Origin of the sequence: Lachnoclostridium phocaeense, from assembly GCF_959599685.1 — a bacterium.
GTDB lineage: Bacteria > Bacillota > Clostridia > Lachnospirales > Lachnospiraceae > Claveliimonas > Claveliimonas monacensis.
This window is the reverse complement of record NZ_CAUGIN010000010.1, coordinates 1-57671: the sequence shown is the minus strand read 5'-3', so window position 1 is coordinate 57671 and position 57671 is coordinate 1. Positions and strand designations below refer to the sequence as shown.

At 49.3% G+C, this 57671-nt stretch carries 62 protein-coding genes, 1 tRNA gene and 1 pseudogene (1 of these 64 running past the window's edge); 58 read left to right on the top strand and 6 right to left on the bottom strand.

Annotation, left to right across the window (positions count from 1 at the left end; translation table 11 throughout):
* The 6 genes from Q5911_RS06420 to Q5911_RS06395 all read left to right on the top strand — a co-directional run.
* Positions 1-1090, top strand: partial view of a single-stranded-DNA-specific exonuclease RecJ gene (locus Q5911_RS06420; RefSeq protein WP_303181802.1) — the 3' portion only. Its footprint begins 638 nt before the window's first position; the window shows 1090 of its 1728 coding nt (coding positions 639-1728); its start codon lies off the left edge, out of view; the stop codon is at positions 1088-1090.
* Positions 1091-1103: 13 nt separating this feature from the next.
* The gene (locus Q5911_RS06415) at positions 1104-2120 is read left to right on the top strand and encodes a hypothetical protein (RefSeq protein ID WP_303181799.1); all 1017 of its coding nucleotides are present in this window, start codon (positions 1104-1106) and stop codon (positions 2118-2120) included.
* Between the two features lie 108 nt (positions 2121-2228).
* Entirely contained in the window at positions 2229-4157 is a 1929-nt protein-coding gene (locus tag Q5911_RS06410; protein ID WP_303181797.1) for an ATP-dependent helicase, read from the top strand.
* 41 nt (positions 4158-4198) lie between these two features.
* Positions 4199-5503: a preprotein translocase subunit SecY gene (secY, locus tag Q5911_RS06405; protein ID WP_303181795.1), complete on the top strand. Its 1305-nt coding sequence runs from the start codon at positions 4199-4201 to the stop codon at positions 5501-5503.
* Positions 5496-5663 carry a preprotein translocase subunit SecE gene (gene secE, locus Q5911_RS06400; RefSeq protein ID WP_303181794.1) on the top strand — a complete coding sequence of 56 codons (168 nt, stop codon included), beginning with the start codon at positions 5496-5498 and terminating at the stop codon, positions 5661-5663. Before secY ends, secE begins: the two co-directional genes overlap by 8 nt.
* Positions 5664-5730: 67 nt before the next feature.
* Positions 5731-7101: a CAP domain-containing protein gene (locus Q5911_RS06395; RefSeq protein ID WP_303181792.1), complete on the top strand. Its 1371-nt coding sequence runs from the start codon at positions 5731-5733 to the stop codon at positions 7099-7101.
* Positions 7102-7166: 65 nt separating this feature from the next.
* Here Q5911_RS06395 and Q5911_RS06390 read toward each other — a convergent pair whose 3' ends face one another.
* Both Q5911_RS06390 and Q5911_RS06385 read right to left on the bottom strand, forming a co-directional pair.
* The gene (locus tag Q5911_RS06390) at positions 7167-8126 is read right to left on the bottom strand and encodes a sigma-70 family RNA polymerase sigma factor (RefSeq protein ID WP_303181791.1); all 960 of its coding nucleotides are present in this window, start codon (positions 8124-8126) and stop codon (positions 7167-7169) included.
* A complete protein-coding gene (locus tag Q5911_RS06385) occupies positions 8092-8412 on the bottom strand; it encodes a hypothetical protein (protein ID WP_303181790.1) in 321 nt (106 codons plus the stop codon). The genes Q5911_RS06390 and Q5911_RS06385 overlap by 35 nt, the downstream gene beginning before the upstream one ends.
* 416 nt (positions 8413-8828) lie before the next feature.
* Between Q5911_RS06385 and Q5911_RS06380 the strand changes: the two genes are divergently transcribed.
* The 11 genes from Q5911_RS06380 to Q5911_RS06330 all read left to right on the top strand — a co-directional run bounded on the left by Q5911_RS06380 (position 8829) and on the right by Q5911_RS06330 (position 17421).
* Positions 8829-9575 carry a hypothetical protein gene (locus Q5911_RS06380; RefSeq protein WP_303181788.1) on the top strand — a complete coding sequence of 249 codons (747 nt, stop codon included), beginning with the start codon at positions 8829-8831 and terminating at the stop codon, positions 9573-9575.
* A 70-nt stretch (positions 9576-9645) separates the two neighbouring features.
* Positions 9646-10053: a hypothetical protein gene (locus Q5911_RS06375; protein ID WP_303181787.1), complete on the top strand. Its 408-nt coding sequence runs from the start codon at positions 9646-9648 to the stop codon at positions 10051-10053.
* A 462-nt stretch (positions 10054-10515) separates the two neighbouring features.
* Positions 10516-11751 carry a hypothetical protein gene (locus Q5911_RS06370; RefSeq protein WP_303181785.1) on the top strand — a complete coding sequence of 412 codons (1236 nt, stop codon included), beginning with the start codon at positions 10516-10518 and terminating at the stop codon, positions 11749-11751.
* Between the two features lie 114 nt (positions 11752-11865).
* Entirely contained in the window at positions 11866-12759 is an 894-nt protein-coding gene (locus tag Q5911_RS06365; RefSeq protein WP_303181784.1) for a 3'-5' exonuclease, read from the top strand.
* A complete protein-coding gene (locus Q5911_RS06360; protein WP_303181783.1) occupies positions 12756-13166 on the top strand; it encodes a prepilin peptidase in 411 nt (136 codons plus the stop codon). The genes Q5911_RS06365 and Q5911_RS06360 overlap by 4 nt, the downstream gene beginning before the upstream one ends.
* Positions 13167-13191: 25 nt before the next feature.
* The gene (locus Q5911_RS06355) at positions 13192-13545 is read left to right on the top strand and encodes a hypothetical protein (protein WP_303181781.1); all 354 of its coding nucleotides are present in this window, start codon (positions 13192-13194) and stop codon (positions 13543-13545) included.
* Between the two features lie 64 nt (positions 13546-13609).
* On the top strand, positions 13610-13762 hold the full coding sequence (locus tag Q5911_RS06350; protein ID WP_303181780.1) for a hypothetical protein: 153 nt from the start codon (positions 13610-13612) through the stop codon (positions 13760-13762).
* Positions 13763-13804: 42 nt separating this feature from the next.
* Complete coding sequence (locus tag Q5911_RS06345; RefSeq protein WP_303181779.1) at positions 13805-15517, top strand: recombinase family protein; 1713 nt, start codon at positions 13805-13807, stop codon at positions 15515-15517.
* 220 nt (positions 15518-15737) lie between these two features.
* Positions 15738-16307, top strand: a complete 570-nt coding sequence (gene rsmD / locus Q5911_RS06340; protein ID WP_226394029.1) for a 16S rRNA (guanine(966)-N(2))-methyltransferase RsmD — start codon at positions 15738-15740, stop codon at positions 16305-16307.
* A complete protein-coding gene (gene coaD / locus Q5911_RS06335; protein WP_076777434.1) occupies positions 16301-16798 on the top strand; it encodes a pantetheine-phosphate adenylyltransferase in 498 nt (165 codons plus the stop codon). Before rsmD ends, coaD begins: the two co-directional genes overlap by 7 nt.
* Entirely contained in the window at positions 16795-17421 is a 627-nt protein-coding gene (locus Q5911_RS06330) for an ATPase (protein ID WP_076777433.1), read from the top strand. The genes coaD and Q5911_RS06330 overlap by 4 nt, the downstream gene beginning before the upstream one ends.
* A 24-nt stretch (positions 17422-17445) precedes the next feature.
* On the opposite strand, the gene Q5911_RS06325 is transcribed toward Q5911_RS06330, so the two are convergent.
* Positions 17446-18393 carry a transporter gene (locus tag Q5911_RS06325; protein WP_303181777.1) on the bottom strand — a complete coding sequence of 316 codons (948 nt, stop codon included), beginning with the start codon at positions 18391-18393 and terminating at the stop codon, positions 17446-17448.
* 121 nt (positions 18394-18514) lie between these two features.
* Between Q5911_RS06325 and Q5911_RS06320 the strand changes: the two genes are divergently transcribed.
* From Q5911_RS06320 to hisIE, 14 genes are all read left to right on the top strand, one after another.
* Complete coding sequence (locus Q5911_RS06320; protein WP_303181775.1) at positions 18515-19963, top strand: aminoacyl-histidine dipeptidase; 1449 nt, start codon at positions 18515-18517, stop codon at positions 19961-19963.
* Positions 19964-20019: 56 nt separating this feature from the next.
* Positions 20020-20733 (top strand): M23 family metallopeptidase, encoded by a 714-nt coding sequence (locus tag Q5911_RS06315; protein WP_303181773.1) that lies wholly within the window; start codon positions 20020-20022, stop codon positions 20731-20733.
* A 67-nt stretch (positions 20734-20800) separates the two neighbouring features.
* Positions 20801-22189: an RsmF rRNA methyltransferase first C-terminal domain-containing protein gene (locus tag Q5911_RS06310; protein ID WP_303181771.1), complete on the top strand. Its 1389-nt coding sequence runs from the start codon at positions 20801-20803 to the stop codon at positions 22187-22189.
* On the top strand, positions 22186-22905 hold the full coding sequence (locus Q5911_RS06305; RefSeq protein ID WP_303181769.1) for a pseudouridine synthase: 720 nt from the start codon (positions 22186-22188) through the stop codon (positions 22903-22905). Before Q5911_RS06310 ends, Q5911_RS06305 begins: the two co-directional genes overlap by 4 nt.
* Positions 22902-24833, top strand: coding sequence for a YgiQ family radical SAM protein (locus Q5911_RS06300; protein WP_303181767.1), 1932 nt, complete (start codon positions 22902-22904; stop codon positions 24831-24833). The genes Q5911_RS06305 and Q5911_RS06300 overlap by 4 nt, the downstream gene beginning before the upstream one ends.
* Positions 24834-24893: 60 nt before the next feature.
* Positions 24894-25676, top strand: a complete 783-nt coding sequence (locus tag Q5911_RS06295) for an SDR family NAD(P)-dependent oxidoreductase (RefSeq protein WP_303181766.1) — start codon at positions 24894-24896, stop codon at positions 25674-25676.
* 1 nt (position 25677) lies between these two features.
* The gene (locus Q5911_RS06290) at positions 25678-26253 is read left to right on the top strand and encodes a hypothetical protein (protein WP_303181764.1); all 576 of its coding nucleotides are present in this window, start codon (positions 25678-25680) and stop codon (positions 26251-26253) included.
* Positions 26254-26266: 13 nt separating this feature from the next.
* Positions 26267-27271 carry an RluA family pseudouridine synthase gene (locus Q5911_RS06285; RefSeq protein ID WP_226394038.1) on the top strand — a complete coding sequence of 335 codons (1005 nt, stop codon included), beginning with the start codon at positions 26267-26269 and terminating at the stop codon, positions 27269-27271.
* 2 nt (positions 27272-27273) lie between these two features.
* The gene (locus Q5911_RS06280; protein WP_076777423.1) at positions 27274-27822 is read left to right on the top strand and encodes a Holliday junction resolvase RecU; all 549 of its coding nucleotides are present in this window, start codon (positions 27274-27276) and stop codon (positions 27820-27822) included.
* A 65-nt stretch (positions 27823-27887) separates the two neighbouring features.
* Positions 27888-29144, top strand: coding sequence for an ATP phosphoribosyltransferase regulatory subunit (gene hisZ / locus Q5911_RS06275; protein WP_226394039.1), 1257 nt, complete (start codon positions 27888-27890; stop codon positions 29142-29144).
* Between the two features lie 2 nt (positions 29145-29146).
* Entirely contained in the window at positions 29147-29782 is a 636-nt protein-coding gene (gene hisG, locus Q5911_RS06270) for an ATP phosphoribosyltransferase (protein WP_303181759.1), read from the top strand.
* Between the two features lie 75 nt (positions 29783-29857).
* Positions 29858-31159 carry a histidinol dehydrogenase gene (gene hisD / locus Q5911_RS06265; RefSeq protein WP_303181758.1) on the top strand — a complete coding sequence of 434 codons (1302 nt, stop codon included), beginning with the start codon at positions 29858-29860 and terminating at the stop codon, positions 31157-31159.
* Positions 31160-31166: 7 nt separating this feature from the next.
* Positions 31167-31754: an imidazoleglycerol-phosphate dehydratase HisB gene (hisB, locus tag Q5911_RS06260; protein ID WP_226394041.1), complete on the top strand. Its 588-nt coding sequence runs from the start codon at positions 31167-31169 to the stop codon at positions 31752-31754.
* Positions 31755-31774: 20 nt separating this feature from the next.
* Complete coding sequence (hisIE, locus tag Q5911_RS06255; protein WP_303181757.1) at positions 31775-33058, top strand: bifunctional phosphoribosyl-AMP cyclohydrolase/phosphoribosyl-ATP diphosphatase HisIE; 1284 nt, start codon at positions 31775-31777, stop codon at positions 33056-33058.
* A gap of 91 nt (positions 33059-33149) precedes the next feature.
* Here the strand turns inward: hisIE and Q5911_RS06250 are convergent, their stop codons facing one another.
* Positions 33150-33614 (bottom strand): hypothetical protein, encoded by a 465-nt coding sequence (locus Q5911_RS06250; protein WP_076777417.1) that lies wholly within the window; start codon positions 33612-33614, stop codon positions 33150-33152.
* 33 nt (positions 33615-33647) lie between these two features.
* Entirely contained in the window at positions 33648-34916 is a 1269-nt protein-coding gene (locus Q5911_RS06245) for an ArsB/NhaD family transporter (RefSeq protein ID WP_303181756.1), read from the bottom strand.
* Between the two features lie 190 nt (positions 34917-35106).
* On the opposite strand from Q5911_RS06245, the gene Q5911_RS06240 reads away from it, so the two are divergent.
* From Q5911_RS06240 to Q5911_RS06230, 3 genes are all read left to right on the top strand, one after another.
* Positions 35107-35180 (top strand) — tRNA-Val (locus Q5911_RS06240).
* A gap of 610 nt (positions 35181-35790) precedes the next feature.
* On the top strand, positions 35791-36021 hold the full coding sequence (locus Q5911_RS06235; RefSeq protein ID WP_303181755.1) for a hypothetical protein: 231 nt from the start codon (positions 35791-35793) through the stop codon (positions 36019-36021).
* Positions 36022-37059: 1038 nt separating this feature from the next.
* A complete protein-coding gene (locus Q5911_RS06230) occupies positions 37060-37407 on the top strand; it encodes a hypothetical protein (RefSeq protein WP_303181754.1) in 348 nt (115 codons plus the stop codon).
* Positions 37408-37429: 22 nt separating this feature from the next.
* Here Q5911_RS06230 and Q5911_RS06225 read toward each other — a convergent pair whose 3' ends face one another.
* On the bottom strand, positions 37430-38194 hold the full coding sequence (locus Q5911_RS06225) for an EFR1 family ferrodoxin (RefSeq protein ID WP_303181753.1): 765 nt from the start codon (positions 38192-38194) through the stop codon (positions 37430-37432).
* Positions 38195-38450: 256 nt separating this feature from the next.
* Between Q5911_RS06225 and Q5911_RS06220 the strand changes: the two genes are divergently transcribed.
* The 24 genes and pseudogenes from Q5911_RS06220 to Q5911_RS06105 all read left to right on the top strand — a co-directional run bounded on the left by Q5911_RS06220 (position 38451) and on the right by Q5911_RS06105 (position 57655).
* A complete protein-coding gene (locus tag Q5911_RS06220; RefSeq protein ID WP_303181752.1) occupies positions 38451-40316 on the top strand; it encodes a TIGR03960 family B12-binding radical SAM protein in 1866 nt (621 codons plus the stop codon).
* The gene (locus Q5911_RS06215; RefSeq protein WP_226394049.1) at positions 40300-40989 is read left to right on the top strand and encodes a TIGR03936 family radical SAM-associated protein; all 690 of its coding nucleotides are present in this window, start codon (positions 40300-40302) and stop codon (positions 40987-40989) included. The genes Q5911_RS06220 and Q5911_RS06215 overlap by 17 nt, the downstream gene beginning before the upstream one ends.
* Before the next feature lie 117 nt (positions 40990-41106).
* The gene (ybaK, locus tag Q5911_RS06210; protein ID WP_076777411.1) at positions 41107-41601 is read left to right on the top strand and encodes a Cys-tRNA(Pro) deacylase; all 495 of its coding nucleotides are present in this window, start codon (positions 41107-41109) and stop codon (positions 41599-41601) included.
* A complete protein-coding gene (locus tag Q5911_RS06205; protein ID WP_303181750.1) occupies positions 41598-42215 on the top strand; it encodes an HAD family hydrolase in 618 nt (205 codons plus the stop codon). Before ybaK ends, Q5911_RS06205 begins: the two co-directional genes overlap by 4 nt.
* Positions 42216-42258: 43 nt before the next feature.
* Complete coding sequence (locus Q5911_RS06200; RefSeq protein ID WP_076777409.1) at positions 42259-43590, top strand: aspartate kinase; 1332 nt, start codon at positions 42259-42261, stop codon at positions 43588-43590.
* A gap of 29 nt (positions 43591-43619) precedes the next feature.
* Entirely contained in the window at positions 43620-44060 is a 441-nt protein-coding gene (locus Q5911_RS06195) for a CBS domain-containing protein (RefSeq protein ID WP_076777408.1), read from the top strand.
* The gene (locus tag Q5911_RS06190) at positions 44053-44850 is read left to right on the top strand and encodes an amidohydrolase family protein (protein ID WP_303181746.1); all 798 of its coding nucleotides are present in this window, start codon (positions 44053-44055) and stop codon (positions 44848-44850) included. The genes Q5911_RS06195 and Q5911_RS06190 overlap by 8 nt, the downstream gene beginning before the upstream one ends.
* A gap of 120 nt (positions 44851-44970) precedes the next feature.
* Positions 44971-45981, top strand: a complete 1011-nt coding sequence (gene asnA / locus Q5911_RS06185) for an aspartate--ammonia ligase (RefSeq protein ID WP_076777406.1) — start codon at positions 44971-44973, stop codon at positions 45979-45981.
* A 184-nt stretch (positions 45982-46165) separates the two neighbouring features.
* A complete protein-coding gene (gene rplU, locus Q5911_RS06180; protein WP_033125258.1) occupies positions 46166-46474 on the top strand; it encodes a 50S ribosomal protein L21 in 309 nt (102 codons plus the stop codon).
* Positions 46475-46491: 17 nt separating this feature from the next.
* The gene (locus Q5911_RS06175; protein WP_205147574.1) at positions 46492-46824 is read left to right on the top strand and encodes a ribosomal-processing cysteine protease Prp; all 333 of its coding nucleotides are present in this window, start codon (positions 46492-46494) and stop codon (positions 46822-46824) included.
* Positions 46825-46829: 5 nt separating this feature from the next.
* Positions 46830-47114 (top strand): 50S ribosomal protein L27, encoded by a 285-nt coding sequence (rpmA, locus tag Q5911_RS06170; RefSeq protein ID WP_033125260.1) that lies wholly within the window; start codon positions 46830-46832, stop codon positions 47112-47114.
* Positions 47115-47183: 69 nt separating this feature from the next.
* Entirely contained in the window at positions 47184-48473 is a 1290-nt protein-coding gene (gene obgE, locus Q5911_RS06165) for a GTPase ObgE (protein WP_205147575.1), read from the top strand.
* Between the two features lie 29 nt (positions 48474-48502).
* On the top strand, positions 48503-48793 hold the full coding sequence (gene yhbY / locus Q5911_RS06160; RefSeq protein WP_076777403.1) for a ribosome assembly RNA-binding protein YhbY: 291 nt from the start codon (positions 48503-48505) through the stop codon (positions 48791-48793).
* Between the two features lie 21 nt (positions 48794-48814).
* Positions 48815-49426 carry a nicotinate-nucleotide adenylyltransferase gene (nadD, locus tag Q5911_RS06155; RefSeq protein WP_303181735.1) on the top strand — a complete coding sequence of 204 codons (612 nt, stop codon included), beginning with the start codon at positions 48815-48817 and terminating at the stop codon, positions 49424-49426.
* Between the two features lie 30 nt (positions 49427-49456).
* Positions 49457-50053, top strand: a complete 597-nt coding sequence (gene yqeK / locus Q5911_RS06150) for a bis(5'-nucleosyl)-tetraphosphatase (symmetrical) YqeK (RefSeq protein ID WP_303181734.1) — start codon at positions 49457-49459, stop codon at positions 50051-50053.
* Positions 50050-50406: a ribosome silencing factor gene (gene rsfS, locus Q5911_RS06145; RefSeq protein WP_281724716.1), complete on the top strand. Its 357-nt coding sequence runs from the start codon at positions 50050-50052 to the stop codon at positions 50404-50406. Before yqeK ends, rsfS begins: the two co-directional genes overlap by 4 nt.
* 137 nt (positions 50407-50543) lie before the next feature.
* On the top strand, positions 50544-51224 hold the full coding sequence (locus tag Q5911_RS06140; RefSeq protein WP_303181730.1) for a response regulator transcription factor: 681 nt from the start codon (positions 50544-50546) through the stop codon (positions 51222-51224).
* Positions 51221-52159 carry a sensor histidine kinase gene (locus tag Q5911_RS06135; protein WP_303181728.1) on the top strand — a complete coding sequence of 313 codons (939 nt, stop codon included), beginning with the start codon at positions 51221-51223 and terminating at the stop codon, positions 52157-52159. Before Q5911_RS06140 ends, Q5911_RS06135 begins: the two co-directional genes overlap by 4 nt.
* Positions 52160-52234: 75 nt before the next feature.
* Positions 52235-52906, top strand: coding sequence for an ABC transporter ATP-binding protein (locus tag Q5911_RS06130; RefSeq protein WP_303181726.1), 672 nt, complete (start codon positions 52235-52237; stop codon positions 52904-52906).
* A gap of 9 nt (positions 52907-52915) precedes the next feature.
* On the top strand, positions 52916-55297 hold the full coding sequence (locus tag Q5911_RS06125; RefSeq protein ID WP_303181724.1) for an ABC transporter permease: 2382 nt from the start codon (positions 52916-52918) through the stop codon (positions 55295-55297).
* A 1-nt stretch (position 55298) separates the two neighbouring features.
* Positions 55299-55985: an ABC transporter ATP-binding protein gene (locus tag Q5911_RS06120; RefSeq protein WP_281724711.1), complete on the top strand. Its 687-nt coding sequence runs from the start codon at positions 55299-55301 to the stop codon at positions 55983-55985.
* Positions 55986-56210: 225 nt separating this feature from the next.
* Positions 56211-56528: a hypothetical protein gene (locus Q5911_RS06115; RefSeq protein ID WP_303181721.1), complete on the top strand. Its 318-nt coding sequence runs from the start codon at positions 56211-56213 to the stop codon at positions 56526-56528.
* 163 nt (positions 56529-56691) lie between these two features.
* Positions 56692-56988: pseudogene (locus tag Q5911_RS06110) on the top strand (family 1 glycosylhydrolase); the annotation flags it as partial.
* Between the two features lie 118 nt (positions 56989-57106).
* On the top strand, positions 57107-57655 hold the full coding sequence (locus tag Q5911_RS06105) for a flavodoxin family protein (RefSeq protein WP_303181719.1): 549 nt from the start codon (positions 57107-57109) through the stop codon (positions 57653-57655).
* Positions 57656-57671: the final 16 nt, after the last annotated feature.

The window sequence follows — 57671 nt, the reverse complement described above, 5'->3', positions numbered from 1 at the left end:
TACTGGTGACAATCGTAACCTGGTACTTCACGCGATCGAAGAGATCAACGCCAGAAAAGTGACAACAGGATTCCATATGCTCTTGGATGAGCTGAAAATAAGTTTCTGCACAGAAGATGATTTCGGCTTCTTGATCGGACCATGTATCAACGCGTCAGGCCGGCTTTATGATAACGGCCCCGCAGATGTTGTTGAGCTCCTGTCGGAAGACAGGAACATGCAAAAGTTAAGCACAGAGGAGACAACCAAGCTCCATAGCATGGCCCTGGAGCTGGTATGTAGGAATGAGGAGCGCAAAGAGCTGGTCCGCGAGGAGATGGATGTCGCCTCGAAATGGATCCAGAATATATGGATGAATAAACCCAAAGCAAAGCGAAAAGTGATCGTGCTATATGATCCGTCATACAATGAGGGGATCATCGGAATTATTGCAGGCCACCCGGCGGAACAATATCACGTACCCGCCCTCGTGTTTACGAATACAGCGAAAGCAGGCGAGTTAAAGGGTTCCGGGCGTAACGGGGGAGTCGTGCATCTTGAAAGGCTGCTGAAATCTGTACAAGACGCGGTACTTGGCTTTGGCGGTCACTGGGGTGCGGCAGGACTATCTATAAAAGAAAACCGCTTATCAGAACTTGAAGAAAAGCTTATCCAGTCTCTTGATGGACTGGGATTTGTGCCGCCAAAGAACGATACAGTTAGCTATGACCTAGAAATCCAGCTTAAAGACATCCCGCAGGAGCTTGCGGCTCTCTCAAAATTTGCCCCCTTCGGGGAAGGGAACCAAAAGCCGGTATATCTGGTAAAAGGCTTTGAAAGTTCCCCGATTGCAGGTAAATTTAATAAATTGATGGGTCGGCACGATGAGCACATAAAATTATATGGCAAAGAAGTAAGCGCCCTGCTTTTCCACAAGTCAGATCGTTACATTGAGGAAGGAGAACCCAAGGTCATCGATGTCATTGGGTGCCTGTCACAGAATTATTACAAAGGCCGCTTCTATCCACAGATAGAAGTAGAAGACTACAGGGCCGTGACGCAGGAGAAAACAGACTTTTTCCAGCAGCTAAATGAGATTATGGTCTATTAAAGGAGGGACAACCATGGGGAAATCCTACAACCAGGTGTCAGGCGAGATCGCTGCGATCCAGAGAAAAACGATCACAATGGCCTTCTCCCCGAGATTTTCATTCGTATCCCAAAATGAGTTCCGGGAACTCGTTGAGGGGAAAATCCGGCTAAGTCTCTACGATTTTTCAAATGGGAAAGGAGACAACGCCACATACGTGTATTTTAATCTGGATCTGGCAGATTTTAAATATCTATTCCAGTGTGCGAAGCAGATGTATCTGCCACAACCTTATTTCCAGACGAAAATATACGGCAAGACAAAGGAGGTACAAGGACAGTATACTGGGATGTGTAAATCATTCCGGCTTTCCGTGACCAGGAATGAGATCCGCTCTGATCAATCCAGGAGTATGTATCCTTGGTCGATACAGATTACAAACGGTTACGGGCGTGCGAAGCCTGGTCCCGTCGAGGGGACCTTTTTTGAGGAAAAAAGTTCCTTTGTAGAGGTGGGTAAGGTTTCAATCTTGCTCACAGATATTGAATTTCTGGATAGGCTGGAGGCTCTCAATGCCTACTTAGACGAATACAGGCATTATGCGGCTTCCAAGCTTTTGGAAACAGGCGAAGCCAAGATACAGGAGCTGTATGAGCGCAGCTCTTACCAGGAGGACATAGCGCAAGGGAGCCAGCAGGCTCCTTATGAAGACAGGACTGCAAATGGGCAGCAACGCAGCGCAGCTGTTCCCGCAGCAGGCACAGGACAAACAGTACCTGCAGCAGCTCAGGCAGGAAGCAATACCCGCCAGCAGTCCTCTCAGCCAATCCTGCACGCGACTCCGATGGTCTTGACACAAGGCTTTGCCGCACTTGAAAATAACTGGTGTGTCACAAAGTGTATGATCGGCGGGAACGAGTACACCTTATTCCTGCAAAATAATCAGGTCAGCGACCTGACAGAGGCAAGAGATAGAGGTGTCGCTGTCATGGCAAATCTCTACGACTATCAGGGCCGGCTGTACTATCACAGCCTGGCAGCCACAAACTAAACCTATTGGAGCCCCGCAAATAAAAGCGGGGCTTTTCCATTGCTCAAAAAAAGAAAACGGCGAACAAATATTTCATACTACCAAAGGAAGGGAGGAATATTCAGAACCATGATCAACTACCAAAAAGAGCTAAACGCCCACCAACTGGAAGCAGTCACGACAACGGAAGGACCGCTCCTTATACTGGCCGGAGCAGGATCTGGGAAGACTAGGACATTGATTTACCGCGTTGCCTACCTGATCGAGCAGGGCGTAGTCCCAGAGAAGATCCTGCTTCTTACTTTTACAAATAAAGCTGCAAATGAGATGAAGGAAAGGGCCGCCATCATGTTGGACAGCCGGTGTGAGAGGATAACGGCATGCACGTACCATTCATTTTGTGCAAGGACCCTTCGGAAATATGCCAATCTGATCGATATGCCAAGGAATTACACGATCATTGACGAGGCAGACAATACCAGTATCATTTCCATGGCCATGGCGGAAAGAGGCTATAACCGCCTGAAGGACTTCCCTAAACCAGGGGAAGTCAACAAAATGATCAGCAAGGCCATCAACCGGCATCTCCCGATTCAACTCGTGACACACGGGAACGGTGAAAAGTATGTTCCCTATACCAAACATATCGTAGAACTTAGGAAAGCGGCGGATGAATATAAGCGGATCAACGGTCTTATGAATTATGACGACATCCTTCTTAACATGCTCAAGATCCTAAGGGATCACCCACGGATTGCCAAAGAAATATCGGCTCTTTATGAGCATATCATGGTAGATGAGTACCAGGATTCGAACTACCTCCAGGAGCAGATCGTGTTTCTTCTGAGGCGCGAAAATCGGAACCTTGCAGTCGTGGGAGATGACGCGCAGTCTATTTATGGGTTTAGGGGCAGCGATGTGAGAAATATCATTGAATTTCCATCCAGGATGCCGGGCTGCCACACGGTATTCCTCACCAGGAACTACCGTAGTAATCAGGAAATACTGGATCTTTCAAATGATATGATGGCAAAGCATGCCACGGAGGGGATCTCCAAAAATATGATCGGAACTCATAACACAAATTTGAAGCCCACTCTCGTTGTCACCAAAAACCAGTCCGAGGAAGCTACTTATGTTTTTGAAAAGATCAAAGAGGATATTGCAAAGGGGATCCCATTATCGGATATATGTGTCCTTGCGCGGAGCGCCACCCAGACCTATCTGCTGGAAAAGCTTCTTGAAACAGGGAAGATCCCGTTCACCAAGTATGGTGGCCTCAAATTTTTTGAACTGAACCACATCAAGGATGTCATTGCCTTTCTGCGGTGCATGATCAATGAACACGATGAGCTTGCCTGGTACCGGATCCTGCAGATATTTGAGGGGATTGGGAAGAAATATGCCAGAGACATAGCGGGAGACTGTAAGGTCAACGGCATGAAGGCACTCATTGACCTAAAATACTTTAAACGGAAATTTTCAAAGGACCTAGCAATCCTATATCAGTATATGATCACGGCCCGAGACCAGATCCTGAAAGAAAAGATTACAACAATCTGTGACTTTTATTATAAGACACAAAAATCAAACATTGCCAACATGCGGACCGATGAGAATAACAGAGAAACTCTATTTCAGACGCTGGACCACTGTAAAAACGTGGATTTCAAAATCTTGAAAGAAATGGCAGCAGGTTACTTGGATGAAAAGGAATTCTTAGATAACCTGTCCCTGGACCCTGGGATCGAAAAGAATAAAGATGGTGATACTGTCATCCTCTCCACCATCCATTCCGCCAAAGGTCTTGAATTCAGGAATGTCTATATCCTGGATTGCGTGGACGAGATTTGCCCTATCACTGGAAGATCTGATATAGGTACGAAAGAGGACAACGAAGAACTTCGCTGCTTTTATGTAGCTGTCACAAGGGCAAAGGAGCAGCTCTGCCTAATTGCCCCCAAAGCTGTATCCAAGTTTGGGAAACCATTGGAAGGAAGATTGTCTCATTTCCTAACAGATATCACCGAGCTGTTTGCTGGTTCAATGTTAGCCTAAGAAAATGAAAGGAGGTCCGGCGTTCAAGCCGGAAGATCAAAATGCGTAAGTTTAAATCAATCTGGAAGACCACTTCAACAAAAGCTAGAGTTGTACGCACGATTGCTTGTCTGCTCATATTAAGACTCCTCTGTGCGATCCCGACTCCGGGAGTGAACGGGGATTTCTTCTCGTATATCCTGGAAACAAATGGATCCCTTATGTTTTTGGATGCCCTGACCGGCGGCGGCTTATCCACGTTATCCGTGGTGGCGCTTTCTATCACCCCGTACATCACGGCATCCATCGTGATCCAGCTTCTGGCTGTCATTTTCCCGAAGATTAAAGAGATGCAGAAAGGCATGGAAGCTGACAAGAAAAAAATAGGTCGGATCACCATCTTGACCGGCACTGCGCTCGCATTGTTCCAGGGCCTTGCCATGTCAGCCGCATTTGGACAGATGGGCATGTTGATCGAATACAAATGGTATTGGATCCTCTGCGTGGCAGGGATCTGGACGATCGGCTCCACTTTACTTTCCATCGCAGGCAAGTTTATGACAGACAAGAGCAGATACTTTATTGGGAATGGCGTATCCCTCATTCTGGTCACGAATATCCTGTCATCCTATCCGATCGATATCATGAAAATCGTGTCACGTATCAGGATGGAAGACAAGACCTGGGTGATCATCCTCGCATCCATATTCGGGATCGTGGCAGTCATCCTGGTTTTCCTCTTTACGACCTTTATGCAGGATTGCGAGAAAGACCTGACTGTGATCTATTCCGGAAAAATCGAAGCAAACGGTTCCCAGGCCCACCACAGTCAAATCCCGATCAAGCTTTGCCCCGGCGGAGTCGTGCCCATCATTTTCGCCTCAACGATCCTGACGATCCCCGCGCTGGCAGCTGAAGCACTCACGCATTGGGAATGGCTCCAGGTCTTTGTCAGCTCCAGCTGGTTTGACAGACAGCATCCATTCTACTCGCTTGGTGTCATATTATATATCTTGTTGATATTTGGATTTTCTTATTATTATACTGATATGGTATTTAATGCAGATGAAGTGGCGGCCAATATCAAAAAAGCGGGAGGTAATATTGCGGGGATCAGGGCCGGCGCTCCTACGGCTGCGTATATCCGCCGGCAGATCCGCTTTATGATCGCATTTGGGGCCACAGCATTGTCGATCCTGGCAGTCGTCCCCCTTGTTGTCTCTGGTGTGGCAGGATTATCCAATCTGGCATTCCTGGGCACATCGGTCGTGATCACGGTCGGCGTGCTTTTGGATACCAGAAAAGCGGTAAAGGTTCAGTCTATCCCGAATACATATAAAAAGAAAGGAGGCCTTTTCCATGCGTAGACTCAAACGAATATCGTCCGAATGGAGGTCCATCTCAAAACCAAGTTTTAAAAAGACTGCAAAGGATACAGGTTTTGTGATCGTCGTGGCAGCATTGTTTTCTATCATCCTCTATGGGATAGATACGGGGATGGCTGATCTTGTCCATATGGTCCTCTGATATTCTGGCGGGCAATAATGTCCGCCAGATTTCATACTATTTACTAATAAGAAAGGAGGCGTATTTTTTGAAGAGGATTCTTTTGTTATTTTTGGTCCTTTTGACCGTTTTTTTCACAGCATGGGGCGTCAAGGCTCGTACTCCGATCAATCGCCCGTCTAGCCTGGCGGAAGAACAGGAGGTGCCTTGGTACGAGCTGAGGTATTCGGCCCCACAGGCGGACGAAGAGTGGTATCTGGATCCGGAGATCCCTCTCAACTACATCCCAGTCCCGGGAGAGGATGAGCTTTACATGGTCGTGGATGACTCCGGGAAGATCACCGGGTACAGAAAGCGTACTCTGCAGGCGGACGGATCCTGGCTCTGGCAGGACGTAAACCCGGATATTCCAGAGAACTACGAGAAGGTCGATGGGCTTGAAAATGTCTATAAGGTAACAAATGAGGATGGTTCTGTATCTTATTACCTCTACGTCCGTAACGAGGATGACACTTATTGTTTTGTTTCTGTTGACGAGAACGGTGTACCACTGGATGACGGGACTTCAGCAGACTCGATAGAAGAGAATTACATCCATGAAAACGGCAATGTATACGCTGTTTACAACGATGATAATGTCCGGATGGGGTTCCGGGAACGGGTCAAACAGTCTGACGGGAGTTATATCTGGAAGGTATGCGAGGCCCCGGCGGAAACCTCTTCAGGAATCACCGAGGGATGGGGCAGTACGGCAGAGAAAGAAACAGGCGGCGGTAACAAAGTCCTAGTGGGCAATGGAAACTCCGACCGACAGGATAATGGGGATGGGACCTATACCGTAACCGAAACATCTACGAATACTGTCACGGAAGGCGGATACACGATCACCTATCAGACTACTGTGAAAAGTACCTACGATCGGAATGGAAATCTGCTCTCCACGAAGAAGGACGGCCCTTATGAGATCAGCAGAGTCGCGGCAGGCGGCTCCACATCCGCACCGAACAAGAACAAGATCGCATCCACCTTGGACGGCGAATTGTCCCGGGTAAGCGCTTCTGTCACATTCGATGCAGCGAAAGCAAACGAAGTTCTGTCAAAACTGAATGCGGAAAGACGATCACAGGGACTTCCGGCCCTGTCAATGGACACGGGTTGCGAAGCATACAAGCTTGCCTGCATCCGGGCGGCCGACATGGCGATCTATGACCATGCGTCTTCCTCATCGCCGATGTACGGATCATTAAATGAACTGGTTTCACGTTATGGATGCCACACTTCACACGCGTCAGAGAACATATGGAAAGCATCCACAAAATCAGCCTCCGATATCCATACCAGGTTCCAGGCGAATGAAGACAGCAGGAAGGTACGAATGTCATCCGGCTATAGCGAAGTTGGCATCGCTATCGTAGAGAGGAATAACCAAACGTATATCGCCGAAATCTATCTCAAATAGCATCCAAGAAAAAGAGGAGCCACCCAATTGGCTCCTCTCTTCACATTATTATATCGCCAGAAAATTTAAAAAGTTAAAACGATCTGTTGCGGCTCATTAGCGGAAGCATTGTCCTCATCCGGCTCATAAACAGACTCATCAAAATCCATGTCATCTAATTCCTTATAGAACTCAGACACAAATTTATTCGGCCTGATAATGATGCGGGTCCGATCAACGGTCTTTTCACGTTTCTTCTCAGTAGAATATCCAACCAGGGCTTTTAGCTGCGGGCGCTGCTTCAGCGCTCGCAGGCTCCCCGCGATCCGGTTTCCCACGTCATGCGTGGATATACCCATCAATGCCCCTATTTTACTGAAGCTTAACGCTTCACAGTCCACGCCGTAATGGAGGATCAGCATTTCGCGATCTTTTGCGTCTAACTGCATAAGGGCCCTATATAAGATTTCCTTTTTCTCCTTTTCGAGCATTTCATCCTCCGGAGACTTCGCCTTCATCGCAACTTCGTTGTCTTCCATGGTGTCGAATGATTTTTCGTTGGTAGCATTGATCCGTTTCAGTGCTTCCTCAACCTGCTGGATCGTAAGCCCGGAAAGGAGAGCGATATTTGCAAGGCTTGGCTCCTTCTGGGCCAGTTCCAGGTTCTTAAGTGCAGATTTTACTTTGTTCATGTTCTGCGAAAAATAAGCGCTGGACTTGTTCGACACGCGGTTGCAGTATTCACTCAGTGCGTGGATCACAGGGTACGTAAAATACGTTGTGTTTGTAGACTTTTCTGGATCATAGTTGCCCATCGTCTCCAGTATGGCGACCACTCCTTCCTGAAACATGTCACTGTAATGTTCGGCCATGAATTCACAAAAATGCCTCTTGATAAGCATCCCGATGAACCCTTCATTTTCTTTGATCATCTCATCGATCGCCCATCTGCGGTCTCCATGATGATAAGCCTCCATGATCCTCGTCATTTTTTCTTTGTTCTCGTAATTCTTAACTCCTTTTGTCTTGTTCTCCTTTTTCGCCATTTCCATGCTCCTTCCCTGATAAAATGCTGCCGAGTTGCTCGGCTTCCCGATATGTTACATATCCATCCATTTTAGCCGTAACAAGAAGGAGCCTGCGGTCACAACCTTTCATCGCCTCGATATATTCCAAGATCGTAGCTGCGATAGCAGGGTTTTTGATGGTATAGCGTGTGCGAAGACGCCAGACCGTATAGATTTCCACGGCACTGTCATCCGTCGCTGGATCCACATGGTAAAGAAGCTCCCTGACTATACTTCGATAAAGATCATCGATTGTTGTTCCCATATTCTCCCTCCATTATGCTTTTCATCCGCAAGCCGGCTTTAATAACGTCGGTCAGCGCAGATTTCTCTAAATGGATATCCTTTGAAACAATAGCCTGTTCCATTCCGGTATATCAGGTGATTCGCAGGATTTTTAAGATGAGAAAAGTGTAACATGACAACGAACATATGTCCAATTTCGTAGTTTTTTACACTATCTTTTTCTGTCACACCGTAACTCAAAAACCGCGTAATTCCGGCGTTTCATGACCCTGTTAGAATTGTCAGAATTCCGGTCAAATAATCTATCGTTTCCAGGATAGTAATAGTATGAAATTTTATCAGCGTTTTAAGCGAATAGATATGTTATTTCGCTAAATTAAATACTCGATACCTTCTCGCATACTATTATTAGTTCGGAAATGGAGGGACATCAAATTGATAAATATAATAAACGGTTACTGTATACGTGGAACAACTGATCTCCAGCTTGTGGAGATGGAATTAAACAAGACCCGTAAGAAGCTCAAAGAAATATCGGACAGGCAATACCATCTGCTTTTGGGTGAAGAGGCAGCCTTCCTGTATGACTGCGTAGCCTTAAACTATATTAATCAAAAAGAAGGAGAACGCATATTGGATGCCGCTATCGGAAATGTAAAAGCTCGCATCCAGCGGGCTATGGATAGCGGGACAGCGAATAAATATAATCTTGGCGTATTCGTCCATATCATGACCTTTGAAAACGACACATATCTGAAACTGATATGTCCGAATGAACACTTGCTCAAGGCTTTTGGACATCTTGCTCCGTATTCCTTGAGCGAGTCAGAATGCAATGATCAGCATAATAAAAAGAACATCCTATGGCAGAAGCTTCATGCTCTGTATGCCTCCTACACACCAATCGCACTCAACATGACTTACCTACCGGAACCGGACACAGATAAGCTAGTCTTCCCTTCCAAAAGCGAACGGATTGATAAAATGGCAAGGCATTCCCTTTTAAACCGTTATCTGTCCGTATTAGCAGGTAGCAGTCAGATCCCGCCGTTCAGGCTTCATGAATGCTTGGACCAGGCATATGAGATGCTGATGACAGAAGAGGGCAAAGCGGAACTGAAAGAAAGGAAGGATAAGCTTGAGCGGATCATAACCTCTGAGCTGAATAAAGACTTGTTTTGATGCATATTGTGCAAAAACATAAAGTTTCCGCCCTCCCTTACATTCTATTCAAAAAGGAAGGAGGAAATCCATGCGATTACATAAAAATGAGGAAGATATGGTGATCAATGGTTATGTGGAGCAAGAGACAGTAGGCAGATATCCGTTTGCGATAAAACGAGTCTTTGAAATTCCATACTACTTCTATGAAGGGGACATTTATTTCCGTTTGTGGGACATCGCAACACTCATTGATATCAGGCATTCAAACCGTATTGTTGAGCTGATCAAACGGAATGTCAAGAAAAAGGATCTACTTTCAGGAGCAGCGACTAAATCTTTCCGTGATGAGTCCGATACGGAAAACACCACCTTCATAGCAGGGTTCACGATCCTGCATATCCTTAAGTCTCAAAAGAAATGGGAAAACGAAGTTATCGTGGGGGAAATAAAAAGAGAAATCAGTCAATTATGCAAAAGGAGAACCAGACATGACTAGAAATGGAACATGGACACCCACCATCCAGCTTAATATTTTTAACTGCAAAAACACCTCATGTGACCATAATGGCGTTGAGATCATCATTACACACAGCAGATCTATAGAACCTGCCGAGGTGCCCGTAACCACATGGTATGACCGTATGCTGCATGATCTACTTCATGCTTAACGAATGGAGATGAGGATATGGTAGACAGATGTGTATGTTGCGGCACTATAATCCCTGAGGGGAGTATGGTATGCCAAATATGTAAAGAAGATAGAGGTAAGGATCCTGTACAAGACAAACCCACCCAGAAAATCGCGAGAAATCCATCTAAAAAGTGGACGATTTTTGGGAAACGGATGTCTCGATCCTGTTATCTATCCGGTTAAAAAGGCCTTTATCTGGCCTTTTTTATTTATCCTCCGGTTCTCCACACTATCCCTAAAGACATGAACAGAAGAGCAGGAGATAAAGTGAATAGGAGGATAGCAATGAAAAATGATAAGATTCTAAAAAACGACTTTCTGGATGATAATTTCCAGATTACAAGGAACAGGGAGCCCGGCCTTCGCTCCTTGATACAGGAGGTAACAGATCGGACTATTTTTGAGGAGATTGCCCCCTCAAGGCTGGAGGTATATTCTCTTTTAGACAAATCTCTCGGCAATGGCTTTGAGATCATCAAGATCATACCAGACTTTGCAAACATCTGGATGCTTACACCTCAGAATATGGAGCAGGTCTATTTTAAGCCCGGCAACCATAATATAGGTCGTATTTCAAAGAACAAATTCCGTAAGATGGGCATGACAGAGACACAGATCACCGAGATTGAAAAAGCGGGCTACTTTTTCCAGTACACAAAAGATAACGGAAAAAAGACGATCATCATCCCTTACAAAGGATTGTTGTCTGAGCTGTGTAGAAAATTAGGAGTCGGGAAGCTCGTGGATGGAATTTGCCCGCTCCGGGATATCTTCCTGGCATCACTCATGAAAAACGCCGACAATTTTATCCTGGTCCAAAGGAAGGGATCATCTTATACAAAAGCTTTCACCTGCTTCAGCAGCAATACAGAGCATACGGACCAGTCCGTGATCTTTGATCTCAAGGATAAACTGGCTGAATTTGGGCTGATTACGATCCGGCATTTCAAACTAACACACGCCAAGACTACGATTGATTATGCTTTCAATGATATGAGCACAAGGATACTGAACACCAAAATAACACCCGGTGTAAGATTATGTCTCTCCGATATCGGGGATTCTTCATTTACTTTGCAAAACACCTTGTATGTCAACGGCGGAGCTGCCTTATTTACAGAAGCAGTTGCAAAGAGAAACCGCAGTATTGTTAATGTGGAAGAAATCATCAAAAAGTATAAAAAAGAAGTATACCCAAAGCTTTCCGAGCAGATGAAATTTCTTACAGGCCTATGTGAAAAGCATGTCAGTGACCTGGACAGCAAAATCGAACGTCTGATGAAAATCACAGGAATGAAACAGGTCATGGGTCGCAATAATTATCGCCACTTCTCTGATAATTTGATGCCGGAAATCCCGAACAAAGGAACAGCTGTTGAGGCCGCAATCTGGATTTTGAAACTGCCGGGACTCACCAGACCTCATTATAAGGATTATATAAATGAACAAATTTCCGTCTGTGCAGGCAAAATATTTAGCAAAGAAGGGAAAAGAGTCTTCTAGTTCTTCTATTCATGTTAGGGCAGGTCACACCTGTCCTTCTTTTTGTGCAAAAAACGCATTCGCTCCGACCAACTTCCAATCTATCTTAAAGAGAACATAAGGAGGAAAACTTGTATGTATCGAGCAAGAAGCGACAGAAACCGGAATGCCTGCATCAAACTCTTTGAAGAAATGGCAGGAATACCGTTTTATATCATAGACACCGAAACTACGGGTCTGGATCCCCTAAGGGATCATATCATCGAATTTGCAGCTATCAAATGCCAGATCAGCGATGGCACAGCAAAAGAGGTAGAGCGGATCGACATCTTCATCCGTCCACCGTTCGATATGGATGAGAAAGTCGTGGCGATCCATGGGATCACGAATGAGTCGCTTAAGGACCAGCCCGAAGAAAACGAAGTGATCGGACTGATCCAGCGTTTCATCGGGGAGAGACCAATACTGATCGGACACAATGTAGAATTTGATATAAAAATGCTCCTAGGCATGTTCTGGAGATGCAGGATCCCGCTTTCGCCTGCTGCCGGACTTGACACACTTGAATTCGCTAGAGATCTCCTCACCCAAAAAGAGGTGGATGACTATAAGCTCGGCACGCTAGTAAAACTGTTTGGACTGGATGCAGGGCTTAAGTTCCATCGGGCCATTGATGATGTCGTGGCAACCATGAGGCTTCTGAACTGTCTTTACATGGAATATAAAAAGAGGCCCGGGAAGGGCACGGTTGAAAAGATCCACGTAAACTACATGTGGTTTTGGAGCGGATTTAATAAAAATCAGATAGGTATTTATTTAGACACATCGGTTGGAAGGATCTATTACAGCACCGTGAACAAGTGTTGGATGTCATCCACGGTCAACCTGGGGGAAGTAGACATAGATGAAATGGAACGGTATATCCTCTATCAGACGGGGATCACAAATATGAGGGAATTCGGACGGCTTACAGAGAAAAAATTTGAAGAAATGAAAAAGAGAAGAAAAGCGCAGGGCTACCGCATATGATCTTCTTCCTCCTGTTTTCCCTGACCGTGGCATCCATCCTGGACATCAAGGGCCGCCCTATCCCTCTATGGATCAGCATCCCGCCGCTCTTAGCCGAGTTAAGTTTCCTGATCCTTGCTCGAAGCTGGCAATTTTTGCTCTATCGGCTCGGGGGCATGACCATCCTTTTTCTTTTGTTGCTTGCCTGTGCCATGATCGGGCATTTGGGCGGCGCAGATGTTATATATGGAGCCTCTTTCGGGTTATACCTTGGTCTATCGGGATTTTATGCCGTACTTGCAGCGCTGCTTTTCAGCCTTCCTTATACGGCATATATGAAGTACCGCAGAAATGAAAAGCCCTACCCATTCCTGCCTTATATGCTTGCCGGGCTTTTAGTCACACTATCCGTGAATACATTTTTATAATCTGCAGAAAGGGGTGACCACAATAATGCTGGTAAACTCATGGAAAAACGTCACACTCATATGTGGAAATCACGGGAATGACCACACACACGATATGCAGCTTAAAGAAGGGCCACATTCTTTATTCTATGCGTGCCCCGAATATAAGTCCATTTTTGGCACCGATCATTCCGGGAAGTCTTGCAACAACCGACTCACCCTTGTTGATTTTGAAAAAATGCTCGGTTTCCTGGAGGAAAAGGGTTTAGGAGATGGTTTTTGTGAAACGGACCTGACTGGTTTTCATTGGAAGAAAAATGGTGTCGAGTATACCGTTTTAGAACATAAAAATGGACATTTTACCGTTAAAATGCTCAACCGTAAAGCAATCAATAAATAATTTTGTTTAGCCATATCAATATCAGAACATAATACTATTAGCCGCAAAAAGGATGGTGACTTTTATGACAGGTGACAAAAAGGTATTGCTACTATTATTAAACAACGAATTATATCAAAGTGGGATCATAAGTGAAGAACAATATAAAAAAGTATTGATGGAAATAAATAGAACCTGTAAAAATCCAATTGCAAAATCAAAACAGGCAGGGCTATAATATTATTGCTTATAGCCTTACTTACATTATAGGAGGATAGATATGGATGTATTTAAGGCTCGCCAGGAACTTAGGACCTGCAATTTAAAGGATCTTACACTTCGGGTCGTATATTATGACAGAGTAAGCCTTGACAAGGAAGCGCAGAAGTCATCCCTGGTAAATCAGGATTATTACAATCAGAATTTCATCAAAGCAAACTCCAAGTGGCGACTCATAGGACGATATGTGGATGATGCCTACTCCGGATTAAGTGCTGAAAAGCGTCCAGGCTTTTCTGAAATGATCGCCGATGCAAAAAAGGGGAAATTCGATCTGATCATCACAAAGGAAGTATCAAGATTCGCACGAAACACGCTGGATAGCATTGCTTATTCAAGGAAACTATTAGAGTATGGTGTTGGGATCATGTTCACTAATAACAATCTATGTACTTTGACAGAGGATAGCGAATTTTTACTCACACTGATGTCAGGGCAGGCCCAAGAAGAGTCCAGAAGGATTTCCAACAGAGTAAAATTCGGCCAAGCACAGTCTATTAAACGCGGCCATGTTTTGGGAACGGATAACATGTATGGATACACAAAAAAAGATTGTATCCTCACAATCGAGCCAAAAGGTGCCAAAATGGTCTACTACATTTTTTCTGAATATGCCACTGGCACTACAAGCACAAATAGGCTTGCGGAGGATCTATACAATAAAGGGTATCGTAACCGATACGGTAAAAAAATAAATAGCCGTACAATCTCCAATATAATCCGTAATCCGAAATATAAAGGATACTTCTGCGGCGGAAAGGTTACGATTGAAGACATGTTTTCAAAAAAGCAGAGATTTATACCAGAAGACGAATGGACCATGTTTAAAGATGAAACCGGCTCGATCGTCCCTGCCATCGTTCCAGAAGAAATGTGGGACACTGCTAACAGGATCATGGAAAAAAGAGTAGCTAAACTTTTTTCTGGCGACAGAAAGACTTCTTATAAAAAAGATAACTTTTTTACTGGAAAAATCATCTGTGCGAATTGTGGACAGACATACTGGATGCGTGCCAGAGGAAAAGGGGAAAATCGGAACGACCTGACGTGGGAGTGCTGTACAAGGAAACGCCAAGGAAAGGATGCATGCGACTCATTTGGCATAAAACAGTCAGAGCTCCTAGAAATCATTACAAACATCATTCAAATACATTTAGGAAATTATAATGATGTAGTTGAGGATTATCTGGATTTGTTAAAATCCGCATTAGGCCATTCGAAAGAATTAAAAAAAGAGGAGAGTATAAAAAAGGCAATAGCAGATATCGAGACGAAACGGGGCAAACTACTGGATCATAGTTTATCAGGACGCATTTCTGACGAGGACTTTTTAAAGAAAGACCAGGAGCTAAAAAGTGTGAAAATGGAACTTGAAGCAGAACTTTCTCCCAAAAGATTGACCGCTGAAGAACAGTACCGGGGTATTGCCACAAAAATCCATCAACATGTGAATGAAATCAAATCCGTTCAACCTAACAACATCGATCAAAAGGTGATAGACACTCTTTTCGACCGAATATATGCAAAAAAAATAGATGAAGGGAAAATGCATTTAACATTCATAATGAATATAGGTGCAGATATAGAGGAGGTCTACAATCGCAATAAATTGAAAAAAGGCCCCTCTGATGAACGACCAAAGAGTATGTGTCGTTCAGATACTATTGTAAAAAAGATGATCGAACAGCAGGAGAGACAGATGGCCGGAAAATAGGCTGAAAACCGCCCTAGAATGCGCAGCTGAAATAAAGTGTATAAATACCTGCGAAAATTCCGAAACATCAAAACAAAAAGTGCCTGGCAGATTGAAATAATATCTGTCGGGTGCTTTTTGTTTATTTCTGTTGACACAATTACACACCAGTTAGTATAATTTGGGACGTAATACCTTTTAAAAGTATTACGTCCCAAATGAACAAAAAGGATGTGATTTCATGCGTGTGATCGCCGGAACCGCGCGGAGCCTGCAGCTGAAAACGCTGGACGGGCTTGACACCCGCCCCACAACGGACCGTATAAAGGAAACGCTTTTCAATATGCTGGCCCCCTATCTCTATGACTGTATTTTTCTGGATCTTTTTGCCGGCAGCGGCGGGATCGGGATCGAGGCCCTGAGCCGGGGAGCCATGGAGGCTGTCTTTGTGGAGAAGAATCCAAAAGCCATGGCCTGCATAAAGGACAATCTGAAACATACTCACCTGGAGCGGAAAGCTCTCACCATCTCCTCCGATGTGATGACAGCCCTCTACCGGCTGGAGGGGGAGAAACAGTTTGACTACATTTTTATGGATCCCCCCTACAACCAGGAGCTGGAAAAGCAGGTGCTCACCTATCTGGCTGAGTCCGATCTTCTGGCGCACCAGGGCGTGATCATCGTGGAGGCCGCAAAGGATACTTCCTTCGACTATCTGGATGAGCTGGGATTTCAAATCATAAAAGAGAAAGTCTACAAGACGAATAAGCACGTCTTTATAGAGCCCTCGGGGAGGAAAGAAATATGTTAAGAGCGGTTTACCCGGGCAGTTTTGACCCGGTCACATTCGGACATCTGGACATCATTACACGATCCGCAAAACTGGTGGATGAATTAATCGTCGGAGTATTGGTAAATAACGCAAAAAGTCCGTTGTTTTCCGTAGAAGAACGTGTTAAAATACTAGAGAAAACAGTGGAAAATCTTCCAAATGTAAAAGTCATTCCATTTGAGGGACTGCTGGTAGAATTTGTGAGAAAAATGGAAGCGCAGATGGTGGTGAGAGGACTTCGTGCCATCACAGATTTTGAGTACGAGCTTCAGATGGCCCAGACCAATCACAAGCTGGAGCCGGATCTGGAGACGATCTTTCTGACCACCGGCCTGGAGTATTCTTATCTGAGCTCCAGCACAGTAAAGGAAGTAGCCGCTTTCGGGGGAGACATCTCACAGTTTGTACCTGATATCGTAATAGAGCGGATGCAGGAAAAAATGGATAAAAAAGGAGAGTGTAAATTATGAGCAGCCGTATTGAACAGATTATCGAAGAGATCGAGGAGTACATCGACAGTTGTAAATTTCAGCCTCTGTCCACCACAAAGATCATTGTGAACAAGGATCAGATAGACGAGCTTCTCCGTGAACTCCGTATGAAGACACCGGATGAGATCAAGCGCTATCAGAAGATCATTGCAAATAAAGACGCCATTCTGGCTGATGCGCAGGCCAAGGCAGACAGCATGCTCCAGGAGGCACAGATCCAGACATCTGAGCTGGTCAGCGAGCACGAGATCATGCAGCAGGCCTATGCCCAGGCAAATGAGATCGTGACAGCCGCCACAGAGCAGGCACAGCAGATCCTGGACAACGCCACCAACGATGCCAACGACATCCGCATCGGGGCTATGCAGTACACAGATGACCTCCTTGCCAACGCGGAGAGCATCATCGGCCACACGCTGGACAGCTACACGACAAAATATGACGGCCTTGTCAACTCCCTCCAGGAGTGCTACGACATGGTACGCAACAACCGCTCCGAGCTGGAGATCCCGGATCAGTCCGCAAGAGGGCTGGAAGCCGAGTACGGAACACCGGAGGAGCCGGTAGAGGCCTATGAGGAAGACAGCATCGAGCTGGAGTAAGAAATCCTGCCTCGTATACTCCTGTCAGAACATACACAGATAGAGGATGCACATACAGCTGGTCACCACTGCGGTGACCAGCTTTTCTATGAGATAGACGGATATTTTCAGGCCAGTGCCCTGGATCATACTGTAGGTCTGTGCAGACGCGCAGAATCCGCCAAAAGATGTAAGAGCCATGATCAGCACCCACCGCACCGGGAAGGCCGCCTCCAGCCCGGAGAGCATAGGAATGCCGGCTGTGATCTCCAAAAATGAAAAGAGACACACGGATGCAGTCCCTCCGGTTCCCGGGAGCAGAAAGGCCAGCTCTGTGCAGACAGAAAAGAGCATAATATACCCTCCCACACGGGTGATGGAATCAAAACTGTCCATGATACAGCGATCCAGTACATCAAAGGAAAAAAAGGTGCGTCTCCCTCCGATAGGACTCTTAAATCTTCCGGCAGCGTCCAGGCTGTCACCGTATTTTTTTCGGAGGATCCTGTAAAAAAACTGGCTGCACACAACCGGAGACAGAAAGAGAATGGCCACAGACGGGACAAAGTAGGCAGTCCTTTCAATATTCTGCATCACCACGTAGCTTACAATAAACATGGGACTTGTATTGTTGCAAAAAGACAGCAGATACCCTGCCTCATCCCTGCAGATCTTTCCCTCCTTCAAGAGATCTGCCGTCACCTTTGCCCCCATGGGATATCCGCAGAGAAATCCGGAGAGGACCGCAAAAGCCCCGCACCCCGACACCTTCAGCACCCGCCCCAGCACACCGCCTGCCAGGCGGGAAATATAGTGCACTGCACTTGTGCGCACCATCAGATTGGCAGCGATCATAAAGGGGAGAAGGGTGGGAAGGACAGTGCGGAACCAGAGCAGGATCCCCTGGCTTGCCCCCGCAAACACAGGCCCCGGAAAGAGAAGCATGACAAAGAAAAAGAAGATGACTGCCAGTGTGAAGAGGCGGCGTTTCATGGGATGGCACCTCCGGTGCGTAAAAGAAGATCTGGTTTATTTTATGGTGTGGCTTGCATTTTTATGTATTCCGTGACACAATAGAGGAAGACAATCATATAAGACAAAGGAGAGTAATACAATGGCAGTACTTGACAATCTGGAACCAAAAGCAGTTTTTCACTTTTTTGAGGAGCTGTGCAGCATCCCCCACGGGACATTTGACACGAAGCGGATCAGCGATTACTGTGTTCGCTTTGCCGAAGAGCGGGGACTGGAGGTTATCCAGGATGAAGCAAATAATGTGATCATCAGAAAGAACGGAACAGAGGGCTACGAGACAAGTGAGCCTGTGATCATCCAGGGACATCTGGATATGGTCTGCGAGAAGACAGAAGATTCCGATCACGATTTTAAAAAGGATGGGCTTGACCTGTATATTGAGGATGGTTTCGTCAAAGCAAAAAACACTTCCCTGGGAGGAGACGACGGGATTGCTATCGCCATGGCTCTGGCTATTCTGGACAGCAAGGACATTCCTCATCCGCCTCTGGAAGCTCTGTTTACCACAGATGAAGAGACCGGCATGGGCGGTGCTATGGCTGTGGATCTGAGTGTCTTAAAAGGAACAAAACTGATCAATATCGACTCAGAGGAAGAAGGATACCTCACTTGCGGATGCGCAGGAGGGATCACCTGCCGCACCTCATTTGCCCTTAACCGGCAGACCAGCCGCGGACTCTCCCTGGTGATCCGCATTTCCGGCCTGAGAGGCGGACATTCCGGAGCAGAGATCCATATGCAGAAGGGAAATGCCCTGAAGCTCATGGGACAGCTTCTCCATCAGCTGAACCAGGAGACTGGCCTTCAGCTTGTGAGCCTGTCAGGCGGAAGTAAAGAGAATGTCATCGCCATGGACTGCACTGCCTCTGTCCTGGCACCTGCAGGCAGCCTGGAGAAGATAGAGAAAGCTGCACAGGCAATGAAGGAGACATGGGATGTAGAATTTATGGGAGAAGAGCCCGGCCTTAAAGTGACGGTGGAAGAAGCAGGGGAGAAGGAGCTGGAGGCTGCTGCACCGGAGCGGACCACACAGGTCATTGACTATCTCTATCTCATGCCCAACGGCACACAGGATTACAGCCGCGGACTTGCAGGGCTGGTAGAGACTTCTCTCAATCCCGGTGTCATGTCCGTGAAAGACGATGTCCTCACTATATGTACCCTTGTCAGAAGCTCAGTAGACAGCAAGAAGGAGGCACTGCAGGAAAGACTGCGCACTCTTGCAGCTCTCTTCGATGCTGATTTTACAGCAGACAGCGACTATCCGGGCTGGATGTACAAAGAGCACTCACCTCTTCGCGAGATTATGGTAGATACCTACAAAGAGATGTACGGCGAGGATCCAAAAGTCATCACCATCCATGCCGGTCTGGAGTGCGGCCTGTTCCTTGGCAAGCGTCCTGATCTGGACTGCGTATCCTTTGGCCCGGACATTCTGGATGTGCACTCTGTCCGCGAGAAACTGGATATCGCCTCCACAGAGAGATGCTACGACTATCTGAAGGCCGTTCTTGCCAAATGCAGATAGTACACGACTAAAATACCTGTAGTCATTCATATAGTAATACAAAAAGGAGTTTTGCATTGAGACAAATAAAAGCCGGAAGGCTGCTCCTTCTTGTATTACTATTTTCTTTTTTCTGTGTTCTCGGGATCGGATGTCTTATGGAGAAAGGGCGACAGAACACGCTGGCCTTAAGAACCATCTCATCTGCCTCCTATCGAAAGGACTTTTTCTCCCCCGGCATGCGCAAGGACCAGACCCTTCTCTCCCGGGAGTGCAGAACATTCCTTAAGCAGGTGGAAGAGGACAGCATCTATTTCCCTGTACCTGCGTCCTCCCTGGATCCTTCTCTCACCGTGTCCTACGTAGATTCCTGGATGTACGAGAGAAACTACAAGGAAGGGAACAGCCATGAGGGCACAGATATCATAGCCGCCAGGAACGAGAGGGGAATCTACCCGGTCGTCAGCATATCTGACGGGACCATCACCAATCTGGGATGGCTGGAGCTGGGCGGGTGGAGGATCGGCATCACTTCTCCCCAGGGCGTCTACTATTACTATGCACACCTGGACTCCTACACGGATATCCGTGAGGGGGATACAGTGAAGGCAGGACAGCTGCTGGGATTTATGGGAGATTCTGGCTATGGGCCGGAGGGAACCAAAGGTGAGTTTGATGTTCACCTCCACCTTGGCATTTACTCCTGGGGGACAGGGGAGGAGATCAGTGTAAATCCCTACTATCTGCTGCGATCGCTGGAGGAGCACCGGCTGAAATACCAATATTCTTAGCTGGTGTAATCTGCCCATCTGTGTTATACTTTATCAGATGACTACAAGATAAAAACGGAGGAAAAAGATGAAACTCCCATCTGAGTTTGAAGAGAAAATGAAACGCCTTCTGGACGACGAATTCCCATCATATATAGCCTGTTACGAGGAACCCAGGTATTACGGGCTCAGGGTCAACACAAAGAAAATATCTGTGGAAGACTTTCGCAGGATCTGTCCTTTTAAGATCCGGGAAGTTCCCTGGATTGAAAATGGTTTTTACTATAATGGGGAGGAAGTATCCCCTGCCAGGCACCCCTATTATTTTGCAGGCCTCTACTATCTGCAGGAGCCCAGCGCCATGACACCGGCAAGCAGGCTTCCTGTGGAACCCGGCGACAGAGTGCTGGATCTGTGCGCCGCCCCCGGCGGCAAGGCAACAGAGCTGGGGGCAAAGCTGGGTGGGAGAGGACTTCTTGCCGCCAACGACATCAGCAGCTCCAGAGCCAAGGGTCTCTTAAAGAACATCGAACTTTTCGGTATAGGAAATGTTCTTATATCCAGCGAAGAACCCGGACGCCTGGCAGAGTTCTTCCCCTCGTTCTTTGACAAGATCCTCATTGATGCTCCCTGCTCCGGGGAGGGCATGTTCCGCAAAGACCGGAAGATGGTAAAGGCCTGGGAAGAACACGGTCCCGCCTTTTTTTCAAAGATACAGAAAAATATCATCCTGCAGGCGGCCTCCATGCTGAAGGAGGGAGGCATGATGCTCTATTCCACCTGCACGTTTGACCCGTCGGAAAACGAGGAGGTCATTGCCCACCTTTTAAGAGAGCGGCCGGAATTCCATGTCTGCCCCATAGATCCCTACCAGGGCTTTGCTCCCGGCAGGCCGGATCTGGTCCAGAACGGAGATCTCTCCCTGGCTGATACGGTCCGCATCTTCCCCCACAGGATGCACGGGGAGGGGCATTTCCTGGCCCTGCTCCAAAAGGGAGAGCAGGTATCCGGGCCGGAAATAAAGGAGCCTTTGAAGCGGAGAAACCGAAAGCTGCCTGAGGAACTGGAAAAGTTTTTAGAGAAACTTAAGATAGATTTAAGCCCGTCCAGACTGGATATTCACGGCGAAAGGGTTTATTATATGCCCGAAGGACTTTCTGATATCCGGGGGATCCGTTTCCTTCGGACAGGACTTCTCCTGGGCGAGATTAAGAAAAACCGTTTCGAGCCCAGTCAGGCTCTGGCAATGGCACTCAAAGCAGAAGAATTTGACCAGGTCATCAGCCTGCCCTGCAGTGATGAGCGGGTGGTCCGCTATCTGAAAGGTGAGACCCTGGACGTGGAAGATCTGGTCTCCCCGTCGCAGAAGGGCTGGCATCTCTTCTGTGTGGACGGGTATCCTCTCGGCTGGGGTAAACTGGCCGGCGGAACTCTAAAGAACAAATATCTGCCAGGCTGGAGATGGCAGTCCGTATGATGAGATTAGATAAATACCTGGCCGACATGGGTGAGGGTACCCGCCAGGAAGTAAAAAAATATATCCGCAGAGGCTCTGTCACCGTCAACGGTGAGCTGGTCCGCTCCCCGGAGCGCAAGGTGGATGAAAGAGACCAGATCTGCCTGGATGGGAGAGAGGTCTCCTACGCGGCGGAAGAGTATTTCATGCTCAACAAGCCGGCTGGGGTTGTATCCGCCACGGAAGACAAAAGAGACCGGACCGTCCTGGACCTGATCCGGGAAAAGAAGAGAAAAGATCTCTTTCCGGTAGGGCGCCTCGACAAAGATACAGAGGGACTCCTTCTGATCACCAATGACGGCGCTTTATCCCACAGACTTCTGTCTCCGAGACACCATGTGGACAAGACCTACTACGTGGAGGTGCAGGGTCATGTGACGGAGGAAACCAGGGCAGCCTTCCAGAGAGGGGTCAATATCGGCACTGAGGAGGAACCCTTGGTCACTATGCCCGCCAGGCTGGAGATACTTGAGGCAGGACAGTCTCTGTCCCGGGCGCGCCTTACCATACGGGAGGGAAAATTCCACCAGGTGAAGCGGATGTTCCTTTCCCTGGGGATGGAGGTAAGCTATCTGAAGCGGGAGTCCATGGGCTCGCTGCGGCTGGATGACAGCCTTGCCCCGGGCGAGTACCGCCCTCTCACTGAACATGAGATCAAGAGGTTAAAAGAAGAATGAAACAGGGATTTTTACCGATTTGCAGAAAAGAGATGGAGGACAGAGGATGGAGCCAGCCGGATTTCGTCTATGTGTCCGGGGACGCCTACGTGGATCACCCCTCCTTTGGCCATGCCATCATCACAAGACTTTTAGAGTCCCTTGGATATAAAGTGTGCATCCTGGCTCAGCCGGACTGGCGGAAGCGGGAGAGTATCATGGAGTTCGGGGAGCCACGGCTGGCTTTTCTAGTGTCAGCGGGGAACATGGACTCCATGGTCAACCACTACACAGTGGCAAAGAGAAAGCGCCGTACAGACGCTTTCTCTCCAGGCGGCGTCATGGGAAAACGCCCGGACTACGCTGTCGTAGTGTACTGTAATCTGATCCGGCAGGTGTACAAACACACGCCGGTCATCATCGGGGGCATTGAAGCCAGCCTGCGCCGTCTCGCCCACTATGACTACTGGTCCGACACATTGAAGCGGTCCATTCTGCTGGACTCAGGAGCAGATCTTATTTCCTACGGAATGGGTGAGCGGTCCATCGCAGCCATTGCAGAAGCGCTGGATGCCGGTCTCTCCATCCGGGATCTCACCTATATCGATGGGACTGTGTGCAAGGTGCGGGATCTGTCCAGTGTCTACGATCCTGTGATCCTGCCTTCCTACGAAGATCTGAAAAGAGACAGGATAAACTACGCCAAAAGCTTTTATACCCAGTACTGCAACACAGATCCTTTTTCCGGCAGGAGGCTGGTAGAACCCTATTCCGATCACTGCTTTGTGGTCCAGAATCCGCCATCCAAACCTCTCAGCCAGGAGGAGATGGACCAGGTATACAGCTATCCATACATGCGTACCTGGCATCCGTCCTACCAGGAGGCAGGGGGAATCCCCGCCATCCAGGAAGTCAAGTTCTCCCTTGTCAGTAACAGGGGATGCTTTGGAGGCTGCAGTTTCTGTGCGCTGACATTCCACCAGGGTCGTATCCTCCAGACGAGGAGCCACGAGTCCCTGCTTTCAGAGGCACGGCAGATGACACAGGATCAGGATTTCAAAGGATACATCCACGATGTAGGAGGCCCCACCGCCAATTTCCGGCAGCCCTCCTGCAAAAAACAGCTGACAGAAGGCGTATGCAGCAGAAGGCAGTGCCTTTTTCCAAAACCCTGTAAAAATATGGAAGTCAGTCATAAAGACTACGTAAAATTATTACGGAAACTAAGAGAAGTGCCTGGTGTCAAGAAAGTGTTCATACGCTCCGGCATCCGCTTTGACTATGTGATGGCTGACAGAGATGACACTTTCTTAAGGGAGCTGTGCATGTACCATGTGAGCGGACAGCTGAAGGTGGCGCCGGAGCACATAGCAGATCCTGTACTTCAGAAAATGGGAAAACCGGAAAACAGTGTCTACCAGTCTTTTGTTCAGAAATACGAGAAGATCAACCGACAGCTCGGGAAAAAGCAGTACCTTGTCCCTTACCTGATGTCCTCCCATCCCGGCTCCACGCTGAAGGAGGCCATCGCCCTGGCAGAGTACCTGCGGGATCTGGGCGTGATGCCGGAGCAGGTCCAGGATTTTTATCCCACCCCCTCCACCATTTCCACCTGCATGTACTATACAGAAGTAGATCCCAGGAATATGGAAAAAGTCTATGTGCCGAAAAATCCGCATGAAAAGGCTATGCAGCGGGCTCTGATCCAGTTCCGGGATCCGAAGAATTATGACCTGGTCCTGGAGGCCCTGAAGCGTGAGGGGCGGATGGACCTGGTAGGATTTGACAGAAAATGTCTGATCCGGCCCAGGAAGCCAAAAGAGAAGGAGAGCGGCATTGTCCAGAAAAAACCGCGCAAAAATCCGTCCGCATCTGGTCCAGCGGAGAGAGGGGCCAGAAAAAGCGGAAAGAAAAAGACAATCCGCAATATACATAAAAAGAAAGCCTGACAGCCAGGGAAAGTTGTAACACGCAGACAAGTATAGATAATTGATAAAGAAGGGATTTATATGAAAACAGCGATTGTTACTGGCGCTTCCTCCGGACTTGGAAGGGAGTTTGCCAGACAGATACCGAAGTTCTACCGGAATCTGGATGAGATATGGCTCATCGCCCGCAGCAGCGACAAGCTGGAACAGCTCAGAGAAGAGCTGACACGGGAGAGCGGCATCTACTGCCGCATCTACGACAGCGATCTCACCAGGGATTACATCTACTACCATCTTCAGCGGGACCTGGAGGCACTGAAGCCGGATATCCGCATGCTGGTCAACAGTGCCGGGACCGGGTGCAATGCCCCGGTCTCCCAGTCAGACACCGATACCCTGACAGGGATGATCCAGCTGAACTGTGTGGCCCTGACCCATCTGACCAGCCTTTGCCTCCCCTATATGAACAGGGGAAGCCGCATCGTCAATATGGCCTCCGCTGCCGCATTTGCACCCCAGCCCGGGGCAGCGGTGTACGGAGCCACAAAATCCTACGTGCTCAGCTTCAGCAGAGCCCTGGGGCGCGAGCTGGCTGACAAAATGATCTTTGTCACTGCCGTGTGCCCCGGACCTGTGGAGACAGCTTTCTTCCGGACAGCCGGAGATCCGGCAGGCGGAGCCAGAAAGAAGCTTATGGCCCAGCCCGGAAAGGTCGTGAGAAAAGCTCTGTCTGACGTGAGGAAGCGCCGCAGGGTGTCTGTCTATGGCGCAGCCATGCAGGGAGCGCGGACTGCCGCCAAGATCGCTCCCGACAGACTGACCGACTGGTTTATGAACAAAATGAATACAAGGAGTCTGACTTAAGATGAAGATTGAAAAAGGAACACCTGGCTATCTGAACGCCAGAAAAATACGGCTTTTACTGCTCACTCTCCTGGAGTTTGGCATCGTGATCGCCCTCCTGGTACTGGGATACATGCAGACCGGCACTAAGCTGAATCTGCTTACTGTGGTAGCCATCGTGGGCTGCCTGCCTGCCTGCAAAATGATGGTGGGTCTTATCACCGTGCTGCCCTACAGGACTGCTGACCAGGAAAAGGCGGCTGAGATCCAGGACAAGGCACCTCTTCTTACCACAGCTTTTGACCTGGTCATCACCAGCCGTGAAAAGATCATGCCCGTGGAGGCAGTGGTCATCTCCGGCAATACAGTCTGCGGCTATGCCCCCAACAAAAAGACTGTCCCGGAGGAGGCAGCCAGACATATTAAGAACATCCTGGAGGAAAACCGTCTGACCAAGATCACCGTAAAGATATTCTCCGACTACACGCCCTTTCTAACACGGGCAGAAGGGCTGAACAGCATTGCTCAGGTGGAGCAGAGCGAACACAGGAAAAGAGAGAACCGGATCCGCCGGATCCTTCTCAATATCTCCATGTAGGAAAGCAAGAGACATGCAGGAATTAAAGATAACAGAAAACGAAGCAGGACAGCGCCTGGACAAATTTCTTGCCAAATATATGAAAAAGGCGCCCAAAAGCTTTTTCTATAAAATGCTCAGAAAAAAGAATATCGTCCTCAACGGAAAGAAGGCAGCCGGAAGCGAGAAGCTGTCCTCAGGCGACGTGGTGCGCCTCTTCCTCTCCCAGGAGACCATTGACCAGTTTTCAGAAGAAGCCCCTGCTTCAAAAGAGAAGTCTCTCCCGGGGAAAAGAGGAGATTTCCGCCTGGGAAGGGGAAACATTGTCTATGAGGACGACCACATTCTTCTTTTAAACAAACCGGCCGGCCTACTGTCCCAGCGAGCGGACAACAAGGAGTGGTCCATGACCGAGTATGTGACCGACTACCTGCTCACAACCGGGCAGCTTACAAAAGAGGAGCTCCGCACGTTCCGACCTTCTGTCTGCAACCGGCTGGACAGGAATACAAGCGGTCTCATCGCCGCGGGAAAGAGCCTGGCAGGCCTGCAGGAGCTGAGCCGTCTTTTTAAGGACAGGACACTGAAAAAATATTATCTGTGTCTGGTCAGCGGCCGGGTAGAAAAATCTATGCGCATAAGGGGATGGCTGCAGAAGGATGAAAAGACAAACAAGGTCTCCATCCACGCACAGAAGCGGGGACCAAAAGATCTCTTTATTGAGACCGAATACCGGCCGGTCGCCCTGTACAGGGACACCACACTGCTGGAAGTCCACCTTGTGACCGGACGCACCCACCAGATCAGGGCTCACCTGGCAGGGACAGGGCACCCCATTGTGGGAGATTACAAATACGGGGACAGACGACAGAATGACCGGTGGAAGAGAGACTGGGGGCTTGACAGCCAGCTCCTCCACGCGTACCGTCTCGTCTTTCCGGATCTTTCCGGCCCCCTTTCCTACCTGTCCGGAAAGACCTTTGAGGCGCCCCTTCCGGATCTTTTTTCCAGCATTCTTAAAGAAGAGGGGGAAAAGTAGACATGGCAACATGGAGCACAAGAGGACTGCGGGGTTCGGAGCTGGAGGATATCATCAACAGGACCAATGAGCGGTATGCAGAAAAGAATATCGCTCTGATCCAGAAGATCCCCACCCCCATCACTCCGGTCCGCATGGATAAAGAGCACAGGCAGATCACCCTGGCCTATTTCGAACAGCGCAGTACCGTAGATTACATCGGCGTTGTCCAGGGGATCCCCGTATGTTTTGACGCAAAGGAATGTGCGGAGACCACCTTCCCTATCCAGAATATCCACGAGCACCAGGCCGTTTTCATGGAGCGCTTTGAACGACAGGGCGGGGTGGCCTTTCTCCTCATCTATTTCAGCGGGGAGAACAGAGCCTACTATATGAGATTCGAGGAGCTTCTGAAATTCTGGAACCGTTCCCGGCAGGGGGGACGGAAAAGCTTCCGCATAGACGAGCTAGACCCGCGCTTCTTTATGGATATGAAGGCAAATGTCTATCTGCCTTACCTGGATCTTATGAACCTGGACCTGTCTATGAGGGACGAACTTGACAATACATAAAAAAGTGCGTATAATTGCAAAAGAGTTTTAGTGTTTTACCACGGTAAAGTGTGAGGAGGATTTTCATGAAACAGTTACTACATACACCGGAAGGAGTCCGTGATATATATAATGTAGAGTGCGGCAAGAAGCTGTCTTTGGAGAGCCGTCTGCACAAAGTGCTGCAGCTCTATGGCTATCACGACATCCAGACACCTACTTTTGAATATTTTGATGTCTTCCGCAAAGAGATCGGCACCATCCCCTCAAAAGATCTGTACAAGTTCTTTGACAAGGAGGGGAACACGCTGGTGCTCCGGCCGGACATCACCCCCTCCATCGCACGGGCAGCCGCCACACTTTTTGGAGATGAGGATCTTCCTATCCGCCTCTGCTACACAGGGAATACCTTTGTCAACCATTCCAGCTATCAGGGACGGATGCGTGAAAATACCCAGATGGGCGCCGAGCTGATCGGTGTAGATACAGTGGAGGCTGACGCTGAGATGCTTGCCATGGTGGTGGACTGTCTGTCCTCCATCGGTCTGCGGGAGTTCCAGGTCAGTGTGGGCAACGTGGATTTCTTCCAGAGCCTGATCGAGGACGCCTCTCTGGACGCAGAATCAGAGAGACGGGTGCGCGAGCTGATCGGGAACCGGAACTATTTCGGCGTGGAAGAGTATCTGGACAGCATCCAGGTGCGCAGAAGTGCCAAGGAGGCTCTCTCTGGTCTGGGCGACCTGTTCGGAGGAGTGGAAGTTCTGACCAAGGCCCGGAATATCGCTCCGAACTCCAAGGCTATCATGGCTGTGCGCCGCCTGGAGCTGATCTATGAGATATTAAAAATATACGGAGCAGAGAAGTATATCAGCTTTGATCTGAGCATGAGCGGCACTTACGGATACTACACCGGCATTATTTTCAGGGGATACACTTTTGGCACAGGGGATGCCATCGTAAAGGGCGGACGCTATGACCATCTTTTGGAAAAATTCGGGAAAGAGTCGCCCTCCATCGGTTTTGCCCTGGTCATCGATGAGCTGATGAAGGCTCTCACAAGGCAGCATGTGCGGATCACATACTCCCGCAAAAACAATTTGATCCTGTATGACAAGGGAATGGAAAAGTCAGCTATCGAGCTGGCAAAAGAATTCCGGGATAAGTTCAAAAACACAGAGCTTCTCTGCAAAGAGCCGGGAAAGACTCTGGACGACTACAAAAAGTACGGAAAGAAATACTATGCCGGAAGCCTGATCTACATACAGGAAGACAGGCAGATCTTAATGGTCAACCTTGTCACAGGGGAGGAGAAGGTTGTAGGCAGTAAAGAACAGGAGCAGTAATTATGAGATATCTGACATTTGCCCTGGGCAAGGGCAGACTTGCAAAACATACACTGGAACTTTTTGAGAAGATCGGCATCACCTGCGACGAGATGAAGGACGAAAATTCCAGAAAGCTCATTTTCACAAACGAGGAGCTGAAACTCCGCTTTTTCCTCTCTAAGGGACCCGATGTGCCCACCTATGTGGAATATGGTGCGGCAGATATCGGGGTCGTAGGCAAAGACACGATCCTGGAAGAGGGCCGCAAAGTCCACGAGGTTATTGACCTTGGATACGGCTCCTGCAGGATGTGCGTGTGCGGCCCACTGAAGGCAGCGCCCCTGCTGGAGAACCACGAGATCATCCGTGTCGCCACAAAGTATCCCAATATAGCCAAAGATTATTTCTACAACACAAAACACCAGACTGTGGAGATCATCAAACTGAACGGCTCCATTGAACTGGCTCCCATTGTTGGCTTGTCAGAAGTGATCGTTGATATTGTGGAGACCGGGTCCACCCTGCGGGAGAATGGTCTGACAGTCCTGGAGGAGGTGTGCCCTATCTCCGCACGGATGATCGTGAACCCTGTCAGCATGCGCATGGATAGCGATCGGATCAGGGATCTCATCACCCGGCTGCGGACCGTGATCTGAGGCCCCTGTATTTGCGGAAAGCATACAGCCCGGACATAGCGGGCATACAAGTATTGGAAAGAAGGGATTGTGAACATGAGGATACAGAAACTGGACAGCCACACAAAGAGAAATCTCCTGGAGGATTTTTTAAAGAGAAGCCCCAATCAGTACGGAGAGTACGAGGCAGGAGTAGCCCGTATCCTGGAGGATGTGAGGATCAAAGGAGACGAAGCGCTGTTTGCGTATACAGAAACATTCGACCATGCCAGCATAAATGAGCAGAACATCCAAGTGACAGAGGAGGAGATCCGCGAGGCCTATGAGCTGGCCGGAGAGGAGCTTGTCTCCATCATCCGCAAGGCACTTGCCAACATACAAAGCTACCACGAGAAGCAGCGGCAGTACAGCTGGTTTGACAGTAAACCGGACGGCACCATCCTGGGTCAGAAGGTCACTGCTCTGCAAAGGGTGGGGGTCTATGTCCCCGGCGGGAAAGCCGCTTATCCTTCTTCCGTTCTGATGAATATTGTTCCCGCCAAAGTTGCCGGGGTGGAGGAGATTGTCATGGTGACTCCTCCGGGCAGAGACGGAAAGGTGAACCCCAATACACTGGTAGCTGCCCACGAGGCAGGCGCAGATGTGATCTATAAAGTGGGAGGCGCTCAGGCAGTAGGCGCCCTGGCCTACGGCACATCATGTATTCCCAAGGTGGACAAGATCGTGGGACCGGGAAATATCTATGTCGCCCTTGCTAAAAAGGCGGTCTATGGACACGTCAGCATTGACGCCATCGCAGGCCCCAGTGAAATCCTGGTCATTGCAGATGAAAGTGCGAATCCCCGGTATGTGGCGGCAGACCTTTTGTCCCAGGCAGAGCACGATGAACTGGCCAGCGCCATCCTTGTCACCACAAGCGAGGAGCTGGCAGAAGCGGTGTCCAAAGAAGTGGACGGATTTTTGCAGGAGCTCTCCAGAAGCGAGATCATTCGGAAATCTCTGGACAATTATGGCTATATCCTTGTGGCTGAAAGCATGGAGGACGCCATTGACATTGCCAACGAGATTGCGTCAGAGCATCTGGAGATTCAGACCCGGAATCCCTACGATGTGATGACCCGGATCCGCAACGCCGGCGCCATCTTTATCGGAGAGTACGCCAGCGAGCCGCTGGGTGACTATTTTGCAGGGCCCAACCATGTGCTTCCCACAAACGGGACAGCGCGGTTTTTCTCGCCCCTGTCTGTAGACGATTTTATCAAGAAATCAAGCATCATCGGCTACTCCCGGGAGGCACTTGAGAGGATACACACGGACATTGAGGCTTTTGCACAGGCTGAACAGCTGACAGCGCATGCCAATTCCATCAAGGTCCGCTTTGAAGATAAGGAGGCGTAATACAGATATGGACAGGAAAGCTACAATCAGAAGAACCACAAAAGAGACAGATATAGAAGTCACCATCTGCCTGGACGGTACCGGAAAGACAGATATAGAGACCGGCATCGGCTTTTTCGACCACATGCTAGACGGTTTTGCCCGTCATGGCCTCTTTGACCTGACTGTGAAGGCTGCGGGAGACCTGGATGTGGACTGCCATCACACGGTAGAGGATACAGGCATTGTACTTGGAAGCGCCATCCTGGAGGCTCTCGGCGGCAAGGAGGGGATCAAGCGATACGGCAATTTCCTGCTGCCTATGGACGAGACCCTGATTCTGTGCGCTATCGATCTGTCCGGTCGCCCTTATCTGAACTATGACGCTCCTTTTACAGCAGAGAGGATTGGAGATCTGGACACAGAGATGGTGAGAGAATTTTTCTATGCTGTCTCTTACAGTGCGAAAATGAACCTGCACCTGAAGGTGCTGGACGGCATAAACAACCACCATATCGCCGAAGCGATCTTTAAAGGCTTCGGAAAAGCCCTGGATATGGCGGTATCCGTGGACCCCCGCGTTGAGGGCACCTGGACCACAAAGGGCACTTTATAGGAAAGGAAGAGGGAAGAGAAATGAGTTATAAAAGACTGATACCCTGTATCTTTATCGACTCCGGCAAGGCAGTTCGCTGGTTCGACGACCACACGGTACTGAGCGACGATGTCATTTCCCTTGCCAAGTATTACAGCGGGCACGGCGCAGACGAGCTTCTTGTATTTGATCTTTCAGAATCTGACGAAGATCACGATGAGGCCATTGATTTGATGAAAAAGATTAACCGTGTCATCCACATTCCCATGGTAGCCGGCGGAAACGTCAAGCGCCAGGAAGATATCAAGAAGATCCTCTATACAGGCGCAAAGAGGGCGTTGCTGAATTTCTCCAAGGCAGACAACCAGAAGCTGATAGAAGATGTATCCAAGCGTTTTGGAAAGGAGAAGATCGCTGTCTCACTGAACGACTTTGACGCTCTCTTCAAGCACCAGCATCTCATCAATGAGTACGCCAGCGAGCTGGTGTTCATGCATCGTTTGGATCTGAATTCTGTGATCAATGTGACAGATATTCCCTGTGTCGTGCTGACAGACACCATGGAGGAAAGTGAGCTATTTAAGATCCTGAAGTGCTCCGGCGTCCGGGGACTCTCTGGAAAATATGTGAGTCAGACAGACATGGATTTCTCCGCCTTCAAGAAAAAATGTGAGGAGGAGCAGATCCAGATGACCTCCTTTGAGAGCATGATGGATTTCTCTGAGTTTAAGACAGACGCAAGCGGGCTGATCCCGGTCATTGTGCAGCACTACAAGACCCAGGAAGTGCTGATGCTGGCCTACATGAACGAGGAGGCATTTGACCAGACCATCAAGACCGGACGGATGACTTACTACAGCCGGAGCCGCCAGTGTCTCTGGGTGAAAGGCGAGACAAGCGGACACTTCCAGTATGTCCACTCCCTGACCATCGACTGTGACAAGGACACACTTCTTGCCAAGGTAGACCAGGTAGGCGCCGCCTGCCACACCGGCAACCCCACATGCTTCTTCCAGCCTCTGGTGGGCTCTGACTACGACGAGACAAACCCGCTCCAGGTGTTTGAGAGCGTCTACGATACGATCGTGGACAGAAGAGACCATCCAAAGGAAGGTTCCTACACAAACTATCTCTTTGAGAAGGGGATCGACAAGATCCTCAAGAAGGTGGGAGAGGAGGCCACAGAGATCATCATTGCGGCCAAGAACCCCAACCCGGAAGAAGTAAAATACGAGATGGCTGATTTTCTCTATCATGCCATGGTGTTGATGGTAGAGCGGGGCGTCAGCTGGGAGGACATTGTAAAAGAGCTGGCAGACAGGTAAAGTGATAAAAATGATAAATATAGAAAAAACCTCATGGGCATTTTTCGCCTCATGAGGTTTTTTCTCTGTCTGACATTTTTCCGGTCAGATGTCAGGGCATCTGGATAGGTGCTGCCTTTTCCCTGGCCTGCTCCAGATGTTCCAGCAGTTTGTCCAGCTTCTCGTCCATCCTCTCCATCTCATCTTTGTCCACGTTGTAGTTGAGGAAGAGATTTTCCAGAGCCTCTGCAAACTCCGCACCTTTCTTTGAGATTTCGATAAATTTGTCGAAATTGCTGCTGTGCTCTGCATTGCGGAACCTGGACAGATCCTTTTCAATGAACTCGGCAATCTCTGCCGTGTTGGCATACTTTCCCTGCACCATGGCGTAGGGCCGCATTCTCTGGAGAAAATATTTGTCTCCCCGGGTAATGTTGAACACGTAAGATACAAGCAGGCCTTTCTCGAGTTTAAAATCCACTATGTACATATTACTGTTTACAAAAGTGATATTAGACGCGCCCATCTGCCTGAGCTGCCAGTCGACAATATCCCCGCTTACTGTGTTTTTGTTCATACAAGATTCTCCTTCCTTTGTTCCTGCAGACGCTTATGCAAAACGAAGCAGCAGATAAACTGTACTGATCAGGATTGAAATAAGCATCAGTGGAAATCCTGTTTTTGTGTACTGCATAAAGGTGATCGGATAGCCGTTCTTTGCGCTGACTCCCGCCAGTACCACATTGGCGCTGGCTCCCACCAGTGTACCGTTTCCGCCCAGACATGCGCCCAGGGAGAGCGCCCACCACAGCGGGGTCACATCCACGCCGCCGCTTTCCATTGTGAGGATCAGCGGAATGAGCGTTGCCACAAAGGGGATGTTGTCCAGGAAAGACGAGATGATCGCTGACACCCAGAGGATAATGACAATGCCCAGGGCCTCGTTATTTCCTATGAACTCCATCATCAGCTCTGCCAGTGAGGTGATAACGCCTGACTTCTGCATGCCGCCCACCACAACAAAGAGTCCGATAAAGAAGAGGATGGTGGACCACTCAACGCCAAGGATGATCTCCTCTGCATCCTGTTTTCCAAAGACCAACATAAAGCCTGCAGCAAAAAGAGCTACTGTTGCTGACTCAACCTGCAGCTGTGAGTGAAAGACAAACCCGATCACAACCACTACAGTCATTATAACACTTTTTATCAGCAGCGGCCTATCTTTGATGGAGCGGTTTTCGTCCAGCTCCATTACTTTATGCATGTTCTCCTCTATCACACTGATCTGGCCCCGGTACATAAAATAGTAGATCAGTACAGTCACTGCCAGGATGATCACAATAACACTTCCTGTATTGACCACAAAGTCCATAAAGCTCAGGCCCGCCGCACTGCCGATCATAATATTTGGCGGGTCACCGATCAGCGTGGCTGTACCGCCGATATTGGACGCCATGATCTGAGACAGAAGATAGGGGATGGGGTTCACCTCCAGCATCTGTGTGATGGCAATGGTCATAGGACCAATCAGAAGTACGGTCGTTACGTTGTCAAGGAAAGCGGACAATACCGCTGTAATAATGGCAAACACGACCAGTATGGCCATTGGGCGTCCTTTCGTAAGCTTTGCCGCCTTGATGGCGACATACTCAAACAGTCCGGAGTTCTTGACGACTGCCACAAAGAGCATCATCCCCACCAGAACGCCGATGGTGTTGATATCCACGTATGTCGTGGCCTCATCGACCGACAGCACGTGAAAGAGCAGAAGAATGACCGCTCCTGCCATGGCGGCGACAGCGCGGTGCATTTTTTCAGAAATGATCGCAGCCATGACGAGTAGAAAGACAATGACTGAGATCACTGCTTCTGTATTCATCTTTTGTTACCTCCTAGTAAAAAAATGTTCAGTTCAGATGGTATTCTACTCTTATTTCCTTGTTTTGTAAATATAATTTTCTAAATATTATTTTAAATGTCAAACTTTTAACACAATTGTTTTCGAATTTTGATTTTCCTTTATTTTCATACCTTGCATTTTGCTGGCACAGTGCTATAATAACAGATATGGAAGCATAGCTCAGCCGGGATGAGCGTTCGCCTCACACGCGAGAGGTCATGGGTTCGAGCCCCATTGCTTTTTGTCTTTTTTCATTTTTCTCAAAGAACTCCAAAGTATATATACAAAATATGATTTTACACAGAATTTACAATTAATTATAGGAGTCAGATATTTAATTTTTCCTCTCTCAGTGCTATTATAAAAGAAACGAACGTATTAGAAACAGTAAACATTTATCCACTTCGGACGACCAATGTTCATCTGACAGAAAATTGCTTGCAAGCCGCCCGTTTAGCGGAAAATCTGTTCGCGCTTGTTTACTATAATTATGGAGGGATATGAAATTATGAAGAAACAGGCAATGAAAGCCACCACTGCCATAGCAATGGCGGCAGTGGCAGCTTCTTCCGTAGCAGCTCCTGTGGCATAGGTTGTTCAGGCGACGGATGAGGCGGCGAACTATGATGAAGCGAAAACAAACCTTGAAAAAGCACAGACATAAAATGCAAAGGCTGATAAAGCTGAGAAAGATGCAAAAGTAAATTACGATACTGCCAAAAAAGAGGCCGATGATGCCATGCAGGCAGCCCTTGATGCAGTAGACACGAGCACAAATGCTGTGACAGAGGCTAAGGCTTAGTTTGATAAGGCAAAAAGTGATGCCGACAAACTGTTCGTTGATGCAGGCCTTTTGCAGGATGCAAGCCAGGAAAATCTTCTGGCCGCCCAGGCTGATTATGACAAATTCGCCAAAGAAGAAGAGGATAAACAGGCGGCCACCGTCAGTCTGGATAAATCAGCAACAAAAGCTGCCCGGACAGGTGACAACACACCAATCATCGCATACGCCGCGGCCGGTGCACTGGCGCTTGCAACCGTTGCAGTAGTAAGACCGAAAGTAAAGTTCAAAAAACAGAAATAAGACAGGCCTTAGATTTTATAAATCCCCGGAGGCGGACATGCTTCCGGGGATTTAGTTTTAACTGTGAGCTTCAAAGTTGTTTACAAAATACCCGCCCCCAATTATACTGAAGGTATCATATTGTAACAGTTACAAAGGTACGTTTATTTCTGAAGAATAGGAGTGAAGGCAGTCTTGAAAAAACAGCCCGTTTACTATCCGTATTCTCCTGTCTGTGCCTGGTAGGCGGAACAGCAGCCTGCGCAGCAGGATGTCAGGGGACAGACATTCCCAAATCACAATTAGAACTGACTATAACGCAGGTTCCTGTCGTATCAGACTCAGAAATTGCGCATCTTTTGCTTGTTATAGACTATTATTGGAACGTCACTCCGGGATCACTTAGCTCGGATCTGGTCACTGTAAACTGGGATCCTGCCTGCTTTACGTTCGATGACTCATCTGAATACAAAGTGACAAACATGGTTTATAATGTCTCTGACAGAATGTATTATCCTTTCAACTACCAGTCTACCCCCAAAAGAGCCGGGCTTGGAAGTCTATCTTTTGAAGCCGGATTAAGGAATCCACGTATCTCACCCAAAGTCACCTCGCGTCCTAACGGAAGCGCCTTTATCTATTTTGTTCCCAGAACGCCTTTATACACAGACGATCCTATTACCTGCAATTTCTCGGTGGAATACAAACACGGCTCCAGAGAAGAGACGAAAACCATTACATTTACGTTTACGCCCGGGACGGATTTATGACAAAAATGAAAGTAAGCAGCTATGATCATCAATTCGACTTGGGGGGCGACATTGCATCACGACCGGAGATGACAAATACTATATAAGCATAACCTCCGTATAGGCCATACTATGTTCTTTTTTGATATTTAACTAAATCAATGGATTTCCGCCCGAAATTATTCTGTGGATAATTGGACGCCCGTTTACATTGATGATGCAAGTGCGTGCCAAATCAAAAACAGTCATTATCCTCGTCCTTTCTGCATACATATAGAATGATCCGCAATACGGAAGGAAAGAAGAGCAGATGCAGATGGATAGAAGTGACACTGAAAAAAGAAGACGCAAGCTTCTTGCCCAGACAAGAAGTCTGTACAGCGAAAGGCACTCTGCCCCGGCTGTCCATCCAAGATACCGCAATGCCTACAACAGCATTTACGGAGACAGGGAGGACGAAGAACCTGCTAGCACCTTCGGCCTCCGCGTGGTTTTCTGCTGCCTGCTCTTTATCGGTTTTGTCATGATGGACAATTATGACCTCAAAGTGGCGGATGTCAGCAGCAGCCAGATCACGGAGGCTGTGAAAGATGGGGTAGAGGTGCAGGCCGTGTGGCAGGAGCTCCAGAACTTTGCCGGACAAAAGGATGCTCCGTAAAAAGCGCCTCCCGCAGAGAAGACTAGATAAAGAGCTCGTTCCCCTTGCGGACAGAGCAGATCTCTTTCAGCCGCGCAGCAAGTCCGGCCACCTTTTCACTGTCCGCTTTTCTTGCTTTCTGCGGGCAGACTGCCACACATTTCATACAGGAGATGCATCGTGTTTCATCTGTCTGGTCCGGATGTTCCTTTGAGATCGCACGGACCGGACATTTTTCTGCGCACAGGCCGCAGCCGGTGCAGGCCTCCCCTGCCGCAGGCACCATGCTGGCAGCTTTCGCCTCCTTGTAGGGGCGGTTTCCCGGCACAGAGACAGACATCTCCTCACCACAGGCCAGTTTCTCTTTGATCTTTTGCGCAATCCCTTTTAACTCTTTTCGATCTTCCGCGTCAGGGCGCCCTGCGGCATACCGGTGCATGATAGAGTGTTCCGCAATGGCAGCCACGGCGGCAGTCACGGCAAAGCCGCAGACATTTGCTCTATCCTGTAGTTCCACCAGTGTGTCCTCATACGCTCTGTTTCCATATACACAGACAAGGACGCATTTCATCCCATCGGCACGGATATGGCCAAGACGCTCTGCGGCCAAAGCCGGGACGCGTCCTGCGTAGGAGGGAACTGCGATCAGAGCCAGGTCCGCCTCTGGAAGTGAGATGGCCTCCCTGGCATCCAGTCCGGGATCTGCCAGATCCACCCGGCACACTGTATGCCCCCATTCCTCTGCCAGAAGATCGGCCACCTTCTGCGTCCCGCCTGTGGGGCTGAAAACAATCTGTAAAATCTCCATGAAACATTCCTCCTTTGATTCAGATGCCCTCTGCACAGTAAAGGGTACTGTAATCGATTATATAGATGCGGGCGGTGCGATGTCAACTTTGCGTTGCCTGTTTCCAGGGCAGTTTTCCTCCCGTTTTTCAGGAAACGGGAGGCTTTTTATTTGCAGATCTTAAATAAAATTTGAAAATCTTTCCGTAATACGTTAAACTACTAATGTTTACAAGGTACAGCAGACCTTTATGAAAGCACAGAAAACAGGAGTATATATGAGAAAATTAGCGTTAGATGATGAAATATTATTGAAAATCGAAAAACCTGCCCGCTACATAGGCGGGGAGATCAATTCGGTGATGAAGGACAAGGAGAAGGTAGCCATTCGCTTCGCTATGGCCTTTGCTGACTGCTACGAAATTGGTGAATCCCACCTGGGAATGAAAATCTTATATGACATGTTCAACCGCATGGAGGATGTATGGTGCGAGCGTGTGTATTCCCCCTGGACGGACCTGGATGCGATTATGCGCCAGGAGAAGATCCCGCTCTTTGCCCTGGAATCCCAGGATCCAATAAAAGAGTTTGATTTTCTGGGCATCACCATTCAGTATGAGATGTGCTACACTAACATCCTGCAGATACTGGATCTGTCCGGTATCCCCCTTCTTTCATCCGAAAGAGGGGAGGGCTGCCCCATCGTCATCGGAGGCGGCCCCTGCGCCTATAATCCGGAGCCCCTGGCAGACTTCTTCGATCTTTTCTATATCGGGGAGGGTGAGACTGTCTACCGGGAACTCCTGGACGCCTACCGTGAGAACAAGAAAGAAGCCGGCAGCCGCAGAGACTTTCTTATAAAGGCGGCTCAGATCGAGGGAATCTACGTCCCCTCTCTCTACTCCGTCACATACAAGGAGGACGGGACCATCGGCTCCTTTACACCGGATCATCCCTGTGCCCCGGCCGTAATAAAGAAACAGGTGGTTATGGACATGTCTGAAACCACTTACCCGGAGCGGCCCATTGTCCCCTTCATCAAGGTAACCCAGGACCGGGTGGTGCTGGAGATCCAGAGAGGATGTATCCGGGGCTGCCGTTTCTGCCAGGCAGGCATGCTCTACCGTCCTGTGCGGGAGCGGAATGTGGAGACCTTGAAAGAGTACGCATACAAAATGCTGAAAAATACCGGGCATGAGGAGATTTCCTTAAGTTCCTTAAGCTCCAGTGACTACACCCACCTGGAAGAGCTGGTCACATTCCTTATCGATGAGTTCGGTGGAAAGGGGATCAATATCTCCCTGCCTTCGCTTCGCATCGACGCCTTCTCCCTGGATGTCATGGGGAAGGTGCAGGATATAAAGAAGAGTAGTCTCACCTTTGCCCCGGAGGCAGGCTCCCAGAGAATGCGGAACGTGATCAACAAAGGACTGACAGAGGAAGATATCCTGACAGGGGCGGAGCAGGCCTTCCAGGGCGGCTGGAACAAGGTGAAGCTCTACTTCATGCTGGGACTTCCCACGGAAGAGAAAGAAGACATGGAGGCCATCGCTGTCCTGGCGGACAAGGTGGCGCGGAAATACTACGAGATCCCCAAGGATCAGCGCAACGGAAAATGCCAGATCACAGCCAGCTCCTCCTTCTTTATTCCAAAGCCCTTTACCCCCTTCCAGTGGGCACGCATGTACAGCAATGAGGAGTATATTTCCCGTGCAGCCACCGTAAAACATGCATTCCAGAACCAGCTCAACAGAAAAAGCCTCAAGTACAACTGGCACGATGCGGAAGTCACCGTACTGGAGGGCGTGCTGGCAAGGGGAGACAGGAGAGTGGGCCCCGCCATACTGGAAGCTTACAGATCCGGCTGTATTTACGACGCCTGGAGCGAGAATTTTGACTATGAAAAATGGCTGAAAGCCTTTGAAAAGACAGGCGTGGACATCGCCTTTTACAACGAGAGGGAGAGAGACGCAGACGAGATCTTCCCCTGGGACTTTATCGATATCGGCGTGACAAAGCAATTCCTGCGAAGAGAATGGGAGAGAGCCATGAAAGGCGAAGTCACACCAAACTGCCGGCAGCAGTGTTCCGGCTGCGGCGTGGCAAAGTGGAAAGGAGGGGTCTGCATTGAAGGTAAGAATTAAATTTCGCAAATACGGCATCCTGCGTTTCATCGGACATCTGGATGTCATGCGCTACTTCCAGAAAGCCATGAGAAGGGCCGACATCCCCATCGCCTTTACAGGAGGCTACAGCCCACATATGATCATGTCATTTGCCCAGCCCCTGGGCATCGGCCTGACAAGTGACGGGGAATATATGGACATCGAGCTGACAGATTCTATCTCCTCCGCCAAAGCGGTGGAAGACCTGAATGCTGTTATGACTGAAGGCATGGAAGTTGTCAGCTTCCGGCAGATCAGCGATGACAAAAAAAGCAGCGGCATGACCATTGTGGCCGCCGCAGATTATCTTGTCACACTAAGAGGCGCGGACACGGGCGCCGCATTCTGGCAGGAAAAGCTGGGAGACTTCCTGGCTCAGCCCTCCATCCTTGTCATGAAAAAGACAAAACGCAGCGAAAAGGAAATGGACATACGTCCGCTGATCTACGAGGCTTCCATCACGGAAAACGGGCTGTTCTTGAAACTTGCCGCCGGAAGCGCGGACAACCTGAAGCCGGATCTGGTAATGGATACCTTCTATAACTGGGCGGGAATGTCCCCGGAGCCCCTTCACTTCCACCGTCTTGACCTGTTCGCCAGGACAGAGGACGGCTTTATCACTCTGGAGGACGCAGGGCACAACATCCAGTAGAACTTCAGAGCTGCCAGTATGCCCTGCAGGAATCTACCGGTATGCCCTGACGGAAACAGACGTTGCGCAACTGCCTGCCAGGGTGTTATGATAGAACAGGAAATGAAGGAGGGAACCATGAGCAAAAAAGAATTAAAGACCAACGCCATGCGTATTCTGGACCGTGCCGGGATCCCCTACACATACCAGACTTACGAGTGCGATGAATTTACAGATGGTGTGCATGTGGCCACCGGGCTGGGGCTTCCTGTCGCCCAGGTATACAAGACCCTTGTCACCGTAGGAAAGACGGGCCAGCACTATGTGTTCGTGATCCCCGTTGCGGAGGAGATCGACTTTAAGAAGGCAGCCAGATCCGTGGGAGAGAAATCTCTGGAGATGCTTCATCTGAAGGATCTGACAAAAGTCACCGGATATGTCCGGGGAGGCTGTACCTCCATAGGCATGAAAAAGCAGTTCCCCACCGTTATCCAGAAGGATGCGCAGGGGCTTGACCATATCTACATCAGCGGCGGGAAGCTGGGCATGCAGCTGTGCCTTTCCCCCATGGACCTGCAGAAAGTAACGGGAGCCTCCTTCGCAGACGTAACGGCAAAGGAGGATACGAAATGAAAGAAAAACTCGCTTTTATAGATGAACATACAGAGGCGGTCATCTTTGATCTTGGAAATGTTCTGCTTGGATATGACTGGCGGCCCTACCTTGCGTCGCTTGGATATGACGACCGGACAAACGAGATACTGGCGGAGGCCATCTTCCTCAACGAGGACTGGGAGAGAGGCGACAGAGGCGGTATCACTTCTCAGGAGTGGGAACAGCTTTTCGTTGAAAACGCCCCTGACTATGAAAAGCAGATCCGGCGGGTGTACAGCGGGATCGAGCAGACGATCTACCCGCTCTCCTACACGGAGAGACTTGTGCGCTTTCTGAAAATGCGGGGGCTGAAGCTCTATTATCTTTCCAATTATTCAGAGCACCTGTACAAAAAGACGCGCCAGCACATGGGGTTTCTGGAGGAGTTTGACGGCGGTCTCTTTTCCTACGAAGTATTGAGTATCAAACCCGAAGAAAAAATATACCGTCTGCTTCTGGACAAGTACAGCATTGTCCCGGAAAAAGCAATATTTTTTGATGACAGGCAGGTCAACACAGAGGCAGCTTCCCGCCTGGGCATCAAGGGCGTGGTATTTGAGCCGGACATGGCCTATCACATACTGGATATATAAATGACGCTGGATACAAAAACATAAGATTACGGAGGATAGACAGATGAAAAAAGTAGTAAAATTCGGTGGAAGCTCCCTGGCAAGCGCAGCTCAGTTCAAGAAGGCAGGGCACATCATACGCCAGGACGGCACCCGCAGATATGTTGTCCCGTCAGCACCGGGGAAACGGCATCCCCAGGACACCAAGGTGACAGATATGCTCTACAGCTGTTATCTCCTTGCCCTTCGGGAGGAGGAGGAAGAAGAGCAGTTCGAGGAGATGATCCTTGCCATCAAGGCGAGATACGATGAGATCATCCGCGGGCTGGACCTCACACTGGATCTTACAGACGAATTTCAGGTTATCCGGGAAAACTTCAGCCGGAAGATCGGGCGGGACTATGCCGCTTCCAGAGGAGAATATCTCAACGGGATCGTTATGGCTGCATATCTGGGCTATCCCTTTATCGACGCGGCAGATGTGATCTTTTTTAAAGAGTCCGGCGCCTTTGACGCTGAAAAGACCAACCAGGTCCTCTCAGAGCGGCTGGCGGACTGCGAGAGAGCAGTCATCCCCGGCTTTTACGGCTCCCTCCCGGATGGAAAGGTCAAAACTTTCTCTAGAGGAGGGTCGGATGTGACAGGCTCTATCGTGGCTAAGGCAGTACATGCTGACATGTATGAAAACTGGACAGACGTCTCCGGCTTCCTTGTGGCTGACCCGCGGATCGTCAAAAACCCGAAGGCCATTGACGTCATTACATACCGGGAACTGCGGGAGCTGTCCTACATGGGGGCTTCAGTACTCCACGAGGACGCTATCTTCCCTGTCCGCAAGGAAGGGATCCCCATCAACATCCGCAACACCAACTGCCCTGAAGACAAGGGCACGCTGATCGTGGAAGCCACCTGCAGAACTCCCAGATTTACTATCACCGGCATAGCAGGAAAGAGAGATTTCGCCTCCATCACAGTGGAGAAGGCTATGATGAACTCCCAGGTAGGTTTCTGTCACAAAGTGCTGGGTGTATTTGCCGACAACGACATTTCCATTGAGCATATGCCTTCCGGGATCGACACCATGACCATCTTCGTCCACCAGGATGAGTTTGAAGAGAAGGAGCAGGAGGTCATCGCGGGCATCCACAGAGCCGTGGAACCGGATTTTGTGGAGCTGGAGTCCGACCTTGCCCTCATCGCCGTTGTGGGGAGAGGCATGAAAGCCACCAGAGGTACTTCCGGACGTATCTTCTCCGCGCTGGCCCATGCGAATGTCAATGTAAAGATGATCGACCAGGGATCCAGCGAGCTGAACATCATCATCGGAGTCCGCAACCATGATTTTGAGGCGGCAGTCCGTGCCATCTATGACATCTTTGTCACAACACAGATCTAAAAATATGCGTAAGGAGCGTTAAGATAAAAATGAAACACGCAAACAGCAACATCCTGTTCTTCTTGAAACCCAAGGTGGAGATCGCGTACATTTATGATTATCACACCGTGCGCCAGGCTCTTGAAATCATGGAGCACCACAAGTATTCTTCCATTCCGATCCTGAGCAGAGATGGCAAATATGTGGGCTCTATCACAGAGGGAGATCTTCTGTGGGGTGTCAAAAAACTCCATCTGAACAACCTGAAAGATGCAGAGAACGTGAGCATTATGAAAGTGGACCGGCGCCTGGACTACCAGTGTGTAACGGCAAAATCAAAGATGGAAGATCTGATCGGCAGAGCCATGGAACAGAATTTTGTCCCTGTGGTGGATGATCAGGATAATTTCATTGGCATCATCACACGAAAGGACATTATCGGATACTGTTACAATGAGATGAAGAAGCAGGAGGAAACCTGCAGTGATTGATTTTCACACACACATTTTTCCGGAAAAGATTGCCGGTAAGACCCTGGAATTTCTTGCCGCCAGATGCCATATCAGCCCCTATACAAACGGGATGGCTGACGGGCTTCGCGCATCCACCCGGGAGGCGGGACTTTCCTTCTCCATCGTTCTCCCTGTGGTGACAAAGCCTTCCCAGTTTGATTCCATCAACCGGTTTGCCCTGCAGATGCAAGATCCGGGGGACGGGCTTTTATCCTTTGGCGGCATTCATCCGGACAATGAGAATTACAGGGCAAAGCTGCGCTATATAAAAGACGCGGGCCTGAAAGGGATCAAGCTCCACCCGGACTACCAGGGTGTCATGATCGACGATATACGATTCAAGCGGATCATCAGCTACGCCACGGAACTGGGACTGATCATCTGTGTGCATGCCGGTTTTGATCCGGGATACCCGGAGTGCGTCCACTGTCCTCCAAAGCTGGCCAGGGACATGATCCATGACGTGCAGCCCGAGCGGCTGGTTCTGGCACATATGGGCGGTTGCCAGAGGTGGGACGAGGTGGAAGAGTACCTGGTAGGTGAGCCGGTCTGGTTCGATACCGCAGCCGTCCTGGGAGAGATCCCGGACCAGCAGTTTATCCGGATCGTCCAAAACCAGGGCGCAGACCGCATCCTCTTTGCCACGGACTCCCCCTGGGCAGGACAGAAAGAATTTGTACAGTATATAAAGGAACTTCCCCTCACAGAAGAGGAGCAGGACCGGATCTTCCGGCTCAATGCTCTGGAGCTTCTGGGCCTGTCAGAATAAAGCCGGCCTGCCGACGGGAAGGTGAATGTGAAAAACTGATATTGTATTTTATAAAAATTTTTGTATAATTATAAACTATAATGTTTTATTACAGCGAAAAAGAAAAGTGAGGTAGATACTATGAGCAGTCTCATGACACCGGAGGGATACACATCCCCCCTCACCATTCGCGAGACAGAAGTCGCGATCAAAGAAGTGAAAGATTTTTTTGAGAGGGCCCTTGCAAAGTCCCTCCATCTGACCCGTGTCTCCGCGCCCCTTTTTGTCAAGCCCTCCACAGGCCTCAATGACAACCTGAACGGTGTCGAGCGGCCGGTGGCTTTTGGCATTAAAGAACAGGATGACGACATTGCAGAGATCGTGCACTCCCTTGCCAAGTGGAAACGCTACGCTTTAAAGCGCTACGGCTTCCACTCAGGCGAAGGTCTGTACACAGATATGAACGCCATCCGCAGAGATGAGGACACAGACAATCTCCACTCCATCTACGTGGACCAGTGGGACTGGGAGAAGGTGATCTCAAAAGAGGAGCGGAACACAGAAACACTGCACTACACGGTCCGCAAAGTCTACGAGGCTCTGAAAGAGACAGAAAACTATATTTCCAGACGCTACAATTACATAGAACCGCTGCTTCCTGAAGATATCACATTCATCACTTCCCAGGAATTAGAGGACATGTATCCGGATCTTTCATCCAAAGACAGAGAGAAGGCCTACGCTAAAGAGAAGAAGGCCATCTTTGTATCCCAGATCGGAAAAGTCCTGGCTTCCGGTGAAAAGCATGACGGCCGTGCTCCGGACTACGATGACTGGGAGCTGAACGGAGATATCATCGTCTACTATCCGGTGCTGGACATTGCCCTGGAGCTGTCCTCCATGGGTGTGCGAGTGGACGAGGATGCGCTGCGTCGCCAGCTGAAAGAGGCAGGCTGCGAAGACCGCGCCGAGCTTCCTTTCCAGAAATCTCTGCTTGCCGGCGAGCTTCCCTACACGATCGGAGGCGGTATCGGCCAGTCAAGAATCTGTATGTTCTGCCTGCGCAAAGCCCACATCGGCGAAGTGCAGTCCTCCATCTGGCCGGATGAGACAGTAGAAGCAGCAGAGGCTCACAATATTCATCTGCTGTAGGGAAGTCTTTCCCTGCAGCTGTCAGAGCATGCAAAAAATATTTCGTTTATTTTTCTGAAAATCATTGATTTTCGCGAACCTTTATGCTAAACTACACTAGTGTGCCGCACAGCGAGGTTCTATAAGTGTGCTCCGAAGCGGAGAGCCGCCGAAGCTGGCGAGTAATGATAATAGGAGGTGCCATATGTACGCAATTATAGCAACAGGTGGTAAACAGTACAAAGTAGCTGAAGGCGATATCATTAAAGTAGAAAAACTTGGTGTGGAAGCTGGAGAGACTTATACATTTGACCAGGTGCTTGCAGTAAGCGACAACGGACTGAAAGTCGGAAATCCTACTGTAGAAGGCGCGACTGTTGAGGCTTCCGTTGTAGAGAACGGCAAAGCTAAGAAGGTCATCGTTTACAAGTATAAGAGAAAAACTGGATATCATAAGAAAAACGGTCACAGACAGCAGTACACAGCAGTTAAGATCGAAAAAATCAACGCTTAATCATCTGGTGACACTTTATGATCCGGGTGACGATTTATCAGAACGAAAAGAAAGAATGCGCAGGTTTTCTGGCAAAGGGACATGCAGGCTTCAGTGAAGCGGGACAGGACATTGTCTGCGCGGCGGCATCTGTGCTGATGATCAACACAGTGAACGCTATTGAGGCATTTACGGATGACAAGACTTCTCTTGTATCAGATGATATGGAAGGGCTCATTGATTTCCGTCTCACAGACCGTCCCGGCAAAGAGGCAGCGCTTCTGTTAAAGGCCATGATCCTCGGACTAGAGGAGATGGCAAATGACAGCAACTATTCGGAATACATTCAGGTAAGATTTGAGGAGGTGTAACGACCATGATGAAATTAAATCTTCAGTTTTTTGCTCATAAAAAAGGTGTAGGTTCTACAAAGAACGGACGTGACTCCGAGTCTAAGAGATTAGGTGCAAAGAGAGCTGACGGACAGTTCGTAAAAGCCGGCAACATCCTTTACAGACAGCGTGGAACGAAGATCCATCCAGGTGTCAACGTAGGACGCGGCGGAGACGATACATTATTTGCATTAGTAGATGGTGTTGTCAGATTTGAAAGAAAAGGAAGAGATAAGAAACAGGTTTCTATCTATCCAGTAGCACAGTAATCAGCGAAGGTAAGACCCTGCCGTATATTGTAAACGGCAGGGCTCTTTTTTCATAAGGAGATTGAAGACATGTTTGCAGACAGAGCAAAAATATTTATCCGCTCCGGCAAAGGCGGAGACGGACATGTTAGCTTCCGACGGGAGCTCTACGTCCCCAACGGCGGCCCGGACGGCGGTGACGGAGGCCGTGGAGGCGACGTGATCTTTGAGGTGGATGAAGGTCTCAACACCCTCCAGGATTTCCGCCACAAAAGAAAATACGCAGCAAAAGACGGGGAGCCAGGAGGCAAGAGAAGATGCCACGGCGCTGATGCGGACGATATCGTACTGAGAGTACCGGAGGGCACGGTCATCAAAGAGGCACAGTCCGGCAAGGTCATTGCGGACATGTCCGGCGATAACCGCAGGCAGGTCATCCTGAAAGGCGGCCGGGGAGGCCTTGGCAACCAGCATTTTGCCACAGCCACCATGCAGATCCCCAAGTACGCCCAGCCCGGGCAGCCGGCACAGGAACTGTGGGTAAACCTGGAGCTCAAAGTCATTGCGGACGTGGGACTGGTCGGTTTCCCCAATGTAGGGAAATCCACTTTCCTTTCCAGAGTCACCAACGCAAAGCCGAAGATCGCCAACTACCACTTCACCACGCTGAGTCCCAATCTGGGTGTGGTGGACATGCCGGGAACGAGGGGATTTGTCATCGCCGACATCCCTGGACTCATCGAGGGAGCATCTGAGGGAGTGGGACTTGGACACGAATTTCTCCGCCATATCGAGCGCACCAAGCTCATCATCCATGTGGTGGATGCAGCCGGTACAGAGGGACGCGACCCGGTGGAGGATATTCGCAAGATCAACGCGGAGCTTCATGCCTACAATCCGGAGATCGCAGGAAGGCCGCAGATCATCGCGGCCAACAAGATCGATGCCATCTACCGGGAAGAAGGGCAGGAGAGCCCTGTAGAGCGTCTGAAGAGGGAATTTGAGCCCGAGGGCATCCCTGTATTCCCCATATCAGGCGTGACGGGAGAGGGCATACAGGAGCTTCTGTACGAAGTGTCCAGAAGACTGGATGAGCTGGACGACGAGCCTGTTATCTTCCAGCAGGAATACTTCCCGGAGGATGAGCTGATCTACGAAGACCTCCCCTACACCGTGGAGAAGGAAGACGATATCTACGTTGTGGAGGGGCCCAAGATCGAGAAGATGCTGGGATACACAAACCTGGACTCAGAGAAGGGATTCCAGTTTTTCCAGAAGTTCCTCAAGGACACTGGCATACTGGAGGAGCTGGAGGCCAAAGGCATCCAGGAAGGCGACACCGTGCGCATGTACGGACTTCAGTTTGATTATTATAAATAGTTTTCAGAACAGATAGGAGAGAAGGCAAAATGACAACAAAACAGCGGGCTTATTTAAAAAGCCTTGCCATGACCATGGATCCTATTTTCCAGATCGGAAAGAACAGCATGACTCCTGAGCTCACAAAAGCCGTGGACGAGGCGCTGGAGGCGCGTGAACTCATCAAGGTGAGCGTTCTCCAGAACTGTGCCGACGATCCGAAAGAGCTGGCCTCCATGCTGGCAGAGCGCACCCGGTCACAGGTCGTGCAGGTCATCGGCAAGAAGATCGTTCTCTACAAAGAGGGCAAAAACGAGAAAAAGAAGATCCAGCTTCCATAAAAAGATCAAAGGAGGTCCTTTATGAAGATCGGGATCATGGGGGGGACATTCGATCCGGTCCACAACGGTCACCTGACTCTGGCAGAATATGCCTGCCGGGATTATCAGCTTGACCAGGTCTGGTTCATGCCCAACGGAAATCCTCCCCACAAAGATAATAAGAATATCGTCTCTACGCCCCGGGAGAGGGCTTACATGGTCTCACTTGCCATCAGTGGACACCGGAATTTCCGCCTGGAAGACTATGAGCTCAGGCGCAAGGATGTGAGCTGTTCTTACCGGACCATGGAGTACTTTAAAAAGCTATATCCGCAGGACCATTTTTATTTTATCATCGGCGCCGACTCGCTGTTCTCCCTGGAGCAGTGGGTGCATGTGGAGCGTCTTTTCCCCACCTGCACACTCCTTGCCGCCTTTCGGGGAGACAAGAGCAGCCGGGAAGTCATGGACAGGCAGATCCAACTGCTGACAGAGAAGTACGATGCGGACATCCGACTGCTTTCCACGCCCCTTGTGGATATATCTTCCCATGAGCTGCGCCGCATGCTGAAGGACCATGAAAATGTAGATGGTCTCATGCCCAGGACAGTGGTGGACTATATACAGAAAAAGCAGCTCTATGCATCGCAGTAAGATAAAGAATGTATGAAGGAAGTGTGTGACATGAATGAAAATATTGATGTAATGCGCAAAAAGGTAAAAAAATATCTGGATAAAAACCGATACAACCACACCCTTGGCGTCATGTACACAGCAGGAGCCCTCGCCATGCGCTACGGGACGGACATGGACCGGGCACTGACAGCAGGCCTTCTCCACGACTCCGCCAAGTGCATCCCTAACGATAAAAAAATCCGGATGTGTAAAAAGAATCATATTTTTATCTCCCCTGCTGAGTACGCCAACCCCTCCCTTCTTCACGCCAAGCTGGGAGCCTATCTGGCGGCAAGTAAGTATCATATCGGGGACCGGAGCATTTTAAATGCCATTGCATGCCACACCACCGGAAAGCCGGAGATGACCCTTCTGGACAAGATCATCTATATAGCGGATTATATTGAGCCGAACCGGGCAGAGCTTCCCAATATGGCGGAGGCAAGGAGACTGGCTTTTGAGGATATCGACGAGTGCCTCTACCTTCTCCTTCGGGACTCCCTTGTCTATCTCCAGAGCAGGGGACTTCCTGTGGATCCGGCGACAGAAAAGACCTACAATTATTATAAAAAATATCTCAGAAAAAAAGAGGAGGAAAGCCTATGAACCATGCAGATATGATGGCGCTCACCGCATACCGGGCGCTGGACGAGAAAAAGGGCCGGGATATCCGGATCATCAAGATCTCAGACATCTCTGTCATCGCTGACTATTTCGTCATTGTGGACGGCGGAAGTTCCAGCCAGGTGAATGCCCTTGTAGACAACGTAGAAGAGAAGATGCATCTGGCCGGATACGCCATGAAGCAGCGCGAAGGCCGGGACGGCACCTGGGTGCTTCTGGATTACGGCGATGTAATCATCCACGTCTTCGACAGCGAGAACCGCTCCTTCTACAATCTGGAGCGCATCTGGAGCGACGGACAGGAGATCGATCCGGAAAGCCTCCAGGCATCATAAACCAGACAACTGTAAAAAGGCATCCCTAACGCTTCTCAAGGCAGGGGATGTCTTTTTTGCTGCCCTTAAATATATTGTAAAAAGCAGGTAATCCAGATATACTGAACTTATATATACAAGGACAAGGAGAGTTGGATATGGCAGTCAGAATTGCGATTATCGAGGACGACGAGGCTTTGCGGGACGGACTTCGCCTGGCCTTTGAGCTGGACGGCTGGGAGGTGGCCTGCGCCGGCACCATGCGGGAGGGGAACATGCTTTTAAGGGAAGGCGGCTGTGATCTTGCCGTACTGGACTGTAATCTCCCCGACGGAAGCGGCTTTGACATGATCAAAAAGCTGCGGGAGTCCTCCCGGCTGCCTGTACTCATGCTGACAGCAAGAAACAGCGAGATAGACGAGCTCCGAGGTCTGGAGCTGGGAGTGGACGATTTTATGAAAAAGCCCTTTTCCCTGGCTGTTCTGAAGGCCCGTGCCCGTAAGATGTTGAAAAAAGAAAGTCAGCCGTCTCTTCTTTCTTCCGGGGATGTAACCGTGGACCTTAAAACCGGAGAAGTGCTCCGGGACGGTGAACGCGTTTCTTTAAGCAGCACGGAACTGCGCCTTCTTGTCTTTTTGATGGAGCACGCAGGCCAGATCCTCTCAAAAGAGCAGATCCTTGACAGTATCTGGGATGCAGACAGAAACTTCGTGGACGAGAACACGCTGGCAGTTGCCATACGGCGGCTGCGTCTGAAAATAGAAATTGAGCCCTCAAATCCGAAACACATCCGCACCATACACGGTATGGGTTATATATGGCAGGAGCAGAAGAAATGAAAACAGAACAGATCCTTCTCTTATTTATCCTTATCCTTCTGGCTGCATGTACAGCCTTTGCCTGGGGCTTTGCGCATTACAGAAAGCGCTGGTTCTCTCTGTATCAGAATGTCCAGAATTTCCAGAAGGCGCTTCTTGAAGACGGACAGATCCCTGCCGGCTCTCCCGGGGAGGATGCAGAAAACATCATAAGGGACGGTTTTGTCCGGATCGAGAAGAAATACGGGCGGGAGAGGGAAGCGGCGCTGCGCGACAAAGACGCCATCCAGAGTCTCATTCTGGACCTCTCCCACCAGCTTAAAACGCCCCTTGCCAACATCCGGCTCTACCAGGAGCTGCTGCGCGCGCCGGACCTTCCCACGGATAAGAAGAAGCAGCTGGAAGACAGGCTGGAGGAGCAGACTGATAAACTGGACTGGCTTCTTGGATCTCTGTTTAAAATGGCTGACCTGGAGCGGGGCACCGCCACTCTCAATGCAGCATATACCTCGGTCATTCCCACGGTCCGGAAAGCCGTGGAGAGCATTCTTCCAAAAGCGGATCAGAAAAAGATCCGGATCGAAATGTCTCCTTTTTTGGATACACCTCTTTTTCACGATCCGGCCTGGACAGAAGAAGTCTTTGTCAATCTTCTGGAAAATGCCGTCAAGTACGCCCCGGAAGAGACAACCATCCATCTGTCCATGGAGTGCTATGAGACGTACGGCTCTGTCTGCATCCGGGATGAGGGCCCGGGCATACCGAAGGAAGAGCACAGCCGCATCTTTCAGAAATTCTACAGAGGCAGCTCCGCAGCCGGCAGGGAGGGCTGGGGCATCGGCCTCTACCTTTCCAGGCTCATCCTGGAAAAGGAGCGGGGCTATATCACTGTGGACTCAGCTGTGGGAGAGGGGAGCTGCTTTTCTGTGTTTCTGCCGGTTATGACAAAACGGTAAGAATTTTCCCAGCCTTCTGTAAGGGCTCTGTAAGGCGGCTCTGGTATCATAGAGTCAGAAAGGATAGAAAACAAAATGGAAGCTGTAAAAGTAGCGGATCTGCAAAAAGCATTTCCCGGCCCTCCGGGAACGGAAGAAGTGCTTAAATCTGTATCCTTTTCCCTGGAAGAGGGCAGCTTTACTGCCCTGACTGGTATCTCCGGCTCCGGCAAGACCACCCTCATCCATCTGCTGGCAGGGTTTCTGAAAGCCGATGCTGGCAGTATTTCTCTCCTTGGCAGAGACATACAGGACATGAGCGTAAAGGAAGCGGCCATCTTCCGCAGAAGACACGTTAGCGTGGTATTCCAGGAACCGGCTCTCCTTCCTTCCCTCACAGTGGAAGAGAACATTGTCCTTCCCATTGTCATGGACACAGGAAGGCTGCTGGATACAGAGCGTCTGGAGCAGATCATGGACTCCCTTCTACTGACAGAGAAGAGGCGGAGATGTCCGGCAGAATTATCCGGCGGTGAAAAGCAGCGGTGTGTATGTGCCCGGGCGCTTTTTTCTGATACAGAGCTGATCCTGGCGGATGAACCTGCCGCCAGGCTGGACACCAGGCAGGCGCTGGAATTAATGGGCGCCCTGAAAGAGTGCACCCGTACTTGGCACCGGACAGTTCTTATGGCCACCCACAACCTGGATCTGGCACAGATCTGTGACAGCCAGCTGGAACTAAAAGACGGCTCCATCTGTTTTCTTTAGGTGACGGATATGAAGATCATATGGAAAGTTCTGATAAAAGAGATCCGGCAGAAGCCGGGAAGATTTGTCATTCTCACAGCAGGCATGACCGCGGCCATCTTTCTTATCACAGTCATGACTGTCTTTTCCTCGTCCTGCCTCCATGCCATGATCCTGCAGGAAAAGAAAGAAAACGGTCCATACGAGGCCATCTTCCATGATCTGCCCCCCGGACAGGCTGACTCCCTTTCAGAGAATTCTGAGATCCGCCAGGTCTGGACGCTGAACCAGTGTCCGGAGGAGAGGGGGCAGACCAGTTCTTCCAAAGCCTCTGCTTCCGGCCGCGTATGCTGCGGCGTCTCTTTTAAGCGCATCTCTCTTTCAGTTTTCAAAAGATCCCAGGAGGTGGGAGAGGCCATCGGCATGGATGTTCTGCCCGAGGAAGAGCGGCCGATCCTCCTGGCCCGCACCAATCATACGGTGGTATCCCTCTATGACATCACTTTCAACGAAAAGCTGCTGGGCTACTATGGCGTGAACGTCGCCGGGACCACAGCAGGCTCCGCCTGGGCCATCCTTCTTCTGGACTTTGTCATTGCCCTGTTTGCCGCCGCTCTTTTGTATTACGCATCCCTCTCCGGCATGGAAGAAAAACTGAAGATCACCGGTCTTTTGGACGGTATCGGCATATCCGAAAAGCAGAAGCTTGGGTTTGCCTTTGGAGAGAACCTGCTGGCAGGCTGCCTGGCCATTCCTGCCGGCGTCCTTCTGGGCCTTTTGGCTCTTTCCGCAAGCATCCGCTGGCTGAAAGACAGATACTTCCCTGTAGAAGAGCTGCAGATCCATGTAAATCCTGTGCTGCTTCTGGCCGTCCTTGCAGGTACCATTCTTCTTGCTCTCCTTTCCGCCCAGGGGCTGTATGACCGGGTCAGAAAGGAGACGGTGCTCCATCTCATCTCCGGATACGACGAGGAGGAGGATGTGAACCGGACGGCTGTCCTCCTTGGGGCAGGGCGGCATTTCTTCAAGGCTGAAACGCTTCTGGCTGTCAAAAATGTCATCATGAATCACAGAAATTACAGTGTCTCCTCCGTTCTTCTTGTGATCGCGCTGTGCGTTTTTATGAACGGGATCGTGTACATGGAAGGCCTGACCTCACCGCCGGTGGTGGCGGATCAGTCCCTTCCCTTTGTGTCCCTGTGGGCTTCCGCAGAGGGCGGCGATACAACTGCTATCCAGAAAACTGCCTCCAGCCTGGAGGAGATCGAAGGCGTTGATACGATATCTGTGGTAAAAGAGGCAGAAGAGTACAGTGTCTTTGAGGGAATGGATATAGAGGGGATGAAAGCCTATCTGTCACAGATCCAGGATGAAAATATTCTCTCCGATATCGCGAACTATGAAGAGTATGACATGCCTTTAGAAATGATCATGGGTGACAGTATGATCCGAAGAGCCATCCGGATCATAGGCGTAGACGACCAGACATTTCAGCGCCTCCTGGGGCAGAGCGGAGCTACAGACACTGCCCCTGAACATGGCGCCGTATTACAAAGCAGCACCTGTCTTCCGACAGAAGAGGGAACCTTTCCCCTGTTCATCCAGGGAGAACAGACAACACTTTCTATCCTTAACACCATCCCATACCTAAGTGACAAAGAGATCCTTTTCCCGGAACATCTTTCCACGTCCGCCTCTTCGGACACTCTCGCCCATTTAGATGGAAATGTGATCCTCTATGTGCCCATGGGCACCTTTGACGAGATGATGGCAGGATATACCGATCCTTCCCTCTCCCTGGAGGTCACCCTTTCCAGGGACAAAGGAGAGAAAAGGGACCTGTCAGAAATCCTTTACCCTGACAACGCCGCCAGAAGGATGGAGGAAGACCGGGCAGTCATACAGAAGATAGAAGAGAAGTTAAAGGGGACCTCCCTGGAAGACCTGCAGTTCTACAGTCTCGCCGAAGAGTACCAGAAATCCTTTTTCGTCGGCGGAAAAGGGGCACGGCTCCTGCTTGTCACCGCCCTGGTGAGTACCGTGTGGATCGCCTCCATCCTGATCACGCTGCAAAGAGACGCGGCCTGCATACGGAGAAGAAAAAAGGAATTCGCCCTCTTACAGTCCATCGGCATGCCTTCCGGCAGGATCATACGGATGATCTTTCTGGAACATCTTACCTTTGCATTTGCAGGCGGGCTGGTGGGTATCCCTTTAAGCATATTTATCTTATCCGGTGTTTACAATGACGGCGGCGCGCCACAGATGCAGTCTGCGCTGGATGTGCCGATGGATCTTGTAGCAGGGCAGATCTTTCTGACTGCCTGTGTTGTACTGATCCCCTTCTTATATACGGTAAGAGAATTAAGGAAAATGGATATGATCGCTGTTATACGAAAGGAGGAGGCGTAACATGAAAGAAACCTACAGCATCCGGGCAGAACAGATCAGCAGGACATACGGAAGCGGCAGGGCAGGTGTCCATGCACTGAAGCCCACATCCCTCCAGATAAAGAATGGGCAGTTCACAGCCATCCTTGGGCCCTCCGGGTGCGGAAAGTCCACCCTGCTCCACGTCCTGGGCGGCATCGATGCTCCTGACCGGGGGAGAGTATGGATCAACGGAACAGAGCTTTACAGTATGAAAAAAGGAGACCGCTCCGTCTTCCGAAGGCGGAAGATCGGCATGGTCTATCAGTCCATCTACCTTCTCCCGGGACTGAACATAGAAGAAAACATTGCGCTTCCTCTTCTTCTGGACGGCAGAAACATTTCCAGAAAGCATCTGGAAACCCTCCTGAGTCTGACAGGGCTGACAGGGAAAAAGGCTGCCCTCCCCTGCCAGCTCTCCGGAGGCCAGCAGCAGAGAGCAGCCATCGCAAGGGCCGCGGCAGCCTCCCCGGATGTGATCCTGGCCGACGAGCCGACAGGCAATCTGGACAAAAAGAACAGGGATATTGTCATGAAGCTCTTTCGCAGGATGAACCAGGCCTGTCACATGACCATCCTCATGGTGACACACGATGAAGCGCTGGCAAAGCAGTGTGACCGGATCCTTTATATGGAAGACGGGAGAGTGATCCGGGATACGGATATGTGAGACAGCTCCCTAGAGACACAAATAATTAATTGTAAAAGATCAGTTTGACACATACAGCGCGACAGGAAGGCTACTGATAGGAATATTAAAAAATTTAGCGGGTTTGGGCTTTCGGTTATGCAAGTTGCACAAGAAAGCCCGCCCGCATTTTTTATTTTTTTGATTGTATAATATTAGTGTTTTATTGTATAATTTTTATAATAATATGAGAGGGGCTGTTTTAAAATGCGTTATATTGTCGATATTTTACAATTTGCTGTAGTAATACTTATTGTAGGTCTTATTGCAGAAAGATTTATGTCAAAAAAGGGAAAAGAAGTAAAAAATATAAATTATTATTTAAAAAAGGGGAATAGTTTACCTATTTCAATTTTAAAAGCAGTTGGTGCAGGGTATGTTTGGTGGTATAAAACATTCTTTAAAGTTGTAGTTGTTGCTGTTTTATCTTGGTTTGGAGCACCTATGACGAGAGAAGAGGAACAAGAGCAAGAAGATCTTGAGTATATGATGTATATGCAACAGCAAGAAGAAGAGAATAAATAAAAACCTGTGAATACAGATAAGGAGCGAAGCTTAACGGCTTCGCTCTCTTTTTTATAGAACCTTTGTGAATTATAAGACCTGTTCCCCCATTCAGGAGTTCTTCCTCAAATTGTACATTTAGAAAAATTGTGCTAAAGACTGCAAAAATTGGAATAAAGAAATCAAAATCACAGAGAACGGAATCGGGACAGCGGATGATTCCAGAAGAATCCAATTTATAAGAGAAGCGCTTAGCGGAGTGAAAGCCTGTGTGGCAGACGGAATCCCTGTGATCGGATATCTGCACTGGTCTCTCCTTGATAACTTTGAGTGGCAGAAAGGATTTGCAAAGACCTTCGGTCTGATCGCTGTAGACCGGACGACTCAGAAGCGGCATCCGAAGGAAAGTCTGAAGGTCCTGGGCACATATTCAGCAAATGCCGCTACAGGAAAAGGTACACCTCATCTGCGCCATTCATAAAATTTATTTATGAGACCTATTGACCGATTGTTACTACCGCTTGATACAATAAGCACAGTGATTGCAAGGAGAAGGAAAAACAAAAGGAAAATAAGCTTAGTTTAAGGAGGATCTTACAATGAGTAAATCAGTATTAATCATATCCGCCAGTCCGAGACAGGGCGGAAATTCAGACACCCTTTGCGACCAGTTCGCGAAGGGCGCAAAAGAAGCAGGTAATGAAGCAGAAAAACTGCGGCTCTCAGATCTTCATATCGAATACTGCTCCGCCTGTTATGCATGTAAAAAGATCGGCCACTGTGTAAAGCAGGATGATATGGAGTATGTGCTGGATAAGATGCGAGCAGCCAATGTGATCGTACTTGCCACACCGGTCTATTTCTACACGATGAACGCACAGCTCAAGACAATGATAGACCGGACTCTGGGCGGTGCACAGAAACCGGGACTCGAGAACAAGGAATTCTGTCTGATTGCTACGGCCGCAGACGGCAGGAAAGCGATGGAGCGCACGATCGACGGCATCCGCGGGTATCTGGAATGTCTGCCAGGTTCAAAAGAACGAGGTGTGATATACGGTGCAGGTGCATGGCAGATCGGTGATATACTCGAAAATCCGGCTATGCAGGAGGGAGTATCCCAAAGTTTGTGTAAACCTTCAAACTGATGTAAGATAGACTTAC

Coding starts and splice junctions, on each gene's coding strand:
- Q5911_RS06415 (WP_303181799.1), top strand. CDS start 1,104: ATGGGGAAATCCTACAACCAGGTGTCAGGCGAGATCGCTGCGATCCAG.
- Q5911_RS06410 (WP_303181797.1), top strand. CDS start 2,229: ATGATCAACTACCAAAAAGAGCTAAACGCCCACCAACTGGAAGCAGTC.
- secY (WP_303181795.1), top strand. CDS start 4,199: ATGCGTAAGTTTAAATCAATCTGGAAGACCACTTCAACAAAAGCTAGA.
- secE (WP_303181794.1), top strand. CDS start 5,496: ATGCGTAGACTCAAACGAATATCGTCCGAATGGAGGTCCATCTCAAAA.
- Q5911_RS06390 (WP_303181791.1), bottom strand. CDS start 8,126: ATGGCGAAAAAGGAGAACAAGACAAAAGGAGTTAAGAATTACGAGAAC.
- Q5911_RS06385 (WP_303181790.1), bottom strand. CDS start 8,412: ATGGGAACAACAATCGATGATCTTTATCGAAGTATAGTCAGGGAGCTT.
- Q5911_RS06375 (WP_303181787.1), top strand. CDS start 9,646: ATGCGATTACATAAAAATGAGGAAGATATGGTGATCAATGGTTATGTG.
- Q5911_RS06365 (WP_303181784.1), top strand. CDS start 11,866: ATGTATCGAGCAAGAAGCGACAGAAACCGGAATGCCTGCATCAAACTC.
- Q5911_RS06360 (WP_303181783.1), top strand. CDS start 12,756: ATGATCTTCTTCCTCCTGTTTTCCCTGACCGTGGCATCCATCCTGGAC.
- Q5911_RS06355 (WP_303181781.1), top strand. CDS start 13,192: ATGCTGGTAAACTCATGGAAAAACGTCACACTCATATGTGGAAATCAC.
- Q5911_RS06350 (WP_303181780.1), top strand. CDS start 13,610: ATGACAGGTGACAAAAAGGTATTGCTACTATTATTAAACAACGAATTA.
- Q5911_RS06345 (WP_303181779.1), top strand. CDS start 13,805: ATGGATGTATTTAAGGCTCGCCAGGAACTTAGGACCTGCAATTTAAAG.
- rsmD (WP_226394029.1), top strand. CDS start 15,738: ATGCGTGTGATCGCCGGAACCGCGCGGAGCCTGCAGCTGAAAACGCTG.
- coaD (WP_076777434.1), top strand. CDS start 16,301: ATGTTAAGAGCGGTTTACCCGGGCAGTTTTGACCCGGTCACATTCGGA.
- Q5911_RS06330 (WP_076777433.1), top strand. CDS start 16,795: ATGAGCAGCCGTATTGAACAGATTATCGAAGAGATCGAGGAGTACATC.
- Q5911_RS06325 (WP_303181777.1), bottom strand. CDS start 18,393: ATGAAACGCCGCCTCTTCACACTGGCAGTCATCTTCTTTTTCTTTGTC.
- Q5911_RS06320 (WP_303181775.1), top strand. CDS start 18,515: ATGGCAGTACTTGACAATCTGGAACCAAAAGCAGTTTTTCACTTTTTT.
- Q5911_RS06310 (WP_303181771.1), top strand. CDS start 20,801: ATGAAACTCCCATCTGAGTTTGAAGAGAAAATGAAACGCCTTCTGGAC.
- Q5911_RS06305 (WP_303181769.1), top strand. CDS start 22,186: ATGATGAGATTAGATAAATACCTGGCCGACATGGGTGAGGGTACCCGC.
- Q5911_RS06300 (WP_303181767.1), top strand. CDS start 22,902: ATGAAACAGGGATTTTTACCGATTTGCAGAAAAGAGATGGAGGACAGA.
- Q5911_RS06295 (WP_303181766.1), top strand. CDS start 24,894: ATGAAAACAGCGATTGTTACTGGCGCTTCCTCCGGACTTGGAAGGGAG.
- Q5911_RS06290 (WP_303181764.1), top strand. CDS start 25,678: ATGAAGATTGAAAAAGGAACACCTGGCTATCTGAACGCCAGAAAAATA.
- Q5911_RS06285 (WP_226394038.1), top strand. CDS start 26,267: ATGCAGGAATTAAAGATAACAGAAAACGAAGCAGGACAGCGCCTGGAC.
- Q5911_RS06280 (WP_076777423.1), top strand. CDS start 27,274: ATGGCAACATGGAGCACAAGAGGACTGCGGGGTTCGGAGCTGGAGGAT.
- hisZ (WP_226394039.1), top strand. CDS start 27,888: ATGAAACAGTTACTACATACACCGGAAGGAGTCCGTGATATATATAAT.
- hisG (WP_303181759.1), top strand. CDS start 29,147: ATGAGATATCTGACATTTGCCCTGGGCAAGGGCAGACTTGCAAAACAT.
- hisD (WP_303181758.1), top strand. CDS start 29,858: ATGAGGATACAGAAACTGGACAGCCACACAAAGAGAAATCTCCTGGAG.
- hisB (WP_226394041.1), top strand. CDS start 31,167: ATGGACAGGAAAGCTACAATCAGAAGAACCACAAAAGAGACAGATATA.
- hisIE (WP_303181757.1), top strand. CDS start 31,775: ATGAGTTATAAAAGACTGATACCCTGTATCTTTATCGACTCCGGCAAG.
- Q5911_RS06250 (WP_076777417.1), bottom strand. CDS start 33,614: ATGAACAAAAACACAGTAAGCGGGGATATTGTCGACTGGCAGCTCAGG.
- Q5911_RS06245 (WP_303181756.1), bottom strand. CDS start 34,916: ATGAATACAGAAGCAGTGATCTCAGTCATTGTCTTTCTACTCGTCATG.
- Q5911_RS06230 (WP_303181754.1), top strand. CDS start 37,060: ATGCAGATGGATAGAAGTGACACTGAAAAAAGAAGACGCAAGCTTCTT.
- Q5911_RS06225 (WP_303181753.1), bottom strand. CDS start 38,194: ATGGAGATTTTACAGATTGTTTTCAGCCCCACAGGCGGGACGCAGAAG.
- Q5911_RS06220 (WP_303181752.1), top strand. CDS start 38,451: ATGAGAAAATTAGCGTTAGATGATGAAATATTATTGAAAATCGAAAAA.
- ybaK (WP_076777411.1), top strand. CDS start 41,107: ATGAGCAAAAAAGAATTAAAGACCAACGCCATGCGTATTCTGGACCGT.
- Q5911_RS06205 (WP_303181750.1), top strand. CDS start 41,598: ATGAAAGAAAAACTCGCTTTTATAGATGAACATACAGAGGCGGTCATC.
- Q5911_RS06200 (WP_076777409.1), top strand. CDS start 42,259: ATGAAAAAAGTAGTAAAATTCGGTGGAAGCTCCCTGGCAAGCGCAGCT.
- Q5911_RS06195 (WP_076777408.1), top strand. CDS start 43,620: ATGAAACACGCAAACAGCAACATCCTGTTCTTCTTGAAACCCAAGGTG.
- asnA (WP_076777406.1), top strand. CDS start 44,971: ATGAGCAGTCTCATGACACCGGAGGGATACACATCCCCCCTCACCATT.
- rplU (WP_033125258.1), top strand. CDS start 46,166: ATGTACGCAATTATAGCAACAGGTGGTAAACAGTACAAAGTAGCTGAA.
- Q5911_RS06175 (WP_205147574.1), top strand. CDS start 46,492: ATGATCCGGGTGACGATTTATCAGAACGAAAAGAAAGAATGCGCAGGT.
- rpmA (WP_033125260.1), top strand. CDS start 46,830: ATGATGAAATTAAATCTTCAGTTTTTTGCTCATAAAAAAGGTGTAGGT.
- obgE (WP_205147575.1), top strand. CDS start 47,184: ATGTTTGCAGACAGAGCAAAAATATTTATCCGCTCCGGCAAAGGCGGA.
- yhbY (WP_076777403.1), top strand. CDS start 48,503: ATGACAACAAAACAGCGGGCTTATTTAAAAAGCCTTGCCATGACCATG.
- nadD (WP_303181735.1), top strand. CDS start 48,815: ATGAAGATCGGGATCATGGGGGGGACATTCGATCCGGTCCACAACGGT.
- yqeK (WP_303181734.1), top strand. CDS start 49,457: ATGAATGAAAATATTGATGTAATGCGCAAAAAGGTAAAAAAATATCTG.
- rsfS (WP_281724716.1), top strand. CDS start 50,050: ATGAACCATGCAGATATGATGGCGCTCACCGCATACCGGGCGCTGGAC.
- Q5911_RS06140 (WP_303181730.1), top strand. CDS start 50,544: ATGGCAGTCAGAATTGCGATTATCGAGGACGACGAGGCTTTGCGGGAC.
- Q5911_RS06135 (WP_303181728.1), top strand. CDS start 51,221: ATGAAAACAGAACAGATCCTTCTCTTATTTATCCTTATCCTTCTGGCT.
- Q5911_RS06130 (WP_303181726.1), top strand. CDS start 52,235: ATGGAAGCTGTAAAAGTAGCGGATCTGCAAAAAGCATTTCCCGGCCCT.
- Q5911_RS06125 (WP_303181724.1), top strand. CDS start 52,916: ATGAAGATCATATGGAAAGTTCTGATAAAAGAGATCCGGCAGAAGCCG.
- Q5911_RS06120 (WP_281724711.1), top strand. CDS start 55,299: ATGAAAGAAACCTACAGCATCCGGGCAGAACAGATCAGCAGGACATAC.
- Q5911_RS06115 (WP_303181721.1), top strand. CDS start 56,211: ATGCGTTATATTGTCGATATTTTACAATTTGCTGTAGTAATACTTATT.
- Q5911_RS06105 (WP_303181719.1), top strand. CDS start 57,107: ATGAGTAAATCAGTATTAATCATATCCGCCAGTCCGAGACAGGGCGGA.